Origin of the sequence: Streptococcus parasanguinis (assembly GCF_001073155.1) — a bacterium.
In the GTDB taxonomy this organism is placed as follows: Bacteria; Bacillota; Bacilli; order Lactobacillales; family Streptococcaceae; genus Streptococcus; species Streptococcus parasanguinis_D.
Map to the genome: position 1 here is coordinate 1 of NZ_JVEE01000054.1, position 55,669 is coordinate 55,669.

General features: G+C 43.5%; 58 protein-coding genes, 11 tRNA genes, 3 rRNA genes, 1 pseudogene and 1 other annotated feature (1 of these 74 cut by a window edge). Of the genes and pseudogenes, 63 read left to right on the plus strand and 10 right to left on the minus strand.

What is annotated here, in order from left to right:
• Window positions 1–135 precede the first annotated feature (135 nt).
• The 14 genes from ADH92_RS09960 to ADH92_RS10025 all read left to right on the plus strand — a co-directional run bounded on the left by ADH92_RS09960 (window position 136) and on the right by ADH92_RS10025 (window position 6,065).
• A 16S ribosomal RNA gene (locus ADH92_RS09960) occupies window positions 136–1,683 on the plus strand.
• A 53-nt stretch (window positions 1,684–1,736) separates the two neighbouring features.
• Window positions 1,737–1,809, plus strand: a tRNA-Ala gene (locus tag ADH92_RS09965).
• A gap of 123 nt (window positions 1,810–1,932) precedes the next feature.
• Window positions 1,933–4,832, plus strand: a 23S ribosomal RNA gene (locus ADH92_RS09970).
• A 79-nt stretch (window positions 4,833–4,911) separates the two neighbouring features.
• A 5S ribosomal RNA gene (gene rrf / locus ADH92_RS09975) occupies window positions 4,912–5,027 on the plus strand.
• The 16S, 23S and 5S rRNA genes sit together here with 11 tRNA genes alongside, the layout of an rRNA operon.
• Before the next feature lie 131 nt (window positions 5,028–5,158).
• Window positions 5,159–5,231 (plus strand) — tRNA-Val (locus tag ADH92_RS09980).
• A 2-nt stretch (window positions 5,232–5,233) separates the two neighbouring features.
• Window positions 5,234–5,306: transfer RNA gene (locus ADH92_RS09985), tRNA-Asp, on the plus strand.
• 24 nt (window positions 5,307–5,330) lie between these two features.
• Window positions 5,331–5,403 (plus strand) — tRNA-Lys (locus ADH92_RS09990).
• 6 nt (window positions 5,404–5,409) lie between these two features.
• Window positions 5,410–5,491 (plus strand) — tRNA-Leu (locus ADH92_RS09995).
• Window positions 5,492–5,508: 17 nt separating this feature from the next.
• A tRNA-Thr gene (locus tag ADH92_RS10000) sits at window positions 5,509–5,581 on the plus strand.
• Window positions 5,582–5,604: 23 nt separating this feature from the next.
• Window positions 5,605–5,676: transfer RNA gene (locus ADH92_RS10005), tRNA-Gly, on the plus strand.
• Between the two features lie 7 nt (window positions 5,677–5,683).
• Window positions 5,684–5,769, plus strand: a tRNA-Leu gene (locus ADH92_RS10010).
• A gap of 19 nt (window positions 5,770–5,788) precedes the next feature.
• Window positions 5,789–5,862: transfer RNA gene (locus tag ADH92_RS10015), tRNA-Arg, on the plus strand.
• Window positions 5,863–5,898: 36 nt separating this feature from the next.
• Window positions 5,899–5,972, plus strand: a tRNA-Arg gene (locus ADH92_RS10020).
• Between the two features lie 19 nt (window positions 5,973–5,991).
• Window positions 5,992–6,065: transfer RNA gene (locus ADH92_RS10025), tRNA-Pro, on the plus strand.
• A 97-nt stretch (window positions 6,066–6,162) separates the two neighbouring features.
• On the opposite strand, the gene ntdP is transcribed toward ADH92_RS10025, so the two are convergent.
• The 3 genes from ntdP to ADH92_RS10040 all read right to left on the minus strand — a co-directional run bounded on the left by ntdP (window position 6,163) and on the right by ADH92_RS10040 (window position 8,375).
• A complete protein-coding gene (ntdP, locus tag ADH92_RS10030) occupies window positions 6,163–6,696 on the minus strand; it encodes a nucleoside tri-diphosphate phosphatase (protein WP_003005798.1) in 534 nt (177 codons plus the stop codon).
• Window positions 6,697–6,805: 109 nt separating this feature from the next.
• Entirely contained in the window at window positions 6,806–7,588 is a 783-nt protein-coding gene (recX, locus tag ADH92_RS10035; RefSeq protein WP_049498316.1) for a recombination regulator RecX, read from the minus strand.
• A gap of 10 nt (window positions 7,589–7,598) precedes the next feature.
• Window positions 7,599–8,375 (minus strand): aminoglycoside 3'-phosphotransferase, encoded by a 777-nt coding sequence (locus ADH92_RS10040; protein WP_049498318.1) that lies wholly within the window; start codon window positions 8,373–8,375, stop codon window positions 7,599–7,601.
• 55 nt (window positions 8,376–8,430) lie between these two features.
• Here ADH92_RS10040 and rlmD point away from each other — a divergent pair, with 55 nt between their 5' ends.
• From rlmD to ADH92_RS10085, 9 genes are all read left to right on the plus strand, one after another.
• A complete protein-coding gene (gene rlmD, locus ADH92_RS10045; protein ID WP_049474394.1) occupies window positions 8,431–9,783 on the plus strand; it encodes a 23S rRNA (uracil(1939)-C(5))-methyltransferase RlmD in 1,353 nt (450 codons plus the stop codon).
• Between the two features lie 32 nt (window positions 9,784–9,815).
• Window positions 9,816–10,052, plus strand: coding sequence for a DUF1858 domain-containing protein (locus ADH92_RS10050; RefSeq protein WP_049474395.1), 237 nt, complete (start codon window positions 9,816–9,818; stop codon window positions 10,050–10,052).
• Entirely contained in the window at window positions 10,049–11,395 is a 1,347-nt protein-coding gene (locus ADH92_RS10055; protein ID WP_049474396.1) for a DUF438 domain-containing protein, read from the plus strand. The genes ADH92_RS10050 and ADH92_RS10055 overlap by 4 nt, the downstream gene beginning before the upstream one ends.
• Before the next feature lie 2 nt (window positions 11,396–11,397).
• The gene (locus ADH92_RS10060; RefSeq protein WP_013903179.1) at window positions 11,398–11,652 is read left to right on the plus strand and encodes a DUF1912 family protein; all 255 of its coding nucleotides are present in this window, start codon (window positions 11,398–11,400) and stop codon (window positions 11,650–11,652) included.
• 180 nt (window positions 11,653–11,832) lie between these two features.
• Window positions 11,833–12,180, plus strand: a complete 348-nt coding sequence (locus tag ADH92_RS10065) for a helix-hairpin-helix domain-containing protein (RefSeq protein WP_049498321.1) — start codon at window positions 11,833–11,835, stop codon at window positions 12,178–12,180.
• Window positions 12,181–12,446: 266 nt separating this feature from the next.
• Window positions 12,447–13,025, plus strand: coding sequence for a flavin reductase family protein (locus ADH92_RS10070; protein ID WP_049498322.1), 579 nt, complete (start codon window positions 12,447–12,449; stop codon window positions 13,023–13,025).
• Entirely contained in the window at window positions 13,012–13,581 is a 570-nt protein-coding gene (locus ADH92_RS10075) for a GNAT family N-acetyltransferase (protein WP_049498324.1), read from the plus strand. Before ADH92_RS10070 ends, ADH92_RS10075 begins: the two co-directional genes overlap by 14 nt.
• 29 nt (window positions 13,582–13,610) lie before the next feature.
• Window positions 13,611–16,262, plus strand: coding sequence for a valine--tRNA ligase (locus ADH92_RS10080; RefSeq protein ID WP_049498325.1), 2,652 nt, complete (start codon window positions 13,611–13,613; stop codon window positions 16,260–16,262).
• A 70-nt stretch (window positions 16,263–16,332) separates the two neighbouring features.
• Window positions 16,333–17,088: a protein NO VEIN domain-containing protein gene (locus ADH92_RS10085; RefSeq protein WP_049498327.1), complete on the plus strand. Its 756-nt coding sequence runs from the start codon at window positions 16,333–16,335 to the stop codon at window positions 17,086–17,088.
• A 180-nt stretch (window positions 17,089–17,268) separates the two neighbouring features.
• Here ADH92_RS10085 and ADH92_RS10090 read toward each other — a convergent pair whose 3' ends face one another.
• A complete protein-coding gene (locus ADH92_RS10090; protein ID WP_049498328.1) occupies window positions 17,269–17,883 on the minus strand; it encodes a TVP38/TMEM64 family protein in 615 nt (204 codons plus the stop codon).
• 182 nt (window positions 17,884–18,065) lie between these two features.
• Between ADH92_RS10090 and ADH92_RS10095 the strand changes: the two genes are divergently transcribed.
• The 12 genes from ADH92_RS10095 to ADH92_RS10150 all read left to right on the plus strand — a co-directional run bounded on the left by ADH92_RS10095 (window position 18,066) and on the right by ADH92_RS10150 (window position 26,037).
• The gene (locus ADH92_RS10095) at window positions 18,066–18,593 is read left to right on the plus strand and encodes a YqeG family HAD IIIA-type phosphatase (protein ID WP_045759146.1); all 528 of its coding nucleotides are present in this window, start codon (window positions 18,066–18,068) and stop codon (window positions 18,591–18,593) included.
• 2 nt (window positions 18,594–18,595) lie between these two features.
• The gene (gene yqeH / locus ADH92_RS10100; RefSeq protein WP_049498330.1) at window positions 18,596–19,702 is read left to right on the plus strand and encodes a ribosome biogenesis GTPase YqeH; all 1,107 of its coding nucleotides are present in this window, start codon (window positions 18,596–18,598) and stop codon (window positions 19,700–19,702) included.
• Window positions 19,703–19,923: 221 nt separating this feature from the next.
• Window positions 19,924–20,235 carry a ribosome assembly RNA-binding protein YhbY gene (gene yhbY / locus ADH92_RS10105; protein WP_003005853.1) on the plus strand — a complete coding sequence of 104 codons (312 nt, stop codon included), beginning with the start codon at window positions 19,924–19,926 and terminating at the stop codon, window positions 20,233–20,235.
• Between the two features lie 21 nt (window positions 20,236–20,256).
• Window positions 20,257–20,889, plus strand: coding sequence for a nicotinate-nucleotide adenylyltransferase (locus ADH92_RS10110; protein WP_003012335.1), 633 nt, complete (start codon window positions 20,257–20,259; stop codon window positions 20,887–20,889).
• Window positions 20,886–21,482: a bis(5'-nucleosyl)-tetraphosphatase (symmetrical) YqeK gene (gene yqeK / locus ADH92_RS10115; RefSeq protein WP_003012035.1), complete on the plus strand. Its 597-nt coding sequence runs from the start codon at window positions 20,886–20,888 to the stop codon at window positions 21,480–21,482. Before ADH92_RS10110 ends, yqeK begins: the two co-directional genes overlap by 4 nt.
• Window positions 21,483–21,983 (plus strand): cysteine hydrolase family protein, encoded by a 501-nt coding sequence (locus ADH92_RS10120; RefSeq protein WP_049498331.1) that lies wholly within the window; start codon window positions 21,483–21,485, stop codon window positions 21,981–21,983.
• A gap of 14 nt (window positions 21,984–21,997) precedes the next feature.
• Entirely contained in the window at window positions 21,998–22,351 is a 354-nt protein-coding gene (rsfS, locus tag ADH92_RS10125) for a ribosome silencing factor (protein WP_049472980.1), read from the plus strand.
• Between the two features lie 208 nt (window positions 22,352–22,559).
• On the plus strand, window positions 22,560–23,300 hold the full coding sequence (locus tag ADH92_RS10130; RefSeq protein WP_049488931.1) for a class I SAM-dependent DNA methyltransferase: 741 nt from the start codon (window positions 22,560–22,562) through the stop codon (window positions 23,298–23,300).
• Between the two features lie 6 nt (window positions 23,301–23,306).
• Window positions 23,307–24,401 (plus strand): nucleotidyltransferase, encoded by a 1,095-nt coding sequence (locus ADH92_RS10135; RefSeq protein ID WP_049498333.1) that lies wholly within the window; start codon window positions 23,307–23,309, stop codon window positions 24,399–24,401.
• A 232-nt stretch (window positions 24,402–24,633) separates the two neighbouring features.
• A complete protein-coding gene (locus tag ADH92_RS10140; protein WP_003014291.1) occupies window positions 24,634–24,888 on the plus strand; it encodes a type II toxin-antitoxin system Phd/YefM family antitoxin in 255 nt (84 codons plus the stop codon).
• A gap of 3 nt (window positions 24,889–24,891) precedes the next feature.
• Window positions 24,892–25,146 (plus strand): Txe/YoeB family addiction module toxin, encoded by a 255-nt coding sequence (locus ADH92_RS10145; RefSeq protein WP_049498334.1) that lies wholly within the window; start codon window positions 24,892–24,894, stop codon window positions 25,144–25,146.
• Window positions 25,147–25,320: 174 nt separating this feature from the next.
• Complete coding sequence (locus ADH92_RS10150; RefSeq protein WP_003005873.1) at window positions 25,321–26,037, plus strand: YebC/PmpR family DNA-binding transcriptional regulator; 717 nt, start codon at window positions 25,321–25,323, stop codon at window positions 26,035–26,037.
• Window positions 26,038–26,089: 52 nt separating this feature from the next.
• On the opposite strand, the gene ADH92_RS10155 is transcribed toward ADH92_RS10150, so the two are convergent.
• Genes ADH92_RS10155 through ADH92_RS10170 form a run of 4 tightly spaced genes read right to left on the minus strand, consistent with a single transcriptional unit; the run spans window position 26,090 to window position 28,857 of the window.
• Window positions 26,090–26,416, minus strand: a complete 327-nt coding sequence (locus ADH92_RS10155) for a DUF5960 family protein (protein WP_009732369.1) — start codon at window positions 26,414–26,416, stop codon at window positions 26,090–26,092.
• Window positions 26,397–26,768 (minus strand): hypothetical protein, encoded by a 372-nt coding sequence (locus ADH92_RS10160; protein WP_049498336.1) that lies wholly within the window; start codon window positions 26,766–26,768, stop codon window positions 26,397–26,399. The genes ADH92_RS10155 and ADH92_RS10160 overlap by 20 nt, the downstream gene beginning before the upstream one ends.
• A complete protein-coding gene (locus ADH92_RS10165) occupies window positions 26,765–28,177 on the minus strand; it encodes a Y-family DNA polymerase (RefSeq protein WP_049498337.1) in 1,413 nt (470 codons plus the stop codon). The genes ADH92_RS10160 and ADH92_RS10165 overlap by 4 nt, the downstream gene beginning before the upstream one ends.
• A 2-nt stretch (window positions 28,178–28,179) precedes the next feature.
• Complete coding sequence (locus ADH92_RS10170) at window positions 28,180–28,857, minus strand: helix-turn-helix domain-containing protein (RefSeq protein ID WP_004219840.1); 678 nt, start codon at window positions 28,855–28,857, stop codon at window positions 28,180–28,182.
• A gap of 159 nt (window positions 28,858–29,016) precedes the next feature.
• On the opposite strand from ADH92_RS10170, the gene asnA reads away from it, so the two are divergent.
• From asnA to trpB, 14 genes are all read left to right on the plus strand, one after another.
• On the plus strand, window positions 29,017–30,009 hold the full coding sequence (gene asnA, locus ADH92_RS10175) for an aspartate--ammonia ligase (protein WP_003005888.1): 993 nt from the start codon (window positions 29,017–29,019) through the stop codon (window positions 30,007–30,009).
• A 247-nt stretch (window positions 30,010–30,256) separates the two neighbouring features.
• Window positions 30,257–30,796, plus strand: coding sequence for a 16S rRNA (guanine(966)-N(2))-methyltransferase RsmD (gene rsmD, locus ADH92_RS10180; RefSeq protein ID WP_021152746.1), 540 nt, complete (start codon window positions 30,257–30,259; stop codon window positions 30,794–30,796).
• Window positions 30,786–31,274 (plus strand): pantetheine-phosphate adenylyltransferase, encoded by a 489-nt coding sequence (gene coaD, locus ADH92_RS10185; protein ID WP_049498339.1) that lies wholly within the window; start codon window positions 30,786–30,788, stop codon window positions 31,272–31,274. The genes rsmD and coaD overlap by 11 nt, the downstream gene beginning before the upstream one ends.
• Window positions 31,258–32,340 (plus strand): SepM family pheromone-processing serine protease, encoded by a 1,083-nt coding sequence (locus tag ADH92_RS10190; RefSeq protein WP_049498341.1) that lies wholly within the window; start codon window positions 31,258–31,260, stop codon window positions 32,338–32,340. The genes coaD and ADH92_RS10190 overlap by 17 nt, the downstream gene beginning before the upstream one ends.
• A gap of 158 nt (window positions 32,341–32,498) precedes the next feature.
• Window positions 32,499–33,209, plus strand: coding sequence for a thiol-disulfide oxidoreductase-associated membrane protein CcdA2 (ccdA2, locus tag ADH92_RS10195; protein WP_004219721.1), 711 nt, complete (start codon window positions 32,499–32,501; stop codon window positions 33,207–33,209).
• A gap of 26 nt (window positions 33,210–33,235) precedes the next feature.
• A complete protein-coding gene (locus tag ADH92_RS10200) occupies window positions 33,236–33,574 on the plus strand; it encodes a hypothetical protein (protein ID WP_023917420.1) in 339 nt (112 codons plus the stop codon).
• Window positions 33,575–33,630: 56 nt separating this feature from the next.
• Window positions 33,631–34,191: a redoxin family protein gene (locus tag ADH92_RS10205; RefSeq protein WP_049498376.1), complete on the plus strand. Its 561-nt coding sequence runs from the start codon at window positions 33,631–33,633 to the stop codon at window positions 34,189–34,191.
• Between the two features lie 11 nt (window positions 34,192–34,202).
• Complete coding sequence (msrB, locus tag ADH92_RS10210) at window positions 34,203–35,324, plus strand: peptide-methionine (R)-S-oxide reductase MsrB (protein ID WP_049498343.1); 1,122 nt, start codon at window positions 34,203–34,205, stop codon at window positions 35,322–35,324.
• A gap of 58 nt (window positions 35,325–35,382) precedes the next feature.
• Window positions 35,383–36,117, plus strand: coding sequence for a response regulator transcription factor (locus ADH92_RS10215; RefSeq protein ID WP_049498344.1), 735 nt, complete (start codon window positions 35,383–35,385; stop codon window positions 36,115–36,117).
• Window positions 36,114–37,826: a cache domain-containing sensor histidine kinase gene (locus ADH92_RS10220; RefSeq protein WP_049498346.1), complete on the plus strand. Its 1,713-nt coding sequence runs from the start codon at window positions 36,114–36,116 to the stop codon at window positions 37,824–37,826. Before ADH92_RS10215 ends, ADH92_RS10220 begins: the two co-directional genes overlap by 4 nt.
• Before the next feature lie 284 nt (window positions 37,827–38,110).
• Window positions 38,111–38,686 carry a YutD family protein gene (locus ADH92_RS10225; RefSeq protein WP_003011853.1) on the plus strand — a complete coding sequence of 192 codons (576 nt, stop codon included), beginning with the start codon at window positions 38,111–38,113 and terminating at the stop codon, window positions 38,684–38,686.
• A 6-nt stretch (window positions 38,687–38,692) separates the two neighbouring features.
• A complete protein-coding gene (gene rlmN / locus ADH92_RS10230; protein ID WP_003005918.1) occupies window positions 38,693–39,781 on the plus strand; it encodes a dual-specificity RNA methyltransferase RlmN in 1,089 nt (362 codons plus the stop codon).
• The gene (locus ADH92_RS10235) at window positions 39,768–40,295 is read left to right on the plus strand and encodes a VanZ family protein (RefSeq protein WP_049498348.1); all 528 of its coding nucleotides are present in this window, start codon (window positions 39,768–39,770) and stop codon (window positions 40,293–40,295) included. Before rlmN ends, ADH92_RS10235 begins: the two co-directional genes overlap by 14 nt.
• Before the next feature lie 67 nt (window positions 40,296–40,362).
• Window positions 40,363–40,598 (plus strand) — a binding site (T-box leader).
• Window positions 40,599–40,719: 121 nt separating this feature from the next.
• Entirely contained in the window at window positions 40,720–41,907 is a 1,188-nt protein-coding gene (gene trpB, locus ADH92_RS10240; RefSeq protein ID WP_049498349.1) for a tryptophan synthase subunit beta, read from the plus strand.
• Between the two features lie 7 nt (window positions 41,908–41,914).
• Here the strand turns inward: trpB and ADH92_RS10245 are convergent, their stop codons facing one another.
• The gene (locus ADH92_RS10245) at window positions 41,915–42,574 is read right to left on the minus strand and encodes a prepilin peptidase (protein WP_049498350.1); all 660 of its coding nucleotides are present in this window, start codon (window positions 42,572–42,574) and stop codon (window positions 41,915–41,917) included.
• An 87-nt stretch (window positions 42,575–42,661) separates the two neighbouring features.
• Between ADH92_RS10245 and ADH92_RS10250 the strand changes: the two genes are divergently transcribed.
• Both ADH92_RS10250 and ADH92_RS10255 read left to right on the plus strand, forming a co-directional pair.
• Window positions 42,662–42,880 carry a YqgQ family protein gene (locus ADH92_RS10250; protein ID WP_003017930.1) on the plus strand — a complete coding sequence of 73 codons (219 nt, stop codon included), beginning with the start codon at window positions 42,662–42,664 and terminating at the stop codon, window positions 42,878–42,880.
• Window positions 42,880–43,263, plus strand: a complete 384-nt coding sequence (locus ADH92_RS10255; protein WP_049498352.1) for a rhodanese-like domain-containing protein — start codon at window positions 42,880–42,882, stop codon at window positions 43,261–43,263. The genes ADH92_RS10250 and ADH92_RS10255 overlap by 1 nt, the downstream gene beginning before the upstream one ends.
• Before the next feature lie 43 nt (window positions 43,264–43,306).
• Here the strand turns inward: ADH92_RS10255 and ADH92_RS10260 are convergent, their stop codons facing one another.
• The gene (locus ADH92_RS10260; RefSeq protein ID WP_049498353.1) at window positions 43,307–44,032 is read right to left on the minus strand and encodes a 16S rRNA pseudouridine(516) synthase; all 726 of its coding nucleotides are present in this window, start codon (window positions 44,030–44,032) and stop codon (window positions 43,307–43,309) included.
• A 183-nt stretch (window positions 44,033–44,215) separates the two neighbouring features.
• Here ADH92_RS10260 and typA point away from each other — a divergent pair, with 183 nt between their 5' ends.
• The 12 genes and pseudogenes from typA to ADH92_RS10315 form a co-directional block, all read left to right on the plus strand.
• Window positions 44,216–46,063, plus strand: coding sequence for a translational GTPase TypA (typA, locus tag ADH92_RS10265; RefSeq protein ID WP_045759162.1), 1,848 nt, complete (start codon window positions 44,216–44,218; stop codon window positions 46,061–46,063).
• A gap of 23 nt (window positions 46,064–46,086) precedes the next feature.
• The gene (locus ADH92_RS10270; protein WP_004219693.1) at window positions 46,087–46,335 is read left to right on the plus strand and encodes a DUF3165 family protein; all 249 of its coding nucleotides are present in this window, start codon (window positions 46,087–46,089) and stop codon (window positions 46,333–46,335) included.
• A gap of 90 nt (window positions 46,336–46,425) precedes the next feature.
• The gene (gene murD / locus ADH92_RS10275) at window positions 46,426–47,775 is read left to right on the plus strand and encodes a UDP-N-acetylmuramoyl-L-alanine--D-glutamate ligase (RefSeq protein WP_049498355.1); all 1,350 of its coding nucleotides are present in this window, start codon (window positions 46,426–46,428) and stop codon (window positions 47,773–47,775) included.
• Window position 47,776: 1 nt separating this feature from the next.
• On the plus strand, window positions 47,777–48,859 hold the full coding sequence (locus ADH92_RS10280; protein ID WP_049498356.1) for a UDP-N-acetylglucosamine--N-acetylmuramyl-(pentapeptide) pyrophosphoryl-undecaprenol N-acetylglucosamine transferase: 1,083 nt from the start codon (window positions 47,777–47,779) through the stop codon (window positions 48,857–48,859).
• On the plus strand, window positions 48,843–50,066 hold the full coding sequence (locus ADH92_RS10285; RefSeq protein ID WP_049498358.1) for a cell division protein FtsQ/DivIB: 1,224 nt from the start codon (window positions 48,843–48,845) through the stop codon (window positions 50,064–50,066). Before ADH92_RS10280 ends, ADH92_RS10285 begins: the two co-directional genes overlap by 17 nt.
• 142 nt (window positions 50,067–50,208) lie before the next feature.
• Window positions 50,209–51,597 carry a cell division protein FtsA gene (ftsA, locus tag ADH92_RS10290; RefSeq protein WP_049498360.1) on the plus strand — a complete coding sequence of 463 codons (1,389 nt, stop codon included), beginning with the start codon at window positions 50,209–50,211 and terminating at the stop codon, window positions 51,595–51,597.
• A gap of 15 nt (window positions 51,598–51,612) precedes the next feature.
• Window positions 51,613–52,878, plus strand: a complete 1,266-nt coding sequence (gene ftsZ, locus ADH92_RS10295) for a cell division protein FtsZ (RefSeq protein WP_049498361.1) — start codon at window positions 51,613–51,615, stop codon at window positions 52,876–52,878.
• Window positions 52,879–52,880: 2 nt separating this feature from the next.
• The gene (locus ADH92_RS10300) at window positions 52,881–53,549 is read left to right on the plus strand and encodes a YggS family pyridoxal phosphate-dependent enzyme (RefSeq protein WP_049498363.1); all 669 of its coding nucleotides are present in this window, start codon (window positions 52,881–52,883) and stop codon (window positions 53,547–53,549) included.
• A 9-nt stretch (window positions 53,550–53,558) separates the two neighbouring features.
• Window positions 53,559–54,188: a cell division protein SepF gene (locus ADH92_RS10305; RefSeq protein WP_049498364.1), complete on the plus strand. Its 630-nt coding sequence runs from the start codon at window positions 53,559–53,561 to the stop codon at window positions 54,186–54,188.
• Window position 54,189: 1 nt separating this feature from the next.
• Window positions 54,190–54,434: pseudogene (locus ADH92_RS10740) on the plus strand (YggT family protein).
• A gap of 6 nt (window positions 54,435–54,440) precedes the next feature.
• Window positions 54,441–55,232 (plus strand): YlmH family RNA-binding protein, encoded by a 792-nt coding sequence (locus tag ADH92_RS10310; protein WP_080979003.1) that lies wholly within the window; start codon window positions 54,441–54,443, stop codon window positions 55,230–55,232.
• 9 nt (window positions 55,233–55,241) lie between these two features.
• Window positions 55,242–55,669, plus strand: partial view of a DivIVA domain-containing protein gene (locus ADH92_RS10315; RefSeq protein WP_049498368.1) — the 5' portion only. It continues 400 nt past the right edge of the window; only the first 428 of its 828 coding nucleotides appear in the window; it begins with the start codon at window positions 55,242–55,244; its stop codon lies beyond the right edge, outside the window.

Here is a 55,669-nt window from a genome sequence, read left to right on the forward strand (position 1 = left end):
GAGAGCGACAAAGACCTTTGAAAACTGAACAAGACGAACCAATGTGCAGGGCGCTATAACTAAGGTTATAGTAACTGAACAATAAAAAAACAATAAATCTGTCAGTGACAGAATGAGTTTAAGACAAACAATTATTTTAATGAGAGTTTGATCCTGGCTCAGGATGAACGCTGGCGGCGTGCCTAATACATGCAAGTAGAACGCTGAAGCTTGGTGCTTGCACCGAGCGGAAGAGTTGCGAACGGGTGAGTAACGCGTAGGTAACCTGCCTCTTAGCGGGGGATAACTATTGGAAACGATAGCTAATACCGCATAAAAGTCGACATTGCATGATGTTGATTTGAAAGGTGCAATTGCATCACTAAGAGATGGACCTGCGTTGTATTAGCTAGTTGGTGAGGTAACGGCTCACCAAGGCGACGATACATAGCCGACCTGAGAGGGTGATCGGCCACACTGGGACTGAGACACGGCCCAGACTCCTACGGGAGGCAGCAGTAGGGAATCTTCGGCAATGGGGGCAACCCTGACCGAGCAACGCCGCGTGAGTGAAGAAGGTTTTCGGATCGTAAAGCTCTGTTGTAAGAGAAGAACGAGTGTGAGAGTGGAAAGTTCACACTGTGACGGTAACTTACCAGAAAGGGACGGCTAACTACGTGCCAGCAGCCGCGGTAATACGTAGGTCCCGAGCGTTATCCGGATTTATTGGGCGTAAAGCGAGCGCAGGCGGTTAGATAAGTCTGAAGTTAAAGGCTGTGGCTTAACCATAGTACGCTTTGGAAACTGTTTAACTTGAGTGCAGAAGGGGAGAGTGGAATTCCATGTGTAGCGGTGAAATGCGTAGATATATGGAGGAACACCGGTGGCGAAAGCGGCTCTCTGGTCTGTAACTGACGCTGAGGCTCGAAAGCGTGGGGAGCAAACAGGATTAGATACCCTGGTAGTCCACGCCGTAAACGATGAGTGCTAGGTGTTGGGTCCTTTCCGGGACTCAGTGCCGCAGCTAACGCATTAAGCACTCCGCCTGGGGAGTACGACCGCAAGGTTGAAACTCAAAGGAATTGACGGGGGCCCGCACAAGCGGTGGAGCATGTGGTTTAATTCGAAGCAACGCGAAGAACCTTACCAGGTCTTGACATCCCTCTGACCGCTCTAGAGATAGAGTTTTCCTTCGGGACAGAGGTGACAGGTGGTGCATGGTTGTCGTCAGCTCGTGTCGTGAGATGTTGGGTTAAGTCCCGCAACGAGCGCAACCCCTATTGTTAGTTGCCATCATTGAGTTGGGCACTCTAGCGAGACTGCCGGTAATAAACCGGAGGAAGGTGGGGATGACGTCAAATCATCATGCCCCTTATGACCTGGGCTACACACGTGCTACAATGGCTGGTACAACGAGTCGCGAGTCGGTGACGGCAAGCTAATCTCTTAAAGCCAGTCTCAGTTCGGATTGTAGGCTGCAACTCGCCTACATGAAGTCGGAATCGCTAGTAATCGCGGATCAGCACGCCGCGGTGAATACGTTCCCGGGCCTTGTACACACCGCCCGTCACACCACGAGAGTTTGTAACACCCGAAGTCGGTGAGGTAACCGTAAGGAGCCAGCCGCCTAAGGTGGGATAGATGATTGGGGTGAAGTCGTAACAAGGTAGCCGTATCGGAAGGTGCGGCTGGATCACCTCCTTTCTAAGGAAATGGAAACCTGTACGTTGGTCTTGTTTAGTTTTGAGAGGTCTTGTGGGGCCTTAGCTCAGCTGGGAGAGCGCCTGCTTTGCACGCAGGAGGTCAGCGGTTCGATCCCGCTAGGCTCCATTAACACTGTAAGGGTGTTAAGATTGAACATTGAAAATTGAATATCTATATCAAATAGTAACAAGAAAATAAACCGAAACGCTGTAAATATTTAAAGAGTTTAGGTCGCAAGACCAAAAATAAGGTTAAGTTAATAAGGGCGCACGGTGGATGCCTTGGCACTAGAAGCCGAAGAAGGACGTGACAAACGACGAAATGCTTTGGGGAGCTGTAAGTAAGCGACGATCCAGAGATGTCCGAATGGGGGAACCCACTAGCTAATGGCTAGTACTCCTATCTGTTAAGGATAGGTAGAGGAAGACGCAGTGAACTGAAACATCTAAGTAGCTGCAGGAAGAGAAAGCAAAAGCGATTGCCTGAGTAGCGGCGAGCGAAACGGCAGGAGGGCAAACCGAAGAGTTTACTCTTCGGGGTTGTAGGACTGCAATGTGGACTTAAAGATTATAGAAGAATGACATGGGAAGGTCAGCCAAAGAGAGTAAGAGCCTCGTATTCGAAATAGTCTTTATACCTAGCAGTATCCTGAGTACGGCGGGACACGAGAAATCCCGTCGGAATCTGGGAGGACCATCTCCCAACCCTAAATACTCTCTAGTGACCGATAGTGAACCAGTACCGTGAGGGAAAGGTGAAAAGCACCCCGGGAGGGGAGTGAAATAGAACCTGAAACCGTGTGCCTACAACAAGTTCGAGCCCGTTAATGGGTGAGAGCGTGCCTTTTGTAGAATGAACCGGCGAGTTACGATATGATGCGAGGTTAAGTTGAAGAGACGGAGCCGTAGGGAAACCGAGTCTGAATAGGGCGGAATAGTATTATGTCGTAGACCCGAAACCATGTGACCTACCCATGAGCAGGTTGAAGGTGAGGTAAAACTCACTGGAGGACCGAACCAGGGCACGTTGAAAAGTGCTTGGATGACTTGTGGGTAGCGGAGAAATTCCAAACGAACTTGGAGATAGCTGGTTCTCTCCGAAATAGCTTTAGGGCTAGCGTCGACATTAAGATTCTTGGAGGTAGAGCACTGTTTGGGTGAGGGGTCCATCCCGGATTACCAATCTCAGATAAACTCCGAATGCCAATGAATTATGGTCGGCAGTCAGACTGCGAGTGCTAAGATCCGTAGTCGAAAGGGAAACAGCCCAGACCACCAGCTAAGGTCCCAAAATAATTGTTAAGTGGAAAAGGATGTGGGGTTGCACAGACAACTAGGATGTTAGCTTAGAAGCAGCTATTCATTCAAAGAGTGCGTAATAGCTCACTAGTCGAGTGACCCTGCGCCGAAAATGTACCGGGGCTAAAACAATTTACCGAAGCTGTGGATACCTTTATAGGTATGGTAGGAGAGCGTTCTATGTGTGGAGAAGGTGTACCGTGAGGAGCGCTGGAACGCATAGAAGTGAGAATGCCGGTATGAGTAGCGAAAGACAGGTGAGAATCCTGTCCACCGTAAGACTAAGGTTTCCAGGGGAAGGCTCGTCCGCCCTGGGTTAGTCGGGACCTAAGGAGAGACCGAAAGGTGTATCCGATGGACAACAGGTTGATATTCCTGTACTAGAGTATGTAGTGAAGGAGGGACGCAGTAGGCTAACTAAAGCGTGCGACTGGAAGTGCACGTCTAAGCAGTGAGGTGTGAATTGAGTTAAATGCTTAATTCTATAACATTGAGCTGTGATGGGGAGCGAAGTTTAGTAGCGAAGTTAGTGACGTCACACTGCCAAGAAAAGCTTCTAGCGTTAATCATACTCTACCCGTACCGCAAACCGACACAGGTAGTCGAGGCGAGTAGCCTCAGGTGAGCGAGAGAACTCTCGTTAAGGAACTCGGCAAAATGACCCCGTAACTTCGGGAGAAGGGGTGCTGGCTTTCAGTCAGCCGCAGTGAATAGGCCCAAGCAACTGTTTATCAAAAACACAGCTCTCTGCTAAATCGTAAGATGATGTATAGGGGGTGACGCCTGCCCGGTGCTGGAAGGTTAAGAGGAGTGCTTAGCGTAAGCGAAGGTATGAATTGAAGCCCCAGTAAACGGCGGCCGTAACTATAACGGTCCTAAGGTAGCGAAATTCCTTGTCGGGTAAGTTCCGACCCGCACGAAAGGCGTAATGATTTGGGCACTGTCTCAACGAGAGACTCGGTGAAATTTTAGTACCTGTGAAGATGCAGGTTACCCGCGACAGGACGGAAAGACCCCATGGAGCTTTACTGCAGTTTGATATTGAGTGTCTGTGCCACATGTACAGGATAGGTAGGAGCCATAGAGATCGGGACGCCAGTTTCGATGGAGGCGTTGTTGGGATACTACCCTTGTGTTATGGCCACTCTAACCCGGTAGGTTCATCATCTACGGAGACAGTGTCTGACGGGCAGTTTGACTGGGGCGGTCGCCTCCTAAAAGGTAACGGAGGCGCCCAAAGGTTCCCTCAGAATGGTTGGAAATCATTCGCAGAGTGTAAAGGTATAAGGGAGCTTGACTGCGAGAGCTACAACTCGAGCAGGGACGAAAGTCGGGCTTAGTGATCCGGTGGTTCCGTATGGAAGGGCCATCGCTCAACGGATAAAAGCTACCCTGGGGATAACAGGCTTATCTCCCCCAAGAGTTCACATCGACGGGGAGGTTTGGCACCTCGATGTCGGCTCGTCGCATCCTGGGGCTGTAGTCGGTCCCAAGGGTTGGGCTGTTCGCCCATTAAAGCGGCACGCGAGCTGGGTTCAGAACGTCGTGAGACAGTTCGGTCCCTATCCGTCGCGGGCGTAGGAAATTTGAGAGGATCTGCTCCTAGTACGAGAGGACCAGAGTGGACTTACCGCTGGTGTACCAGTTGTCTCGCCAGAGGCATCGCTGGGTAGCTATGTAGGGAAGGGATAAACGCTGAAAGCATCTAAGTGTGAAACCCACCTCAAGATGAGATTTCCCATGATTATATATCAGTAAGAGCCCTGAGAGAAGATCAGGTAGATAGGTTAGGAGTGGAAGTTGTGTGAGCAATGGAGCGGACTAATACTAATAGCTCGAGGACTTATCCAAAGAGTCAGAAGATATTGACAACGAAAGGTTAACTTGTTAGAATATAGATGTTCAATTTTGAATGTTTAATCATTCAGAGTTAAGTGACGATAGCCTAGGAGATACACCTGTACCCATGCCGAACACAGCAGTTAAGCCCTAGAACGCCGGAAGTAGTTGGGGGTTGCCCCCTGTGAGATAAGGTAGTCGCTTAGCAAGAGATTGAGCCTAGTAGATACTAGGCTCATTTGGGAGTTTAGCTCAGCTAAGGAGAACGCAAGTTCGACTTTGTCGAAACTGACGTAAGTCAGTGCACGACAGGGATCCAGTGAGTTAAACGACCATTTGGGAGTTTAGCTCAGCTGGGAGAGCATCTGCCTTACAAGCAGAGGGTCAGCGGTTCGATCCCGTTAACTCCCATAGGTCCCGTAGTGTAGCGGTTATCACGTCGCCCTGTCACGGCGAAGATCGCGGGTTCGATTCCCGTCGGGACCGTTAAGATAATGAAAATTATTTTAAGACTCGTTAGCTCAGTTGGTAGAGCAATTGACTTTTAATCAATGGGTCACTGGTTCGAGCCCAGTACGGGTCATATTTTGCGGGTTTGGCGGAATTGGCAGACGCACCAGATTTAGGATCTGGCGCTTTACGGCGTGGGGGTTCAAGTCCCTTAACCCGCATAAGAGAATAATAATGAGCCGGCTTAGCTCAGTTGGTAGAGCATCTGATTTGTAATCAGAGGGTCGCGTGTTCAAGTCATGTAGCCGGCATTTTTTTATATAAAGAAAGCAATGCGAACGTAGTTCAGTGGTAGAACACCACCTTGCCAAGGTGGGGGTCGCGGGTTCGAATCCCGTCGTTCGCTTGAGGAGGCCGGGGTGGCGGAACTGGCAGACGCACAGGACTTAAAATCCTGCGATTGGTAACGATCGTACCGGTTCGATTCCGGTCCTCGGCATAGACAAAGGTTGAAAGAAGCACCCTTAGCTCAACTGGATAGAGTACCTGACTACGAATCAGGCGGTTAGAGGTTCGACTCCTCTAGGGTGCATGGTCGCAAGGCTATGTAATAATTGAATAGGAACGAGCACCCTTAGCTCAACTGGATAGAGTACCTGACTACGAATCAGGCGGTTAGAGGTTCGACTCCTCTAGGGTGCATAAAGCGTAAGCTTTAGATCGGGAAGTAGCTCAGCTTGGTAGAGTACTTGGTTTGGGACCAAGGTGTCGCAGGTTCGAATCCTGTCTTCCCGATAGTGTATCGAAAAAGTCTAATGGTTGACATTAGACTTTTTTTGTAGTTATTTTTTTATTAATTTATAAGAAAAAAGAGCTTTCGCTCTTTTCAACTTTATTTATTTCGCAGTTCAACATAACGGTTATACCAAATTTTGATATATTCCTCAGAAAAAGGACCTTTGTTTTGGTTTATCCAATCTACTAGAACCTTAACATTTTCCTTTAAAATAAAGTCGATGTCATCTGAATAGTGCATTTTTTCTTTATGCTGCTCGTATTCTTCAACATCTAACAATTTTTTTTCACCATTGGTAAAGACTTTGACATCGAGATCATAGTCGATATATTTTAAGGCTTCTTGGTCAATGTGAAAAGGACTTGCTAGGTTACAGTAGTAAGACACACCATTGTCACGGATCATGGCGATGATGTTAAACCAATATTTTTTATGGAAATATACGATCGCTGGTTCACGTGTAATCCAACGTCTACCATCACTTTCAGTCACAAGTGTATGATCATTTACTCCAATAATTGCATTTTCGGTTATCTTTAATACCATGGTGTCACGCCATGTTCGGTGTAAACTGCCATCATGTTTATAACTTTGAATTGTAATAAAGTCGCCTTCTTTAGGTAGTTTCATAACTTACCAACTTTCTACAATCTAAGTATATCCTCTATATTGTAACATATTTTTTAAAATTTTTTCTTATTTTTCTATGATATTTTCAATTTGAACACTGGAGAATGAATTATTCATCTAAGAAGTCTCTGATAGCTGATGTTATGTCAGTATAATCGTAGCCTTTTCTGGCTAGTGCCTGAGTCAAGCGTTGTTTGAGGTCATAGCCTTCATATTTTTTACTGTATTTACGGTATTGTTTTTCTAACTCTTTTAGAATGAGCTCATGTGTTGTTTCTTCATCTGTTTCGAGTTCGAGATTTTGTAAAGCTATTTGAGCTTGGTTGTACGCAAAGCCTTTTGAAATGAGTGCTTGGATAATCTTAGTTTCAATGGCTTTTAACGGATATTTTCCTTGGTATTTTTTTAGGAGTTTTATTGCGGTACGGTCGATCACTTCTGAGAAATCATAGTCTACAAGTATTTCTTGTAGGAGAGATTTTGGGATCCCTTTTTGTTGAATTTTTTGTTGTAATAAGGCAGGTCCTTTATCGCCACTGAGAAGGTTGGCTTCTATCAGGTTTCTTGCATATTGACGATCATCTAACCACTTGTCTTCTTTTAGGTGTTGGACCACTTTATCAATAATGCTACTATCAATTTCATATTTTGTTAGGTAGTCTCGGACTTCTTTTGTTGTCCGAGCTTTAAAAGAAAGATGGTAAAGGGCCAGGTTTTTACCATAGGAGTATTGAGCAAACTCTTGGATTTCTTTTAATTCTTCTTCACTGATTTCTTTATCTTTGGAAAGGAAATATTTGACGATGGTGTCTTCTGTAATATAAAGTTTTTGATCATTGTCTAATTCCAGGAGGTAGAGTCTTTTTTTCTTTTCTAGTTTTGTAATTTTCATATTTTTTCTTTTATCCAAACGCTTCAAAGGCAGCAACGAGTCGAAGTTTATGTATATCGACCTGATCTCTTCCATAATAGTCAAGAAATAGTTCAGCGTATTTAGGATCTTGTAGGTTATAGTTGAGGGACCAAACTGCCCAAAAGAGGTCGATATGCCGGTCACTGAAATCAGCCAAACCAAGATCAATAAAGCAAGAGAATTGGTCAGCATCTTTTAGAATAAAGTTCGGTAGACAGGCATCCCCGTGAATAAAGGCATCTGTCTTTAAAAGGTGCCCATGTTCTTGGATGAGTTGGAAGGCCTCTTCGCGACTGTTGATTTGGAATTGGGGTAGGAGCGCCTTGGCATAGAACTCACCTTTTTCATAGTTTTTCAAGGCTCTTTCTTTATAGGCTTGTAAATGATTATCTGATGGAAAATTTTTCGGATTTAAGCTGTGAAGCTTTTTAAGAGCCTCTGCCATGGTACGGCAGATTTTTTCTGGCTGGTCTAAAAAAGCGAGAGCATCATGGCCAATAGCCTCTTTAGTCAGGAGGTAGTCTTTATCTTTAGATAGATATTCGATAACTGGAGTTCCCAGTCCTTTGGTTTCAAACCACCTTGCAATGCTAGCTTCTCGCTCTAATCTTCCCTTTTGATCTATTTTCAAGTAGTAACCTGAATCAAGATAGAGAACCCTTGCGCCTGAATGAGAAGAGCTATCAGAAAGAGTTGCTCCCTCTATATAAGTTCGTAATTGCTCAGGAAAATCCAATGGGGAGAAATGAGATGTCTTTGTATTCATGGTTTTATTGTAACATATTCTTAACCATTGAGAAACTACGTGGTATAATAGACTTATGAGTCTTAAAGTCAAACAAAAAATTCCATTAAAAATCAAGCGTATGGGGATAAACGGGGAAGGTATCGGATTTTTCCAGAAAACCCTTGTTTTTGTTCCAGGAGCCCTCAAGGGTGAAGATATCTTCTGCCAAATTACAAGTGTCAAGAAAAATTTTGCGGAAGCCAAACTCTTATCTGTGAATAAAGCGTCTAAGTATCGGGTGACACCCATGTGTGATATCTATGAGACCTGTGGGGGCTGTCAAATCATGCATTTGAAGTATGACAAGCAGCTGGAGTTTAAAACAGATTTATTGCAACAAGCCTTGAAAAAGTTCTCACCTGAAGGCTTTGAACAGTATGACATTCGGCCAACAATCGGAATGCAGGAGCCTCTTTACTATCGGGCCAAATTGCAATTTCAAACAAGGAAATTTAAAGGCCAGGTCAAGGCGGGTCTCTATGCTCAAAATTCACATTATTTGGTAGAATTAAAAGATTGTTTGGTTCAAGATCAGGTTATTCAAGCGATTGCCAATGATTTTGCGGATTTATTGACTTACTATCAGATTCCAATTGCTGATGAGCGTAAAGAACTGGGTGTCAGAACTATGATGGTTCGACGAGCTCGGAAGTCTGGTCAGGTTCAGATAATTGTGGTCACCAGTCGGCAGATTAATTTAAAGGATTTAGTGGAAGACTTGGTTAAGAAACACCCTGAGATTGTCACCGTTGCTGTTAATAAAAATACGTCTCGCTCCAGTGAAATCTATGGTGAACAAACACAGATTATTTGGGGTGAAGAGGCTATTCTTGAAGGCGTTTTGGATTATGAATTCTCCCTCTCTCCTCGAGCCTTTTATCAACTGAATCCGGAGCAGACTGAAGTCTTGTATAGTGAAGCGGTCAAGGCTTTGGATGTATCGCCAGAGGATCATCTAATTGATGCCTACTGTGGGGTTGGAACGATTGGGTTTGCTTTTGCTAATAGAGTGAAAAGTGTTCGGGGGATGGATATCATTCCTGAAGCGATTGAAGATGCCAAATACAATGCTAAACGGATGGGATTTGATAATACCCACTATGAAGCTGGGACGGCTGAGGAAATTATTCCCCGTTGGTACAAAGAAGGCTATCGAGCAGATGCAGTCATTGTGGATCCACCCCGTACGGGTTTAGGGGCGAAATTGATCGAGACCTTATTGCACTATGCACCTGACAAGATGGTCTATGTCTCTTGTAATGTATCGACTTTGTCAAGAGATTTGGTAGCTTTGACAAAGGTCTATCGGGTTGAATACATTCAATCAGTGGACATGTTTCCACATACGGCAAGGACAGAGGCTGTCGTGAAGTTAGTGAAGAAGTGAAAATGAACGAAATGAGTAAAGGAAATAGGAAAATGGACAATGTTATTGATGTATCGATTCCAGTGGCTCAAGTCATTGATCAACATCCGGAAGTATTGGACTTGTTGGTGGAGTTGGGCTTTAAACCTTTAGCCAACCCCATCATGCGTAATACAGTTGGGCGCAAGGTTTCCTTGAAACAAGGATCAAATTTAGAAGGTACCCCCATGGAGAAGATTGTACAAACGCTAGAAGCTAATGGCTATGAAGTAGTGGGGCTAGACCAATGAGTGATGAACGAATTCATGTCTTGAGAGATATCTTATTAGACCTGCATCATGGAGCCTCTCCTGAGTCGGTCCAAGAGCGCTTTGATGCGACCTTTGCAGGGGTTTCTGCGATTGAGATCTCTCTCATGGAGCATGAACTGATGAACTCCGATGCAGGGGTTACTTTTGAAGATGTTATGGAGCTTTGTGATGTCCATGCCAATCTCTTTAAGAATGCGGTTCAAGGGGTCGAAGTAGCAGATACTGACCACCCAGGGCATCCTGTTCAAATCTTTAAACAGGAGAACTTAGCCCTTCGAGCCGCTATGATGCGGGTACGTCGCTTGCTAGACAATTATGAGACGACTGAGGATCCTGAGATGATTCAGGAGATTCATAAGGGCTTGTTACGTCAGCTGGGCTTGGTGGGTCAATTTGACCGGCATTACCGTCGTAAGGAAGAGTTGATGTTTCCGATTATGGAAAAATATGGTCATGATTCCCCACCAAAAGTGATGTGGGGAGTAGATGACCAGATTCGGGAACTCTTTGCTAAAACTTTGGATGCGGCAAAGAAATTACCGGATTCTAGTATTTCTGAAGTCAAGGAACGCTTTGAAGCCTTTGCACAAGAGTTTGAGGGCATGATCTTCAAGGAAGAGTCGATCCTCTTGATGATTTTGCTGGAGTCCTTTACCCAGGATGACTGGCTCTCCATTGCAGAAGAAAGTGATGCTTATGGTTATGCCATTATTCTCTCAAGTGAGAAATGGGTGCCGAAACGTGTGGACTTCAAGGAAGAAGGAGCAAGAGAGTCAGAGAGTTCAACTGAACCGCTTCCTTCTTCAAAAGGAGATGAGCACCGTCAGGTCATTGAGACTCCTGAGGGACAATTGACGATTACCTTCACGCCTAAGAAAAAAGAAGAGAGCTTCGATCGCAAGCAGCCACAAGCTTTTGGTCATGGATTTTTATCGGTGGAGCAAGCGAATTTAATCTTGAACCAGTTACCAATGGAGATCACCTTTGTCAATAAGGATGAAATTTTCCAATATTACAATGATGCTGCGCCTTTTGAGGAAATGATTTTTAAGAGGACGCCATCGCAGGTAGGACGCAATGTTGAGCTGTGTCACCCACCGAAATATTTGGAGAAGGTCAAAGCCATCATGCAGGGGCTTCGTGAAGGGAAAAAAGACAAGTATGAAATGTGGTTCAAATCAGAATCGCGTGGGAAATTTGTCCATGTCACCTATGCAGCAGTGCGTGATGAAGCGGGAGACTTTCAAGGCGTCTTGGAATATGTTCAGGACATTCAACCTTATCGGGAGATCGATACGGATTTTTATAGAGGAATGGAATAAAGATGAGTTACGAAACAGAGTTTATGAAGGAGTTTGAGGAGTGGATCAAGACCCAAGTTATGATCAATGAAATGGCTCTCGAAGAAAGTAAAAAGGTTTTTGATGAAGACCAGGACGAACGAGCTAAAATAGCCATGATTCGCTATGAAAGCCGTTTAGATGCTTATCAGTTCTTGCAAGGAAAGTTTGAAAATTTCCATGCTGGAAAAGGATTTCATGATTTACCAGATGGCCTCTTTGGTGAAAGAAAATATTAAAATGGCCTTATTGAAGGCGTTTTACTAGCTAGATTCACCTGAAAATTGTGCAATGACTTGATTTTTTAGGGGATTGTGATACAATAAAAAAGTTGAAATGACATCAACGGATTTTTGAATGGAATTATGGTGATGAAACCTTGTTGCCTTAGGAATTGATCACTGAATTTAGGAGGAAAAATGGCAAAGAAGAACGTAAACCGTGCGAAACAATACAAACATCAAAATAGACATCTTTTGAAAAAAGCTGTCGCAACTGTAACTGCAGCTGTGAAAGAAGCACCTAAAAAGGTTGAGAAAGCTACAAAAGCAGTGGCGAAAGAAGTGAAACATGCGGCTTCTTCAGTGGAAGAATTTGCTGCAAGTTTGGAAGGTGTGGCACTTGATCGTGCGCAAACATTCTATGATGAAGGTATTCGCTCTGTTGCGGACTTCGCAAACTGGACAGAAAAAGAGTTGTTGGCCCTTAAAGGAATCGGCCCAGCTACAATCAAGAAATTGAAAGAACTCGGCGTTAAATTTAAATAATCGCTTTTGTGATTTCTTGCTATTTCCAGGAAAACTTGCTAAAATGAACCTATTAGAGGTGTTTTGAATCCCACATTTTACAGAAAGTGGCGGTGCTGAGAAGTCCACAAATGTGTCAAAACTGGTTGCTAATAGATGAAAATGAAATAAACAAAGTTGCGGGCATTGCCCGAAATTGGGTGGTACCGCGGATTAATACATTCGTCCCTGTCAGATTAATGACAGGGACGATTTTTATTTTATCCCCCTAGCTGAAGGAGCTTGTCATGAAACAATCTTTTAACACCAGTAAACTCTACTATGGCTTTCCTATCTTCATCCTGGGGTATCAGGACCAGAACTTTGGACATAATATCACGACCTGCAGTTCCTCTTATAGCCTGGGCGATTGGCTGGTCATCGGGGTTGGTGCTGAGGAAAATGCGGCTGACCAGATTAAGCATTACCAACAGTTCAGCGTGAACATCCCTGATGAAAACTTTATGCTGGAGATGGAGCAGGCTGGCTTTATCAGCCATCGGGAGAAATTGAAACACCTGGGGCTAGACTACGAGATTTCTGAACGGACTCAGGCCCTGTTTTTAGAGGCTTGTCCAGTCGTTTTGGATTGCCAGGTGGATCGGATTATCGAGGAAGATGGTATCTGTCATATTTTTGCCAAGATTCTCGAGCGACTGGCTGATCCAGAGCTCTTAGATGATAAGGGGCATTTTATAAATGACCGTTTTGCACCGACCTACTTTATGGGGGACGGTCACCAGCGTGTTTATCGTTATCTGGACGACCGAGTCGATCCCATGGGAAGCTTTATCAAGAAAGCGAGGAAGAAAGATGACAAGAGCTGAACTGCCAGAAAGAATAGAAACCGAGCGTCTGGTCTTGCGAGTCCGAACAGTGGCGGATGTAGAAGATATCTTTGACTATGCTAGTCGTCCAGAAGTCTCTTACCCAGCAGGGTTTCCACCTGCCAAGACCTTGGAAGATGAGATTTATTACCTAGAACATATCCTTCCCGAACGTAATCAAAAGGATAATCTCCCAGCAGGCTATGGAATTGTGGTCAAAGGGACCGATAAAATCATAGGCTCAGTCGATTTCCCCCGTCGCTACGAAGACGATGTACTGGAGATTGGCTATACCTTGCACCCAGACTATTGGGGCCGAGGCTATGTGCCCGAAGCAGCGCGTGCCTTGATTGACCTAGGTTTTAAAGAATTGGGACTTCACAAGATTGAACTAACCTGCTTTGGCTACAATGCCCAAAGTCAACGTGTCGCTGAGAAGCTTGGTTTCACCCTTGAAGCTCGTATCCGAGACCGTAAAGATGCCCAAGGCAATCGCTGTGACAGTCTGATATACGGCTTGCTGAAGAGTGAGTGGGAAACTCAAGATCAACATTAAAAATAGAAATAACTAGAAAGGACACACACATGTCTAAAGAACTTTCACCTAAATACAATCCAGCTGAGGTTGAGGCTGGTCGTTACCAAAAATGGCTTGACGAAGATGTTTTCAAGCCTTCAGGCGATAAAAAGGCTAAGCCTTACTCTATCGTCATTCCACCACCAAACGTAACTGGGAAACTCCACCTTGGTCACGCTTGGGATACAACTTTGCAAGATATCATTATCCGTCAAAAACGCATGCAAGGCTTTGATACGCTTTGGCTTCCTGGTATGGACCATGCTGGGATTGCCACTCAAGCTAAAGTGGAAGCCCGTTTGGCTGAGGATGGCATCTCTCGTTATGACCTTGGTCGTGAAAAATTCCTTGAGAAAGTCTGGGAATGGAAAGACGAATATGCCACTACTATCAAGCAACAATGGGGCAAGATGGGGCTCTCTGTAGACTATTCTCGTGAGCGTTTCACCCTTGACGAAGGTCTATCAAAAGCTGTTCGTAAGGTCTTTGTAGAGCTTTACAAGAAGGGCTGGATTTACCGTGGTGAATTTATCATCAACTGGGATCCAAAAGCTCGTACAGCCCTTTCTGATATCGAGGTTATTCACAAGGATGTGGAAGGTGCCTTCTACCACATGAACTACATGTTGGAAGACGGTTCACGTGCCCTTGAAGTGGCAACAACACGTCCTGAAACCATGTTTGGGGATACAGCCGTAGCGGTTAACCCAAATGATGACCGTTATAAAGATTTGATTGGTAAAAATGTTATCTTGCCAATCTTGAACAAGCCAATCCCAATTGTTGGGGACGAACACGCAGACCCTGAATTCGGTACTGGTGTGGTGAAAATCACTCCTGCCCACGACCCTAATGACTTCTTGGTTGGTCAACGTCATAATCTTCCGCAAGTCAACGTTATGAACGATGATGGTACCATGAATGAATTGGCTGGTGAATTCAATGGCATGGACCGCTTTGAAGCTCGTAAGGCTGTTATCAAGAAGTTAGAAGAAATCGGTGCGCTTGTTAAGATTGAGAAGATGACCCACTCAGTTGGTCACTCAGAGCGTACTGGAGTTATGGTTGAGCCACGCTTGTCTACACAATGGTTTGTGAAGATGGACCAATTGGCTAAAAATGCTATTGCCAACCAAGATACAGAGGACAAGGTAGAATTCTACCCACCTCGTTTCAATGATACCTTCCTTCAATGGATGGAAAATGTCCACGATTGGGTTATTTCTCGTCAGCTCTGGTGGGGTCACCAAATCCCTGCCTGGTACAATGCTGAGGGTGAAATGTACGTCGGCGAAGAAGCACCAGAAGGCGACGGATGGAAACAAGACGAAGATGTCTTGGATACTTGGTTCAGTTCTGCCCTCTGGCCATTCTCAACTATGGGCTGGCCGGATGTCGACTCAGAAGACTTCAAACGTTACTTCCCAACTTCAACCTTGGTTACAGGTTACGACATCATCTTCTTCTGGGTATCTCGTATGATCTTCCAATCATTGGAATTCACAGGACGCCAACCATTCCAAAACGTTCTGATTCACGGTCTCATTCGTGACGAGCAAGGACGCAAGATGTCTAAGTCACTCGGTAACGGGATTGACCCAATGGATGTTATTGAGAAATACGGTGCTGATGCCCTTCGTTGGTTCCTTTCAAACGGTTCTGCACCAGGTCAAGACGTGCGTTTCTCTTATGAGAAAATGGATGCGTCTTGGAACTTCATTAACAAGATTTGGAACATCTCTCGTTACATCCTCATGAATAATGAAGGATTGACCTTGGATGTGGCGCGTGAAAATGTAGCTAAAGTGTCTGCTAGTCAAGCAGGTAACGTGACAGACCGTTGGATTCTTCACAACCTCAACGAAACTATTGGAAAAGTCACTGAAAACTTTGACAAGTTTGAATTCGGTGTGGCTGGTCACATCCTCTACAACTTCATCTGGGATGAGTTTGCGGACTGGTATGTTGAGTTGACTAAGGAAGTGCTATACAGCGACAATGAGGACGAAAAAGTCATTACTCGTTCGGTTCTTCTTTACACCTTGGATCAAATCTTGCGTCTCCTTCACCCAATCATGCCATTCGTGACTGAGGAAATCTACGGTCAAATCTCTGAAGGAACAATCGTGACTGCGGAATACCCAGTGGTTCGTCCAGAGTTTGAAAACGAAGAAGCAGCAGCCGGCGTTGAAGCTCTTAAAGATGTGATTCGCTCCGTTCGTAACTCACGTGCAGAAGTGAATGTAGCGCCAAGTAAACCAATCACTATCTTGATCAAGACAAGCGACAGCAGGCTCGATGCTTTCTTTAATGATAATGTCAACTACATCAAACGTTTCACAAACCCAGAACACTTGGAAATTGCAGCAGATGTCGAAGTGCCTGACTTGGTTATGTCCAGCATCATCACAGGCGCAGAAATCTACTTGCCACTTGCTGACCTTCTTAATGTTGAAGAAGAATTGGCTCGTCTTGAAAAAGAATTAGCCAAATGGCAAAAAGAACTGGATATGGTCGGTAAGAAGCTCTCTAACGAACGTTTCGTAGCCAATGCCAAACCAGAAGTCGTCCAAAAAGAACGCGACAAACAAGCCGACTACCAAGCCAAATACGACGCGACCGTAGCACGTATTGATGAGATGAAGAAGTTGGTGAAATAAACCTAGAAACACGGCGGTATGCCGTGTTTTTTTGGTATAATGAAATCAATATCTATTGATGGAGAAAGTTATGTCTAAACACCCTCACTATGAATTGTTAAACTTGATTGGCTATGGTCTTGCTAAGTTTGATGATACTTTTATAAAGGAATTTCAATGCTCTAGTAAATCCGAGTTTTATCGTTACATAGTTTCTTTAGGCATTGCAGAAACAACGGGTGTAGTCAAAAATAGAATGGATTTATTCGACCCCTATTTTGATAACAATCGAAAAGGTTGGTGGCAAAAAGCTGAAGTCTACCGTTTTCGAAAAGATTTAATTGACACGATGTTTGGAAATGAGGATGTTCACAGTTTTGCAGAAATAGTCAAAATGCTGCTTGCAAGTGAAGGGAAGAAAACAGGCATAACCATCGTTGAAAAGCCAATCATTCGAACGAAATTCAAACGCCTACAAGAAACTGGAATGGAAGCAGAGAATTATTTCATACACCATTTTGATAAGGAAGAAAAATTTCAAGGTGGCCAATTGACTGATGCCCGTCTTTATGGTGATGGATATGATTTCCAAGTAGATGTTCAAGAACATTCATACCTTGCTGAGGTTAAAGGTATCCGAAAACCTAAAGGACGTATTCGTTTGACCTCCAAAGAATTTGAGAAAGCTAAGGACTATCAATCAGATTTTATTCTATCTCTAGTCACTAATCTCGACGATATTCCAAGATTGGTATTGATTGATAACCCACTTAACCATTTTGAATTTGAAAAAAATGTTATTAAAAATGAAGTCGTTGAATATAGAAGTTTGGAAGATTTATATTAATAAATAGTGCGGTGTTTATTACTATCACGTCGACTGGCAAAAGCTTATTTTAGACTAAATGGCGTATAAAAATCTTTTCATACTCTTAAAAATATAGGGAGATGCATAACTAGAAAATTGGGAATGCTTCTCTTTTTGACCAAAAACACCACCTCCTAGTCTTAGGGGTGGTGTTATGCTTTAGACCATTTTCCAGAAATAATCGATGATATAGGTGAGACCGTAGGTGTAGATGACAAGGGTGATAGGTTTGCAGAGGATGATGATGGTCATGTAGCGTTTGAAGGTCATATTGGTCAGACCTGCCAGCATACAGATGAAGTCAGCGGGACTAACCGGCCAGATCATCATGAAGATAAAGAAGCGATCGAACCGCTTGCCTTCATTGAGCCAGCCAATGTACTTGTCATAGGTCTTCTGGCTGACCATGGATTGGACGAACTTAGGCCCGTACATTCTCGCAAGGTGGAAGATAATGGCACAGCCAATCACGATCCCGATGTAGTTGTAGATGGTCCCAATGATGTGGCCGTAGATGAAAACACCTGCTACAGATGTCAGGGCGCCGGGAATAATAGGGACCACTGTCTGAAGGATCTGAAGAAAGATAAAGAGAGGTGGTCCAAAAATACCTGCTTGCAAAATAAAGGCAGACAGAGTTTCCTTGGATTGAAGGATGCCAGAAAAGTAGGCCCAGATACAAAAGGCCAAGGTCCCAAGAGCTCCAATGATGGAGGACCAATTGATGATTTTTTGAAGGAGAGGAGAGACCTCTTTTAAGCTTGTTTGTTTCATAAAAAATTCCGAGTTCTTTTTCTTCTACTATACCATGTTTTTGGAAGTTTGTAAGGATTTTGTCTATTTTTTGAGTAGTGAAAGCGACCTGATTGGAGTCTGTCGCTGTTTTAGTCGTGAAGCGGGTGCAAAATGGGCCTTTTTATGCTACAATGAAAGGGGTATAAAAAATGGAGAAAAACGTGTCAATCGAAAATTACAAACCAGATTTTGCGGTGGAAGCAGCCTATGATCTCACCGTTGCAGACTTGAAAAAACAGGGTATCAAGGCGGTCCTTGTGGATTTGGATAATACCTTGATTGCTTGGAATAATCCGGATGGGACTCCCGAAATGCGCCAGTGGTTGCACGACCTTCGTGATGGAGGGATTCGAGTTATCGTGGTATCTAATAATAGTCCCAAACGGGTCAAGCGCGCTGTTGAGAAATTTGATATTGACTATGAAGCCTGGTCGCTTAAGCCCTTTACTTTTGGGATTGATCGTGCCCTCAAACGTTTCCACTATGAGAAAAATGAAGTGGTCATGGTTGGGGATCAACTGATGACGGATATTCGGGCTGCCCATCGAGCAGGTATTCGTTCGATTTTGGTCAAACCTTTGGTTGAGCATGACTCGATCAAGACCCAGATCAACCGGGCGCGTGAACGCCGTGTTATGAAGCAAATGGCCGAGAAATATGGTCCGATTGTATACAAAAAAGGAATTTAAGAATGGAAGAATTATTCTGTATTGGCTGTGGAGCCCCCATTCAGACAGAAAACAAAGAGGGGCTAGGCTATACTCCCCAATCAGCTCTTGAAAAGGGCTTGGAAACAGGCGAGGTTTATTGCCAACGCTGTTTCCGTCTGCGTCACTACAATGAAATCACAGATGTGCATCTGACAGATGATGATTTCCTAAAGCTCCTTCACGAAGTAGGGGATAGTAATGCTCTCGTGGTCAATGTAGTCGATATTTTTGACTTTAATGGCTCCGTCATTCCTGGCCTACCACGCTTTGTAGCAGGAAATGATGTCCTCTTGGTCGGAAACAAAAAAGACATTTTGCCCAAGTCTGTCAAGGATAGCAAGGTGACCCATTGGTTGATGGAGCGGGCCCACGAAGAAGGTATGCGTCCTGTCGATGTGGTCCTCACCTCTGCTCAAAACAAGAGTGCTATCAAGGACTTGATGGAAAAGATCGAGCAGTACCGCAAGGGACGTGACGTCTACGTGGTGGGTGTGACCAACGTTGGGAAATCGACCCTCATCAATGCGATTATCCAAGAAATTACTGGAGATAAGGATATCATCACGACCTCTCGCTTCCCAGGGACGACACTGGACAAGATCGAAATCCCACTGGACGATGGATCCTACATCTACGATACACCAGGGATTATTCATCGCCACCAGATGGCTCACTATTTGACAGCTAAAAACCTCAAGTATGTCAGCCCTAAAAAGGAAATCAAGCCCAAGACTTATCAGCTCAATCCAGAGCAAACCCTCTTCTTGGGTGGTCTGGGACGTTTTGACTTTATCAAGGGAGAAAAGCAAGGTTTCACTGCCTTCTTTGACAACGAACTCAAGCTTCACAGAACCAAGCTCGAAGGAGCGACCGCCTTTTATAACAAGCATGTCGGTGGCTTACTAACTCCTCCTAATAGCAAGGAAAAAGAAGAATTCCCGCCTTTGATTTCCCATGAGTTTACCATCAAGGACAAGACAGACCTGGTCATCTCAGGACTCGGCTGGATCCGCGTCAATGGAGAAGCCAAAGTAGCCGTCTGGGCACCAGAAGGCGTCGCCGTCGTCACCCGCAAAGCTATTATTTAAAAATTTGTAATAGAATGAATTGAAGAGCGCACGAAGTGAGCTCATAAAGAGATCGTTATTGCCGTGGTGTAGTTGCCAATCGATCGATTGGCAAGGGCAAAATGGAGACCAAGGCTCCATTTTGAGGTGAGGAAATCCATTTTTCAAAGATGAGATCTTTGAAAAATTAGTTCCGGCCGTCCCCACCACTTAAAATAACGATCAAAAAAGGAAGTAAAAATATGACATTAACATCTAAACAACGGGCTTTCCTCAATAGCCAAGCCCACAGCCTCAAACCCATTATCCAAATCGGGAAAAATGGGCTCAATGACCAAATCAAAACCAGTGTGCGCCAAGCGCTAGATGCGCGCGAACTGATCAAGGTGACCCTTCTTCAAAATACGGATGAGAACATCCATGAAGTAGCAGAAATCTTAGAAGAAGAAATCGGTGTGGAAACGGTCCAAAAGATTGGTCGGATTCTCATCTTGTTCAAACAATCGAGCAAAAAAGAAAATCGTAAAATTTCAGCGAAGGTAAAAGAAATTTAGGACATCGAGGAGAGCAAACCTATGGCAATTGAACTATTGACTCCCTTTACCAAGGTAGAGTTAGAGCCAGAGATCAAAGACAAGAAACGCAAACAAGTTGGTATTTTGGGTGGAAATTTCAATCCGGTCCACAATGCCCATTTGGTCGTTGCGGATCAAGTGCGCCAACAATTAGGGTTAGATAAGGTGCTCTTGATGCCTGAGTATGAGCCACCGCATGTCGATGCCAAGGGGACGATTGCAGAGCACCATCGCCTTAAGATGCTGGAATTAGCTATTGAAGGGATTGAAGGTCTGGAGATCGAGACGATTGAACTCGAGCGGAAAGGGATTTCCTATACCTACGACACCATGCTCTTGCTCAATGAACGGGATCCAGACACAGATTATTACTTCATCATTGGTGCAGATATGGTTGATTATTTACCCAAATGGCACCGCATCGATGAATTGGTGGAGATTGTACAATTTGTCGGGGTACAGCGACCACGCTATAAGGCAGGGACTTCTTATCCGGTGATCTGGGTGGATGTTCCTCTCATGGACATCTCCTCTAGTATGGTGCGTGATTTTGTAGCCAAAGGCCGGACGCCGAATTTTATGTTGCCAAAACCAGTCTTGGACTATATCAAGAAAGAAGGATTGTATCAATGACCTATGAAAACTATCTAGGCTTTTCTCGTGAGGTCTTGCTTGAAAAAATGCGTCAAATTCTGCCAGAAAAGCGGCTAACCCACTGTTTAGGGGTTGAGAAGGCTGCGCGTGACTTGGCCAAACGCTATGGGGCTGATGAAGAGCAGGCTGGTCTAGCAGGTTTGTTACATGACTACGCCAAGAAATTATCAGATCAGGAATTTCTGGACTTGATCGATCGCTATGAGCTGGATCCAGCATTAAAAAACTGGGGCAACAATGTCTGGCATGGGATGGTCGGGATTTACAAGATCCAAGAAGACCTCGGACTGACAGATCCAGCCATTCTTCGCAGTATTGAGATTCACACCGTGGGGAGTGGACAGATGTCGATCTTAGATAAGATTGTCTATGTGGCTGATTACATTGAGCACAACCGGGCCTTTCCGGGGGTAGATCAGGCGCGTGACATTGCCCAAGTCTCCTTGGATCGTGCCGTGGCCTATGAGACGGCTCGCACAGTCGAACACCTGGCTCACCAAGGATTGCCGATTTATCCCCAAACCCTTGAAACCTACAATGCCTTTGTGAAGTATTTGAAAGAGGAGCAATGAGTGAAAACAGCTTTTATCATTATTGATGTACAAAATATCTTAGTGGAAACAGGCTTTGAGACAGAAAATCTCCTAGAGAAGATCGCTTATTTGCAAGATCAGGCTAGAAAACAGCAGGTTGAAATCATCTATATACAGCATATTGAAACGCCAGAGGCTTTAACGTCGGAAGATTGGCAATTATCGCCCCTGTTGAAAAGACAGGAGAATGAAAAGGTATTTCAGAAGCAATACAATAGCATGTTTAAGGAGACAGGATTAAAAGAATACTTGGATCAACAAGGAATTCAACAACTGGTCCTGTGTGGCATGCAGACCGAATATTGTGTCGATACATCCGTCAAAGTGGGGTTTGAATACGGTTATAAGTTGGTTATTCCAGAAGGAGCTGTCACAACCTTTGATGGAGAGGATATTCCGGCAGAAACGCTTAATGAATTTTATGAAAATATTTGGGCAGAACGTTTTGCGGATGTCTTAGATTACAAATCAATTTTTTAAGGAAAGAGGATTACATGAAAGAAAAAGAACTACTTGAACTAGTTGTCAAAGCAGCAGATGAAAAACGCGCGGAAGACATTGTGGCTTTGGATGTTCAAAGCTTGACTAGTGTGACAGACTACTTTGTCATCGCAAGCTCTATGAACAGCCGCCAATTGGAGGCGATCGCTGAAAACATTCGCGAGAAGGTCATCGAAGCTGGTGGCAATGCCAGCCACGTCGAAGGTGATTCAGCTGGAGGTTGGGTCCTTCTTGACTTAGGTGGTGTGGTGGTCCATGTCTTTTCAGAAGAAATGCGTGCCCACTATAACCTAGAAAAGCTATGGCACGAAGCAAGTGCTGTCGATCTTTCAGCAGCCCTAGCATAAGCAGGTGAACTCAGTTGGTAGCAACTGAGTTTTGTTGGTTAAATTGAAATTCTATGGAAAGAAAGGATGGGGCCCCGTGTTTAGTTAATTTGATAACTGAACACGAGCTAAAAGCTGTGAGAAAAAGATAAACTTCCTTTGTATCTGAGGATACGGCAGAAAGTTTCCTATTTTCTCTATGCTTTTAACGCTCTTTGTATCTTGATTTATGGCGACTTATGAAACGTTTGCGGCGGTCTACGATGCGGTCATGGATGATAGTCTGTATGATTTGTGGACGGATTTTTCTCTCCGGCATCTCCCTAAAAGCAAGGACCGGAAAAAATTGCTAGAATTGGCTTGTGGGACAGGGATTCAGTCTGTCCGCTTTTCTCAAGCTGGGTTTGATGTGACAGGGTTAGACCTGAGTGCTGACATGCTGAAAATTGCTGAAAAAAGAGCTGCTTCAGCCAAGCAAAAGATTGATTTTATCGAGGGCAATATGCTGGACCTGTCGCAAGCAGGAACTTATGACTTTGTAACCTGCTACTCGGATTCTATCTGCTACATGCAGGACGAGGTAGAAGTAGGGGATGTCTTTAAAGAAGTGTATAATGCCCTCAATGAGGACGGAGTTTTTATCTTTGATGTCCATTCGACCTATCAGACGGATGAGGTTTTCCCAGGCTATTCCTACCACGAGAATGCCGAAGACTTTGCCATGCTCTGGGATACCTATGAGGATGCAGCCCCTCACTCGATCGTCCATGAGCTGACCTTCTTTGTCCAAGAAGAGGATGGCAGCTTTAGTCGCCACGATGAAGTTCATGAGGAACGCACCTATGAAGTTTTAACATATGACATCTTATTGGAGCAGGCTGGCTTTAAATCTTTCAAATTGTATGCAGACTTTGAGGACAAAGAGCCAACAAAGACCAGCAAACGTTGGTTTTTTGTAGCACAGAAGTAGGGCAGCATGACAGTTACAGGAATTATTGCAGAATTTAATCCTTTTCACAATGGACACAAGTACCTGCTGGAACAGGCAGAAGGGGTGAAGATTGTGGTCATGTCTGGGAATTTTGTTCAACGTGGCGGGCCTGCCATTGTAGACAAGTGGACACGGGCTCAGATGGCTTTGGAAAATGGAGCGGATCTGGTGGTCGAGCTCCCCTTTCTCGTGGCTGTTCAATCGGCGGATCATTTTGCTAAGGGAGCGGTAGAAATCTTATCCCGTCTAGGAATCGACCAATTGACCTTTGGGACAGAAGAAGTCTTAGATTACCAAGCGATTGCGACAGTCTACTCGGAGAATGAGGCGGAAATGGAAGCTTTCTTGCGAAGCCTTCCTGACGATTTATCCTATCCACAAAAGACCCAAAAAATGTGGGAAACCTTTGCTGGAGTGGAGTTCACAGGAGATACTCCCAATCATATCCTGGGTTTGGCCTATGCCAAGGCTTGTGCTGGGAAGGGAATTGCGCTCAAGTCCGTCCAGCGCCAGGGAGCAGGCTACCATTCAGAGGAAAAAGAAGTGGCCTATGCTTCTGCGACTAGTCTACGCCTACACAAGGAAGATCAGGACTTTGTCGCTAAATTCATGCCCAATAGTCAACTCTTTCAGTCGGCTCCACAGGTGTCTTGGGAGAATTATGACCAACTGCTCCGTTATCAAATCCTAACCCATCCAGATCTGACACAGATTTTTCAAGTCAATGAAGAAGTGGCCAATCGGATAAAGGATGCGGTTCGAGGTGCTAGCTCTGTGGAAGAGTTGGTGGAGAAAGTCGCAACCAAGCGCTATACCAAAGCTCGTGTCCGCCGCATCTTGACCTACATCTTGGTAGGGGCGATGGATCAAGCTCTTCCCGACGCCATTCATGTCTTAGGATTTTCCGCAAAGGGACAAGCTCATCTCAAAGGCTTGAAAAAATCAGTAGGAATCGTGACTCGAATCGGTAAGGAACCTTGGGATAGTTTGACCCAGCAAGCGGATCAGGTGTATCAGCTAGGCCATCCCCAATTGCGAGATCAGATCTGGGGTCGGGTGCCAGTGAGAGTGGAAGAATAAACAGTCTGACGTAAATTTTCTCTGTCCACATTCACGTAAGGCAAGAAGTTTATGATGTAAGGAAATAGTGTTTATCTACTGTCTAAAAATTCCTTTAGACAGTAGATTTTTTTACCAAATTTAGAAACTTTTTACGAATAATTAAGTGAAGAGGGAAAAACTTGTACAAGTTCCTGACGAGTTTTTCTTTTTCATGTATAATAATAGAAAAGAGGTAGAATGAGGTATGGTCATGGAAGCAGTCGTTTATTCAACATTCCGCAATCATTTGAAGGATTATATGAAGAAGGTGAATGATGAGTTTGAGCCTTTGACGGTCGTGAATAAGAATCCAGACGAAGATATTGTGGTCATCTCTAAGAGCGAGTGGGACAGCCTACAAGAAACCCTGAGACTAGCTCAGAACAAGGAATTGTCAGATAAGGTCTTGCGGGGCATGGCAGAAGTCCGAGCTGGTCAGGTTCAACTCCATGAGATTGAGGGGTAACGGATGTTACTCAAGTTTACAGAAGATGCCTGGAAGGATTATTGTTACTGGCAAAGTCAGGACAAAAAAACACTGAAGCGAATCAATACCCTTATCAAAGAGATCCAAAGGGACCCATTTGCAGGGATTGGTAAGCCTGAGCCCTTGAAATATGACTTTCAAGGAGCATGGTCAAGACGGATTGATGCAGAGAATCGCCTGATTTATATGCTAGATGAGTCAGGTGTCGCTCTTCTCTCTTTTAAAGATCATTATTAAGTCTTTAAAAGAGGATCTTTTTGATAGTTAGGATAGCTATTTAAAATTCCCAACTCGAAGAAAATTCCTATAAAATCCCCTTTCTAAAAATAGAAAAATCTAGTCTAACTTCGATGATTTGTGATATAATGTTAAAGATTGAAAATAATTTGAAAAAATTTAAGGAGAATCCTCATGGGACGTAAATGGGCCAATATTGTTGCCAAGAAAACTGCCAAAGATGGTGCCAACTCAAAAGTGTATGCCAAATTTGGTGTGGAGATCTATGTAGCTGCTAAAAAGGGTGAACCAGATCCAGAACTAAATACTGCTTTGAGATTCGTTATTGACCGTGCTAAACAAGCGCAAGTGCCAAAACACGTTATTGATAAAGCGATCGATAAGGCAAAAGGAAATACAGACGAAACCTTTACAGAAGGACGTTACGAAGGGTTTGGGCCAAATGGTTCGATGTTGATCGTTGATACCTTGACGTCAAACGTCAACCGTACAGCTGCCAATGTCCGTGCTGCCTTTGGTAAAAACGGTGGTAACATGGGAGCTTCAGGTTCTGTATCTTATCTCTTTGACAACAAAGGTGTTATCGTCTTTGCTGGTGATGATGCCGATGCCATCTTTGAGCTTTTGCTTGAAGCAGATGTGGATGTAGATGATGTCGAAGCAGAAGAAGGAACGATCACAGTCTACACTGCTCCAACTGATCTTCACAAAGCAATCGTTGCTTTGCGTGAATCAGGTGTCGAAGAATTCCAAGTAACAGAATTGGAAATGATTCCTCAATCAGAAGTTGAGTTGTCAGGTGAAGATTTGGAAACATTTGAAAAACTTTACAGCGTTCTTGAAGACGACGAGGACGTACAAAAAATCTACACAAACGTAGATGGATTCTAATCACTCGTAAGGACTGTAGTGAATCCCATAAATTAAGAAAAAGGATAGCTTCTCAGATCAAGCTATCCTTTTTCTCTGTCTGATGAGGATCTATCTTTTGTAAGTGATGTCCTGTATAAGCGTAAATACGGGTCAGGGGTGATTGGGAGAGTGTGGAAACCTTAAAATAGAAATAGTGGTCTCGATGATCTCGACTTTTGGTGTGGTGAAGACGAAAGTAGTTTCGCTGGCCTGCTGCCATAGAGTGGAGGATATCGTCTTCTAAAAATACAAGTGGCGTAGAAGTAGCCGCCCACTTGTAAAAGTCTGTCTCAAATTGGTGGTAATTCTCTGAAAAATAATCAAATTGTAATTCGTGTTTAGTCTGAATCGGTTTCATAGGGTGTTTCCTCAGATTCAATAAAAATGATAGAGGTCAGAAGGAGCCGGTGGTAGTGGCCATCGCTTTTGAGAAGAAGCTCAGAAGCAGATAAGGTGTGAATCGAACCTGCATAGGTTGCAAATTGATTCCCCTCTAGAGTCGTGATCGAGATCGTCGTTTGTTGTTGGAAGGCCTGCTCCAGGAGCTGGATCTGCTCAGAAAGAGGAAGAACGTTGAGTTGACTGCGGTCAATTTCTTTTGTATGCAGGGCAGTTGTGTGCTCAGATAAAAAGAAGCCAGCCCATTTGGCCATGCCACGGTCTTGAAATTCGCGGGCGGATTGATAAGGGAGATAAGAACGGTCGATCATGTTAATCCATCTAAGCCTCCTGCGGAATGTCCGCCAGTTAGTTTACTGCGTGCAATGGCGCGTGAGTTTTCTAGTAGTGAGGAGCCTTTCTGAAGAGAGGTAAAGCCAAATTGATCCCGAATGCGGTCAATGGTCTGCTGGAGTTTTTCCTCTTTTTCTAGGGCTATCGGATCATCAAAGAGAGAAAAAAGTTGGAGAGATTCCTCGACAAGTTCGCCATAAAAAACACCAATCTGCCGAATGGCTCCGCCTTCGTACTTGGAGCGAAAGAGTCGCAGAACAGTATCGGATAAAACCTTGGTGGATTGCGTGGGTTCAATCTTTTGCTGGCAATGAATGGACGGAAGCCCCTCGATTTTGGAGTAGGAGGCATGAATGGAGACTAGCTGGGTCTTCTTTTTTTTCCGTCGCAAGCGGATAGCCACCTGTTCAGCCATCTCACGAAACACCAGTTCAATGTCTGTTTGTAGGTGGTAGTCATAGGGCAATATTTGAGAATTGCCAATGCCTCGTGACTTCGGACGATAAGGTTTGTGTACATTGCTTTCATCAATGCCATGAGCATGGAACCAAAGTTGAAGCCCCATGACTCCGAATTCTTTCTTTAAGAGATCAGGATGAGCCTGAGCCAGTTCTTTAATCGACGTGATCCCGATCCCTTGCAATCGTTTTTCAGTGCGACGTCCAATGCCCCAAAAATCAGTGAGCTGGGGCAGTTTCCAGACCTTGCTTTCTACATCTTCATAAGACCAATTGGAGCGCATATTTCGACAATGCTTGGCTTCATTGTCCAGGGCTAGCTTGGCAAGAAGGGGATTGGCATTGCTGAGGCCGATGGTAGAGTAGATTCCAGTTTCCTGCCAGATTCTTTTTTGGATCCTGGCAGAAAGGAGGTCCAGTTTTTCCTTTCGCGAGAGGGAGGAATCTGGAATAAAATAATTTAAGGAAGAAGTCAGATCGATAAAGCCTTCGTCAATCGAGTAAGGGAAAATATCATCGGGTGCCGCAAATTCCTGAAAAACCTTCTGAATCTCCATATTGACCTGAATGTAGGCATTCATGCGTGGCGGCACAATCAGGGTCCTCTTGGCCCAGGATTCAATGGATGCAATAAAGCCTGGATCCGTCGGCAATCCTTGTTTTTTTGCGACGTAGCTATTGAATTTTCTGGTCTTGAGATCAAAAGGCAGGTCGTAGCTCCGGCTCACATTATTCTTGCCAAAGACTTGTTTGAAAACGGGAGAGCTGGCCAAAATCAGACCAGCAGAATTGTCGCTCCGGCTCATGACGCAAAGAGAAGTGGTCAAGGGATTGAGCCCTAGACGGACACATTCACAACTGGCATAAAAACTTTTCATATCCACAAAAGCAATATCAGAATGAGGCTCACGTGAATAATCAAATAGCATATTTATACCTCAAGCGGAAGAAAATGCCCGACCACAATGCCGACGATTTTTGGCTCGTCTTCATAGGGAGCAAATAAATCGTCGTAATCAGGGTTGATGGATTCTAAGCGCAAACCTTCCGCTTCTCGATAGACTTTCTTGATGTAAGTTTTTCCATTCCAGATGAGGGCGTAGACAGCCCCATCGTAGTCAAAACCAGTCTGTTTCATGAGGGCAACAGAGCCATTGGGATAGAGAGGTTCCATCGAATCTCCGGATACCCAAGAGGCAAAGTCGTGTTGGATCTCTTGGTCAAAATAAACGGTCTCGTAGTCGGTCTCGTTGTCATAAAAGGTATGTCCCAAACCAGCTGCCAACTCAATCGAAAGAACCTTATAAGCTGTTAAGGAAACAACTTTTTGTTGCTGTTCCAATAACTGGCTGGCCAACTGGTCGACTTTCTTTTGATGAGGTGGGGTTAATAAAGGGTAGGTGTAGAGTGCGGAGTCTTTGTTAATAAAGTAGTCCTCTTTAACGGAGAGGCGCTTGGCCAACCTCCTGAGATTTTTTTCGTGTGGCTCCGCCAAGCCATTCTCCCAACTGGAGTAGGTCTTGCGAGAAATCTTGAGATCCTCGTAGACATCTGCTTGGGTCAAGCCTTTTTCCAGGCGTCTTTCTTTTAGTTTTTTTGCATCAAACATGTCAGCTCTCCTATGTAACGTTTTAAAAGTTACATATAGTTTATCAAAAATGAATCCTTTTTGCAAGAGAAAAATTCAGTTGAAAACGAATGAAAAGACTTGATTTTGATTGAAAAAGGAGTATAATCAATTCTAAAATGTCTATAAATGAGGAACTATATGAAAAAAAGTTTTATCCACCAACAAAAAGAAATTTCGTTTGTTAAAACGACGTTTACGCAGTATTTAAAAGATAAATTGGATATCATTGAAGTCCAAGGGCCAATTTTGAGTAAGGTCGGAGACGGGATGCAGGATAACCTTTCTGGGATTGAACATCCGGTATCTGTAAAGGTCCTTCAAATTCCTGATGAGACTTATGAAGTCGTGCATTCACTCGCAAAATGGAAACGCCATACCTTGGCACGTTTTGGTTTTGGCGAAGGAGAAGGTCTCTTTGTCCATATGAAGGCTCTTCGTCCAGATGAAGATTCGCTAGACGCTATCCACTCTGTTTATGTAGACCAATGGGACTGGGAAAAGGTCATCCCCAATGGTCAACGCAACATCGCCTACCTTAAAGAAACGGTTGAAAAAATCTACAAGGCCATTCGTTTGACAGAACTAGCAGTAGAAGCGCGCTATGACATTGAGTCAGTTCTTCCAAAACAAATTACCTTCGTTCACACAGAAGAGTTGGTGGAACGCTATCCAGATTTAACTCCAAAAGAGCGTGAAAATGCCATTGCCAAAGAATTCGGAGCCGTTTTCTTGATCGGTATTGGTGGAGAGCTTGCAGATGGCAAACCACACGATGGACGTGCGCCTGACTACGATGACTGGACAACAGAGTCTGAAAATGGCTACAAGGGCTTGAATGGTGATATCCTCGTCTGGAATGACGTTCTAGGTTCAGCCTTTGAGTTGTCTTCAATGGGGATCCGTGTCGATGAAGATACGCTTCGCCGTCAAGTTGCGATTACAGGGGACGAGGATCGTCTTCAATTAGAGTGGCACAAGGCCTTGTTAAACGGTCTCTTCCCACTCACGATTGGTGGAGGGATCGGACAATCTCGTTTGGCTATGTTCTTACTTCGTAAGAAACATATTGGTGAAGTCCAAACCAGTGTCTGGCCTCAATCTGTCCGCGATGAATATGAAAATATTCTATAAGGAAGAAAGAGAGTGGGACAGAAATCGGTAATTCGTTAGAATTCGATTTCGTCGCCCTACCTCCGCACAGTTGAGTAGGGCTGTAAAAGCTGATGAAATCAGCGTAGTAGAGCCCACTCAACCACTGCGTCTTGCTCGACAATCCAAAAATAATTGAGAGGCTAGGACTTTTGTCCCAGCCTCTTTTAATTGTCGCTTGACCATATCAAATCGCAATTTTCTGATTTTTTTTGGTATAATGGTCCCTATGAAAATAGTATCTGGAACCTATGGGGGACGTCCCCTCAAAACACTTGAAGGAAAAACAACCAGGCCGACTTCTGATAAGGTCAGAGGGGCCATGTTCAATATGATTGGTCCTTACTTTGATGGTGGAAGAGTGCTGGATCTCTATGCAGGAAGCGGTGGGCTCTCTATCGAAGCCGTTTCTCGAGGCATGTCAGAGGCCGTTCTAGTGGAAAGAGATCGTAGAGCGCAGGAGATTGTAGCAGCCAATATTGCCATGACCAAGGAAAAGGAACGGTTTCAACTGCTAAAAATGGAGGCCAAGCAGGCCTTGGGTCTCCTAACGGGTACCTTTGATTTGGTGTTCTTAGACCCTCCTTATGCCAAGGAAGAGATTGTTCGCGATATCGAAACCTTGTGCGAGCGCCATCTCTTGTCAGAGGACATCATGATTGTGTGCGAAACTGATAAACATGTAGAACTTCCTGAGGAAATCGGACAAGTGGGAATCTGGAAAGAAAAAATCTATGGAATTAGTAAGGTAACAGTATATGTCAGATAGAAGTGGATTGTTTACAGGATCGTTTGATCCGATTACCATTGGGCATGTGCAATTGATCGAGCGAGCTAGTCGCTTGTTTGACCGTGTCTATGTCGGAATTTTTTATAATCCGGAAAAAGTCGGACTCTTTTCCATTGAGCAGCGCGTGCGCATGGTGAAAGGGGCCTTGGCTCATTTAGAAAATGTTGAAATTGTGACGTCAACTCAAGAGTTAGCTGTGACAGTGGCGCGCAATCTTGGGGCTATCACCTTGATCCGGGGCTTGCGCAATGCACAGGATCTGGTATACGAAGCCAATATGGATTATTTTAATCACCAGTTGGCGCCTGAATTGGAGACGGTTTATCTTTATGCCCAGCCTCCTTACCAGGCCATTAGTTCAACACGTATTCGAGAGTTGCTGGCTTTTCAGCAAGATATCTCACCTTATGTACCAAAGAGTGTAATGGAGGAAATCAAAGATGACACAAGCGAATAAAACAAGCTTGCCTACAAAAAAGAAAAAAGGACGATTGAAAGAATACCGATGGCCGATTGCAGGCGTTCTTTTCTTGCTCCTCTTGCTAGCTGCCTTTGTGATTCGCCTTCCCTATTATATTGAGATGCCAGGAACGGCAGAAGACATTCGATCGGTCATGACAGTGGATGGAAAAATGGATACCAAATCAGGATCCTATGACTTTGTAACCGTAGCAGTGAAAGAAGCGACCCCGGCTGATTTGATCTATGCTTGGGCGACACCTTTTACAGATATCTACTCTGCCAAGGATATGACAGGTGGTAGTTCGAGCCAAGAATTTACGCGGATTAACCAATTCTATATGGAAACCTCGCAAAATATGGCCATCTACCAAGGGCTAAAGACAGCTGGAAAAGAAACCCAGATGGACTTTCTAGGTGTTTATGTCATGCAAGTAGCAGATGACTCGACCTTTAAGGGAATCTTGAACATTGCGGATACCGTCACCGGTGTGAATGGCAAGACCTTTAAGAGTTCCAAAGAATTGATTGATTATGTTGGTTCTCAAAAAATTGGCGATCCCGTTTCAGTGACCTATATTGAGGATGGACAAACCAAGACCGCAGACGGAAAGATCATCAAATTATCCAACGGGAAAAACGGAATCGGGATTAGCCTGATCGACCGGACTGAAGCCAAAGGCGATGTTCCTGTCCAGTTTGCGACTCAAGGGATTGGTGGACCAAGTGCCGGTATGATGTTTAGCCTAGCCATCTACACCCAAGTGGCTGATCCAGATCTTCGTCAGGGACGCCATATTGCAGGGACAGGAACCATTAACCAAGATGGAACGGTTGGCGATATCGGTGGGATTGACAAGAAAGTCGTCGCAGCCGATAAAGAAGGAGCAGAAATTTTCTTTGCCCCTAATAACCCTGTTTCCAAAGAAGAAAAGAAGGCCAATCCCAAGGCCAAATCAAACTATGAAACAGCTAAAGAAGCAGCGAAACAAATTCATTCGAAGATGAAAATTGTCCCCGTCAAAACCCTTCAAGACGCTATTGATTATTTGAAAAAGAAGTAGAAGTATCTTGCTAGATCAGTCTCGTACTTGAAAGTACGAGGAGTTGACAGATAGAAGATTCATCTTCTAATCAAATTCAAGTTTTTGCTTATCAATCTCTCTATTTTTAGAGGGATTTTTTCTTTATACTGGTATCAGAAAGAAAGGGAGGTAGTGAAATGATTCAAACCAGTTTGTTTTCCATTTCAGTATTCTTAGCGGGAGTTCTATCCTTTTTCTCCCCATGTATTTTGCCACTGATGCCAGTCTATGTAGGGATTCTATTGGATTCTGAACGTGTGAAAACTGTTCGGATTTTTGGAAGAGATATTTCTTGGTACGGCTTGGTGAAGACTCTTTGTTTTATCGCAGGTCTATCAACTGTTTTCCTGATTCTAGGATACGGTGCAGGGGCCCTTGGCCAGGTGCTTTATGCTCCATGGTTTCGCTATCTGCTAGGAGGGATTGTGATCCTATTAGGGATTCACCAAATGGAAGTGATCAATCTGAGACAACTCCAAAAGCAAAAGACTATCCAACTCAAAAAGAATCGGGAGCGCAATGAATTCTTCAATGCTTTTCTGATAGGGGTCACCTTCAGTTTTGGTTGGACCCCTTGTGTCGGACCAGTTTTGAGTTCGGTTCTAGCCATTGCCGCTTCTGGAGGAGATGGTGCTTTACAAGGTGCTCTCCTGATGCTGGTCTATACATTAGGTTTGGCTCTGCCTTTCTTGCTTTTGGCCTTGGCTTCTAGCTGGGTTCTACAACATTTTGCTAAACTCAAGCCCCATATGGGAACCTTGAAAAAAATTGGTGGTGCCCTCATCATCTTGATGGGCATCTTGCTGATGCTAGGAAATCTTAATAGCCTCGCATCCCTGTTTCACTAATCTTGAATGATTAAAGGAGAAAAATCATGAAAAAAATTCTTGCACTTTCTATTGCTACACTTAGCATCGTCACTTTAGCAGCTTGTTCTGGACAGAAATCAGATTCAGATATGAAAAAAACGGACGATAGTAGTATGATGAAGAAGGACGATATGAAGAAGGACGATATGAAGAAGGATGACATGAAGGATTCATCCATGTCCGATGATAAAATGAAAAAAGAAGACATGAAAGATTCATCTATGATGTCTGACAGCAGTTCGGAAATGAAGGACGATATGAAAAAAGATGAGATGAAATCTAGCGATTCAGAAATGAAAAATGAAAAGAGTGAATCATCTGATATGAAATCAGACAAGGAATGAAAGAAGGGAGAGGTCATCTGAGGATGACTTTCTCCTTGTTTAAAGAGGTAATAATGATGAAGAAATTAGCTTTAGTAGCTGCAGGATTTTTGTGTACTGGACTTTTGGGGGCTTGTTCGAGTCAAGGAATGGCTACTTCCAATAAGGACATGAGCCAACAAACAGCCAAAGCTGGGGCTAGGCAACCATCTGGCAAGAAAGTGAAGGAGTTTAGCTTGCAAGGAGTGGATGGCAAGACCTACCGCTTATCTGATTACAAAGGGAAGAAAGTTTACCTCAAATTTTGGGCTTCCTGGTGCTCTATTTGCCTGTCGACATTAGAGGATACCAATGAGTTGGCAAAAGAAGAGGCAGGTAAGGATTACGTGGTTTTATCTGTTGTAGCTCCAACCTTTAATGGCGAAAAATCAGCAGCAGATTTCAAAAACTGGTACCAGTCTTTGGATTACAAGGATTTCCCAGTCTTGCTAGATAGTAAAGGGGAACTGCTCAAAGAATATGGGATTCGTTCTTATCCATCGGCACTTTTTATCAATAGTGATGGGACTTTATCGAAGAGTCATATTGGCTATATGAATAAAGAGGATATCCTCAAGACCTTAGAGAACATGCAGTAAGGAGATAGACAATGGAAACAAAATGGAAAGTTTTTGCTATCCTTCTCATTGGCTTGCTATCGATTGGTTTCTTTTTCTTTAGTAAGGGAGCAAACGGAATGGATCAATCAGAAACAAGCACTGAGATGATTAAAAAAGCATCGATGAGTCAGACTCCAGTAGCTAAAAAGGAAACAAAGGAAACGGTTGATCCAAAGGATCAGCGTGAAATTTATTTGGCTGGTGGTTGCTTCTGGGGCGTAGAGGAATATTTCTCCCGTGTTCCAGGTGTGATTGATGCCGTATCAGGCTACGCCAATGGGAAGGGAGAAACGACCAAGTATGAATTAGTTCCTCAAACAGGCCATGCCGAAACAGTTCACATCACCTACAATGTCAAGCAGGTATCTCTGAAAGAATTGCTCCTGCATTATTTCCGGATTATCGACCCAACGTCGAAGAATCGACAAGGAAATGATCAAGGAACACAATACCGAACAGGTGTCTATTATGTCTCCCAAGAAGACCTTCCAATCATTAACCAAGTCTTTGAAGAGGTAGCAAAAAAATACGACAAATCGTTAGCGGTGGAAAAAGAGCCACTGACCAATTTCATCAAGGCTGAGGACTACCACCAGGATTATCTAAAGAAAAATCCGAATGGGTACTGCCATATCGATGTCAATCAGGCTTCTTATCCTGTTATTGATGCTAGCCGCTACTCTAAGCCAAGCGATGAGGAAATCAAAAAGAAGTTATCTCCTGAAGAGTATGCGGTGACACAAAAAAATGATACCGAACGGGCCTTCTCCAATCGTTACTGGGATCAGTTTGATGCCGGTATTTATGTAGATGTCGTGACCGATGAGCCGCTCTTTTCCTCTAAGGATAAATTTGATTCTGGTTGTGGTTGGCCAAGTTTCAGTCGGCCTATTAGTCCTGATGTGGCCATCTATAAGGAGGATAAGAGTTTCAATATGACTCGGACAGAAGTTCGGAGCCGTGTAGGAAATTCTCATCTGGGCCATGTTTTTACCGATGGTCCCAAGGAAAAAGGCGGCCTTCGCTATTGCATCAATAGTTTGTCTATTACCTTCATTCCCAAAGCAGAAATGAAAGAAAAGGGCTACGGTTATTTATTGGACTACGTCTGAGACATTTGGAACCATAATTTGCTATAATAAGTATAGCAAAGACAAGTAGGTGAAAGACATGTATGCGATCATGATTGTGGAAGATGAAGAGCTTATCCGGCAGGGACTGACTTCCTTAGTGGATTATGAACAGTTTGGAATGACCGTCATCAACCAGGCAGAAAATGGCCGTGAGGCCTGGGAGAAGTTTCAAGAGCAACCAGCCGATATCCTTCTAACTGATATCAATATGCCACAAATGAATGGCTTGGATCTAGCCCATCTCGTCAAAGAGCAATCTCCGTCTTGTCATATCATTTTTTTGACAGGTTATGATGACTTTGAGTTTGCGAGAAAAGCCATTAAGTTAGGTGCAGATGATTATTTGCTGAAGCCTTTTTCAAAAGATGATATTGAAGAGATGTTAGCAAAGGTGAAAGGAAAACTTGATCAAGAGCGTAAGAAAGCGCAAGTCGAAGATTTGGTCAGTCATGGTTATTCGACAGACTTGGAAGAAGCCATTCATGCTCGTTTAGCAGATTCCCAGTTAACCCTGAAGGATTTGGCCTATCAACTTGGTTTCAATCCCTCTTATCTAAGTGTATTGATCAAGAAAAAATTGGGACTCCCCTTCCAAGACTACCTCATTCAAGAGCGAATGAAGAAGGCTCAACTCTTGCTTCTCACGACAGATCTAAAGATTTATGAGATCGCAGATCAGGTTGGTTTTGAAGATATGAACTATTTTTCTCAACGCTTTAAGCAGGTTGTTGGGGTGACACCAAGGCAGTACAAAAAAGGAGAGCATGAATGAAACGATACCCCTTGCTGATCCAGCTGGTCCTCTACTTTTTTCTCTTCATTCTCCTACTTTTTGGTCTCATCGGTAGCCTTTACTATCAAACGAGTTCAGGGACGATCCGCCAGCAAACAGAGCGGACGACAAGAAATAGTATCGATCAAAGCAGTCAGTTCATCACCTCCTATCTAAAAAAATTAAAGCAGACCACCACGGTTCTTAGCAAAGAGCAGGCTGTTCGCCAATTTGCCCAAGACAAGAGTGCGAATCAAGAAACGGTTCAACACCTGATGCGAACGATGATTGAAACGGATCCGGACTTGGTCTCAGCAGTCTTAGTGACCAAGGATGGGCGTCTGGTAGCGACAGATTCCAAAATCAGCATGCAGACTTCCTCAGATATGATGAATGAAAGCTGGTATCAAGAGGCGATTAAAGAAAGAGCCATGCCAGTTTTGACGCCAGCTCGAAAGGAATCCTTGACTTCGGAAAAAGAAAAATGGGTGGTTTCTATTACCCAAGAAGTGGTCGATCAGACTGGCCAAAATCTCGGAGTAGTGCGCTTGGATATTGGCTACGATAGCCTTCAGGCTTACTTGGATCACCTTCAACTAGGGAAACAAGGCTTTAGTTTTATCATTAATCAAAAGCATGAGTTTGTCTACCATCCCAAAAAAGCGGTTTATTCTTCCAGTCAAGAAATGCATGCCATGCAGCCCTATATTGCTGTGAAAGATGGTTATGGCAAAGGAGGGGAGAATTTTATCTATCAGGTTCCGATTCCAGATAGCGATTGGACCTTGATTGGAGTGGCTTCACTTGAAGGACTTCAGATGCTACAGTCGCAGCTCCTGTACTCTTTCATTGGTCTAGGATTACTAGCTTTGATCATGTGTTTGATAGGGATCGGCTTTGTTCTGCGTTTGTGGATCAAACCCTTACGAGACCTTCAGACTATCATTTTGAGGATTGGAGCAGGAGATGCTCACGTGAGAGCTGCAACCAAAGGATCTCCAGAATTGGTGGACCTCGCTCAAGCTTTTAATGCCATGTTGGACCAAATCGATCACCTTATGCAACAGGTCAAGGAAGAGGAGCAGAACGCACGGCGTTACGAGCTACGGGCACTTTCGGCTCAGATAAATCCGCATTTCCTCTACAATACCTTGGATACGATTGTCTGGATGGCGGAGTTTAATGATAGTCGGCGCGTGGTCAACATCACCAAGTCTTTGGCCCAATATTTTCGACTGGCTCTCAACCAAGGCCAGGAACAAATCTTACTGAGAGATGAAATTAACCATGTCCGCCAATATCTTTTCATTCAGAAGCAACGTTATGGTGAAAAGCTCAACTATGAAATTCTAGAAGATGAACGGTTGGGCGACTATCAGCTCCCCAAATTAGTACTTCAACCCTTAGTGGAAAATGCGATTTACCATGGCATTAAAGAGATCGATCGGCCAGGTCTCATTCGAGTGACAACTGAAGTCAGTGGAGACTCCGCCTGCGTATCGATTTTTGACAATGGACGAGGGTTTGATCGATCAGAATCAACAGACCAACCCCTTCTTCGTTTAGGAGGTGTTGGCTTGAACAATGTGGACCAACGATTGCATCTTCAATTTGGCGAAGCCTATCATATGGAGATTGATTCTAAGGCCAATAGCTATACGAAAATCACTCTTTATTTGCCCCTTTCATCCGGCAATGAATATTCATAGAGAGTGGGACAGAAATCGGTAATTCGTTAGAATTCGATTTCGTCGTCCCGCCTCCGCACAGTTGAGTAGGGCTGTAAAAGCTGATGAAATCAGCGTAGTAGAGCCCACTCAACCACTGCGTCTTACTCGACAATCCAAAAACAATTGAGAGGCTAGGACTTCTGTCCCTCTCTCTTTTTGCTCTCAAAGGAATTTCGACTCTTTTCTAGTCAAATCTGACGCAAGTCATCAAATTTATGATAAAATAAAGTGTTACAGTAAATAGATTTTGATGAAGGAACACTATGCGAAAAGAGATTGACCCTGAATTATATAATTACAATAAATTTCCTGGACCTGTCTTTCATCAGGTAGGAGACCAAATCCATTCAGAAAACCTCTCCTTTGAGCTGTTGAAAAATGAGAAGGAAGCATTTGATGCGACCGTTTTTGGTCAGCGATTTTCTGAGATTTTAACTAAGTTTGATTACATTGTTGGTGATTGGAGCAATGAGCAGTTGCGCTTGCGTGGCTTTTATAAGGAAGAGCGCGATGTTGCAACGATGGATAAACTAAGTCGCTTAGACGATTATTTGTTAGAATATTGTAGCTATGGTTGTGCTTATTTTGTCCTTGAAAATAAGGAACCTCATCGTGCTTCCTTTGATAAGAAATCACCGGTCAAAAAAGCTCAATCAGAAGAAAGAGAGCCTAAGAAGCGTTCGCGCAATCGCAAACAAAAAGATCGTTTCCAAAAACGAGAACGCGACAAGGGACAACCAGCCAAAAACTCGAAAAAAACAAGACCGTCTGCTGAGACTAAAAAGACAACGAAGACAGACAACAAACGTCATTTTGTGATTCGACAAAAAGAGGAGTAAGAAAGAATGAAACCATCCATTTATAGTTTAACACGCCAAGATATGATTGATTGGGCGGAAGAGAACGGCGAAAAGAAATTCCGTGCAGCACAAATCTGGGAATGGCTCTATCGCAAACGCGTCCAGTCCTTCGAAGAAATGACCAACCTTTCTAAGGACTTGATTGCAAAGTTAAATGATCAATTCGTCGTCAACCCACTCAAGCAACGAATCGTGCAAGAGTCAGCAGACGGAACGGTTAAGTATCTTTTTGAATTGCCAGATGGCATGTTGATTGAAACCGTCTTGATGCGTCAGCACTATGGTTTATCTGTCTGTGTAACGACTCAAGTAGGATGCAATATCGGTTGTACCTTCTGTGCTTCTGGTTTGATCAAAAAACAACGCGATTTGAACAATGGGGAAATCGTGTCTCAAATCATGTTGGTTCAAAAATACTTTGACGAACGTGGCCAAGATGAACGGGTCAGCCATATCGTTGTCATGGGGATCGGAGAACCATTTGACAACTATAACAATGTCTTGAAATTTATCCGGACGGTCAACGATGACAAGGGATTAGCGATTGGTGCTCGCCATATTACAGTGTCAACTTCTGGTTTGGCTCATAAAATTCGTGACTTTGCAAATGAAGGTGTGCAGGTCAATTTGGCAGTGTCCCTTCATGCTCCAAACAATGACTTGCGCTCTAGCATCATGAAGATCAACCGGGCCTTTCCAATTGAAAAATTGTTTGCGGCGATTGAATACTATATTGAGACTACGAACCGTCGGGTGACCTTTGAGTACATCATGCTCAATGAAGTCAATGATGGAGTCGAGCAAGCCTTAGAGTTGGCAGAATTGCTCAAGAATATCAAGAAATTGTCTTATGTCAACTTGATTCCTTATAATCCTGTCAGTGAGCATGACCAATATAGCCGGAGTCCAAAAGAACGGGTCATGGCCTTCTATGATACCTTGAAAAAACAAGGTGTTAACTGTGTAGTGCGTCAAGAGCACGGTACAGATATTGATGCTGCCTGTGGCCAATTGCGTTCAAATACCATGAAACGGGACCGGGAGAAAGCGATTGTTGAACATGCGCAACCTTAAACAAGGGCTGATGGATCATACAGAACTAACAAAAAGAGGAAGAAGGCTGTTACGGAGTGGCAGCTTCTTCTATTTTATCCTCTTGTGTTTGATGTGTTTTTTGCCCCAACAGCCAGAGCCAGGTATGGAAACACCGGGTATTCAACATTTCGGTCGTATCGTCGTCCTGCTAGTTCCTCTTAATTCGGTGATGAATCTTGGCCAGATTACCAGTGTCCTCCAACTCATTAAGGTCATCCTCCAAAATATAGCCAATATCTTTTTGTTAAGCCCGCTGGTCTTTCAACTTCTCTGGCTATGGCCCTGGTTGAGGAGCCGCAAACGGGTCTTGTGCTTCGGCTTTGCGATGAGCTTGTGGATTGAATGCAGCCAAGTTCTGTTAGATCTCTTGTTTGATGCCAATCGTGTCTTTGAGCTAGATGATTTGTGGACCAATACCTTAGGGGCTTATCTGGCTTATATAGGCTTTCAGTATTTCAGAGCACGATTGCTAGCAAAAAATGGTGAAATGTAAAATCCGAACATTTTAACCACTTTTTAAAATTTTTGTTGACAAAATCAGAAGCGGGAGCTATAATAGCTTCAAGACATCAGAAAAGTAGAGATTTTTCTCACTTCCAGGGAGCTTGTGGTGATTGCGAACAAGCAGTGGTGAATCTTGAAATGGGCTGATGCGTTTATGATAATGAATTTGAAACAATAAAAATTCGGTGAGCACACCTTATCGTGCACCCTGTTGTTAGACAGGTCAGAGATGTAGGAGAAAAAATAGCTTCCTACAATTGAGGTGGCACCGCGGTATCGAATCGTCCTCACACAGATTTTTCTGTGTGAGGTTTTTTGTATCTCAAAGGAACCCAGTGAGACTGCAGCTCAAAGGGCCCGCGAGAGAAAAAGATCATAAACAGGATTGAAGATATAGAAAAGAGGACACAATCATGACAGAAACAAAAGGCTATTTCGGACAATTTGGTGGATCTTTCGTACCAGAACCCATTCAAAACTTGCTCAATCAATTAGAGGAAACTTTTGAACAATATAAAAATGATCCAGAATTTATCGCAGAATACAAACATTATTTGAAAGACTATTCTGGACGGGAAACACCGCTCTACTTTGCGGAAAGTTTGACGGAGCATTTAGGTGGGGCAAAAATTTATTTGAAGCGCGAAGACTTGAATCACCTAGGTTCACATAAATTGAATAACGTTTTGGGGCAAATCCTCTTGGCTAAACGCATGGGCAAAACGCGCGTGATTGCTGAAACAGGAGCCGGTCAACACGGTGTAGCTACAGCAGCTGCGGCAGCTAAGTTCGGTATGGCCTGTGATGTCTACATGGGGGCAGAAGACGTGGAACGCCAACGCTTGAATGTCTTCCGCATGGAAATGATGGGGGCAACCGTCCATGCGGTTGAAACCGGGACTAAGACCTTGAAAGACGCCGTTGATGCTGCGTTTGGAGCATGGATGGCGGATTTGGATGCCTTTTACGTATTAGGTTCTGCTGTTGGCCCTCACCCTTACCCAACCATTGTGCATGAATTCCAAAAGGTAATCAGTGAAGAGTCTAAACGTCAAATCTTGGAAAAAGAAGGTCGTTTGCCGGATTATGTGATTGCCTGTGTCGGTGGTGGCTCTAATGCCATTGGTGCCTTTTCTGAATATGTCGCAGAAGAGGAAGTCGGATTGATTGGGGTAGAAGCAGCTGGACATGGCTTGGACACCGATCAACACGCAGCGACCATGACCAAAGGGACTATCGGTGTGGTTGATGGTATGAAGACCTATGCAGTCTTTGGCGAAGATGGAAAAGTAGCGCCAGTGTACTCGATCTCTGCTGGTTTGGACTACCCAGGGGTTGGTCCAGAACATGCTTTCTTTAAAGATTCTGGTCGTGTCGAATATGTAGCAGCGACAGATGATGAAGCAGTAGAAGCTCTTCTTCTTCTCAGTAAGACAGAAGGGATCCTTCCAGCCATTGAAAGCTCACACGCGATTGCAGAAGCAGTTAAGCGTGCTCCAAAACTGGATAAAGACAAGATCATCATCATCAATGTTTCCGGACGTGGGGACAAGGACGTAGCTGCCATCGCTGATTATCTAGAAGCGAAGGCTACAAAATAAGAAGAACTTATCTGCAAAATATCGTATAAAGCAGTAAAGCGTGATAACTGAGAAAGAGACAGGGAACAAAGGGAATCCGGTCTCTTTCTTTTTTGAGAGCAAAGACGAGAATGCCTAAGATGGATGCGATCTGAATGAGAAAGAGAATCTTGGTAGAAGAAAAGCTTAGCGAAAAGGTAGCCAGTAAGAGAAAATCTCCTGCTCCCATTCCGATAAAGAAAAAGTGAGCTCCGATCGCAAGGAGTAAAAAGACCAGCATGAGGAGATTACCACCGGATAAAAAGAGGACCAGGGCATGGAGACAGCACCAGATGACCAAGGGGTATTCCATAAAGCGAAGGTCATAAATGGCTAAAACGGCAGCTCCCAGTAGTGTTAGAAGGTGAGGCAGAGAAAGAAAACCATTGGCACAGGCCAAAAAGAGCAGGCCACTCCAGACCTCAAAAAGGCAGTACCAAAATGGGTAGGTCTGATGACAATAGTGGCAGCGAAAACGATGGAGTAGTTGCGAGATAATGGGGATGAGATCCCAAACGCCAAGGACGTGCTGGCAGTGATCACAATGACTGCGAGGAGCGAGAATAGATTGGTTTGGGAAACGGTCGACAACTAGTCCCAAAAAAGAGGCGATGCAAGTACCGATGGTAAAAAAATAAAAGTTGATCATACTTATTTATTCGTAAAGCAATCGGAAAATTTCATCATTTGCTTGAAAATCTTGTAAAGCCTTTCTAAATTTGATACAATAATGAACATGAAAAACCTGTATGATGTTCAACAATTTTTAAAACGTTTTGGAATCATCATTTACGTAGGGAAGCGCCTCTATGACATCGAATTGATGAAAATTGAGCTTCAACGTCTTTATGATGCAGGCCTGATGGAGCGGCTCGATTATTTAGAAGCCGATACCGTTTTAAGAAGAGAACACAAGCAAGAATTAGAATTTTTGAAAAAGAGTGAGGTAGAGTGATGGGAAATATCATTGTTTGGTTGGCTATTTTAGGAGTATTTGGATGGATGGCGTTTAATTATTTCCGCATCCGTAAAGCTGCTAAATTTGTGGATAATGCGACTTTTGAAGAGTTGATTCGTAAAGGGCAGTTGATTGATTTGCGAGAGCCAGCTGAGTTTCATGCCAAGCATATTTTAGGAGCACGTAACATTCCTTCTACTCAGTTGAAGTTGAGTCTTGCAGCCTTGCGAAAAGATAAACCAATTTTGCTCTATGAAAATAGCCGTAGTTCGCGTGTAACCAATGCGGCTCTCTATCTTAAGAAACAGGGCTATACAGACATTTATGTCTTGTCTTATGGTCTCGATTCTTGGAATGGGAAAGTGAAAAAAGACGCTTAATAAAAAGAGCTCTAACTGCACAAAGTGTGTGGTTAGAGCTTTTTTATCTCGTTTTTTCAAGAAAATCTTTGACCCATATGAGCTCCACCTCATTCAAAGGCCGACTTTCTCCAGGAGCTAACTGAGGATCCAAGGTGAAGGGACCAAAAGATAAGCGTTTTAAGGTCATTACTTTGACTCCGATGGCTAAAAACATCTTTTTCACTTGGTGGTATTTTCCTTCTGAGATTCGGACCTGGGCCTTGCTGTAGCTGGGGTGGCTTTCTAGAATGGTCAAGGAGGCAGGCTTGCAGATAGGGCCGTCTGTGAATGGAATCCCATTCTGAAATTGCTCGATGTGGGCTGCATAGAGCGGACCATTGACTTCTACCTCATAGACCTTCTCCACATGGTATTGAGGATGGAGCAGTTGAAAGCCTAAGGGACCATTATCTGTGAGGAGGAGCAGACCACTGGTGTCGCGATCGAGGCGACCAAGAGGATAGAGGTCTGGGTACTCTTGCTGAGGATCCACTAGATCGATCACCGTTGGATGGTGGGCGTCTCTTTTGGCGGTCACGGCTCCGATTGGTTTATGGAGCATGTAGTAGTGGTGACGTGGTTCTTGAATGATTCGTTCCCCGATTTGAATCTGTTGGAGTCCAGGGTCGATGTTTTGGGATAACTTTTGAGCAGGTAGGTGATCAACCAAGATTTGCCTTCGGGCCAGAAGTTGTTTGATGTCTTTGCGAGCGTACTGATGGTCTGCCATCAATTGATCTAATCTCATGGAAGCCTCTTTTTCTGAAATTCTTATCATCAGTGTATCATGAAAAGAAAAGAAAAGGAAATCGAGTCGGAGAAAAGAAATGAAGATGAAAACATTTACAACTAGCTGAACTGTGTTTTTTAGATAGGACTGTGGTATAATTGTTCAGTTAGAAATATTATTTAAAATTTTATAGAGGAAATCATGACAAAATTAAGAGAAGATATTCGTAACGTTGCGATCATTGCCCACGTTGACCATGGTAAAACAACCTTGGTAGACGAATTGTTGAAACAATCGCACACCTTGGATGAACGTAAAGAATTGCAAGAACGTGCAATGGACTCAAACGATCTTGAAAAAGAGCGTGGGATCACGATCCTTGCTAAAAATACAGCCGTTGCTTATAACGGAACTCGAATCAATATCATGGACACACCAGGACACGCGGACTTCGGTGGAGAAGTGGAACGGATCATGAAAATGGTTGACGGGGTTGTATTGGTCGTTGATGCCTACGAAGGAACCATGCCTCAGACGCGTTTTGTATTGAAAAAAGCCTTGGAACAAGATCTTGTTCCAATCGTTGTAGTCAACAAAATCGATAAACCATCTGCTCGTCCAGAAGAAGTTGTAGATGAAGTTCTTGAACTGTTCATCGAATTAGGTGCGGATGATGACCAATTGGAATTCCCAGTTGTTTATGCATCTGCGATCAACGGAACCTCTTCACTTTCAGATGATCCAGCTGATCAAGAGCACACAATGGCACCGATCTTTGATACCATCATTGATCACATCCCAGCTCCAGTTGATAACTCAGATGAGCCTCTTCAATTCCAAGTATCCCTGCTTGATTACAACGACTTCGTTGGACGTATTGGTATCGGACGTGTCTTCCGTGGTACTGTAAAAGTTGGAGACCAAGTAACCCTTTCTAAATTGGATGGAACGACTAAGAACTTCCGTGTTACCAAACTCTTTGGTTTCTTTGGTTTGGAACGTCGTGAAATTCAAGAAGCCAAAGCTGGAGATTTGATCGCTATCTCTGGTATGGAAGATATCTTCGTTGGAGAAACGATCACACCGACAGACGCAGTTGAAGCTCTTCCAATCCTTCACATCGATGAACCAACGCTTCAAATGACCTTCTTGGTTAACAACTCACCATTTGCTGGTCGCGAAGGAAAATGGGTGACCTCTCGTAAAGTTGAAGAACGTTTGCAAGCGGAATTGCAAACAGACGTCTCTCTTCGTGTTGACCCGACTGACTCACCTGATAAATGGACAGTTTCAGGACGTGGGGAATTGCACTTGTCTATCTTGATCGAAACCATGCGTCGTGAAGGATACGAATTGCAAGTATCTCGTCCAGAAGTTATCATCAAGGAAATTGATGGTGTCAAATGTGAACCATTTGAGCGCGTGCAAATCGACACACCAGAAGAATATCAAGGATCTGTTATCCAAAGCCTTTCTGAACGTAAAGGTGAAATGTTGGATATGGTTGCAACTGGTAACGGTCAAACTCGTTTGGTCTTCCTTGTTCCAGCGCGTGGTTTGATTGGATACTCAACAGAGTTCTTGTCAATGACACGTGGTTACGGAATTATGAACCACACCTTTGATCAATACTTGCCAGTGATTCCAGGAGAAATCGGTGGACGTCACCGTGGTGCTCTTGTTTCAATCGATAACGGAAAAGCAACCACTTACTCTATTATGTCTATCGAAGAACGTGGTACGATCTTTGTCAATCCAGGTACAGAAGTTTACGAAGGAATGATCATCGGGGAAAACTCTCGTGAGAACGACTTGACCGTAAACATTACGAAAGCCAAACAAATGACCAACGTTCGTTCAGCTACTAAGGACCAAACAGCGGTTATCAAGACTCCTCGTATCTTGACCTTGGAAGAATCTCTTGAGTTCTTGAACGACGATGAGTACATGGAAGTAACGCCTGAATCTATCCGTTTGCGTAAACAAATCTTGAACAAAGCAGAACGCGAAAAAGCAAATAAAAAGAAAAAATCAGCAGCTGCTGAATAATACGGAAAGAAAGGAGAAACAAAATGGTCTATTTTATCTTAGGGATTTTGATTCTCCTTTTTTACCTTTTTATGACCCCAAAAAGTATTCGTGGTACCTTAAACAGTGTCACAATGGTGGTCTTGATCGTCTCCATTATCGTACTGACTTGTCTCGCCATTTTTCAGATATTCCAACTACCGTCTGAGTTTTTTGTCGGTGCCTTTCTCGCCTTTGTTGGCTACCTGGCTTTGGTGGATATTTCCAAAATGACGACCAAACAGAAAAAATAAACGCTGACGTGATTTTTAAAGCCCTTTGGGCTTTTTAATTTTGCTAAAAAAAGGTAAAATAGAGAGTGATAAAAATGGAGCGAAGAAATCATGAAATTTGTGAAACAATTTGAAAATAAAAAGGTTCTTGTATTAGGTTTGGCTAAGTCAGGCGAGTCAGCTGCCCGTTTGTTGGATCGCTTAGGAGCGATTGTGACCGTCAATGATGGCAAACCTTTTGAAGAAAATCCAGCAGCACAAAGTTTACTGGAAGAAGGGATTAAAGTTGTGACAGGAGGTCACCCTCTGGAATTGTTGGATGAAGACTTTGCAGTCATGGTCAAAAATCCAGGAATCCCTTATTCCAATCCAATGGTTGAAAAAGCGCTTGAAAAGGGCATTCCCGTCCTCACTGAAGTAGAATTGGCCTATCTGATTTCGGATGCGCCAATTATTGGGATTACAGGATCAAACGGAAAAACGACGACGACAACCATGATCGGGGAAGTCTTGACGGCTGCAGGCCAAGGTGGTTTATTGTCTGGGAATATCGGTTTTCCAGCTAGTCAAGTTGCACAAACAGCAACAGAAAAGGATGTTCTGGTCATGGAATTGTCTTCTTTCCAATTGATGGGAATTGAAGTCTTCCATCCAGAGATTGCAGTGATTACCAACCTCATGCCGACCCATATCGACTATCATGGTTCTTTTGAAAATTATGTAGCTGCCAAATGGAATCTTCAAAAGAATATGACAGAAAAAGATGTCATTGTCTTGAACTTCAACCAAGACCTGGCCAAGGAACTGGCTACAAAAACCAAGGCAAGGGTCCTTCCATTTTCAACGGTCGAAAAAGTGGATGGGGCTTATTTGGAAGATGGACTTCTCAAGTTTAAGGGAGAAGCTGTCATGCGTGCGGATGAACTGGGCGTTCCAGGAAGCCACAATGTAGAAAATGCCTTAGCAACGATTGCGGTCGCAAAAGTCCGTGGTGTGGAGAATGAGGTCATTAAAGAAACCTTGTCAGCCTTTGGAGGAGTGAAACACCGTCTTCAATATGTGGATGAAATTCAAGGTGTCAAATTCTACAATGATAGTAAATCGACCAATATTTTAGCAACACAAAAAGCCCTTTCTGGTTTTGATAACAGCAAGGTAATCTTGATTGCAGGGGGGCTCGATCGTGGCAATGAATTTGATGAATTGGTGCCTCACATTACTGGCTTAAAGGAAATGGTGATTCTAGGGGAATCAGCTCCTCGAGTGAAACGCGCAGCCGATAAAGCAGGCGTCCCTTATGTCGATGCGGCAGATGTAGCAGATGCTACAAAGAAAGCCTTTGACTTGGCTAGCCCTGGAGATGTTGTGCTACTAAGTCCTGCCAATGCTAGCTGGGATATGTATCCGAATTTTGAAGTGCGTGGGGATGAATTTCTTGCTACAGTAAAAGGGTTGAAATAAGATGAAAAAAATAATGTTTACTGGTGGGGGAACCGTGGGACATGTGACCCTTAATCTCCTCTTGATTCCAAAATTTATCGAAGATGGATGGGAAGTCCATTATATTGGGGACAAAAAAGGAATCGAATACCAAGAGATAAAAAAGTCTGGCTTAGACGTGCGCTTCCATTCAATTGCAACGGGGAAATTGCGCCGCTATTTCTCTTTCCAAAATATGATGGATGTGTTCAAGGTGGCTTGGGGAACGCTCCAGTCCATTGCAATCCTGCTTCGTGTGCGTCCACAAGTTCTCTTCTCAAAAGGGGGATTTGTCTCTGTGCCACCAGTGATCGCAGCTAGATTCACGCGTGTCCCTGTCTATATCCATGAGTCCGATCTCTCGATGGGATTGGCCAATAAAATTTCTTATAAATTCGCCACCAAGATGTACACAACTTTTGAGCAAGCACATGGTTTGACAAAGAGTGCGCATATCGGTGCAGTAACCAAGGTTACAGATCATATTCCGACAACTTCTGAAGAATTAGAAGAAAAAACAAAAGGTTTCCGAAAAGACTTGCCGACCCTTCTCTTTGTCGGAGGATCAGCCGGTGCGCGTGTCTTTAATGAATTTGTGACAGAGCACAAAGCAGAGCTCTTGCAGCACTACAATATCATCAATTTGACGGGCGATTTAACATTGAATCAGGCTGAGGGTGGCTTGTATCGAGTGGATTATGTAACCGATCAGTATTTGCCCATGCTCCAGAAGGCTGATTTAGTGGTGACTAGGGGTGGAGCCAATACCTTATTTGAACTCTTAGCCATGAACAAACTCCACCTGATCGTACCGCTAGGAAAAGAAGCCAGCCGTGGCGATCAGATTGAAAATGCCCAATATTTTGTGGATAAAGGTTATGCAGAGCAATTGCAGGAAGATCAATTAACGCTCGAAACCTTTAATGAAACCATTCAAGAAATGTTGAAGCAAAGCCAAGTCTACCACCAAGCAATGGAAAAATCGACAGAACTCCTTTCACTAGACGATTTTTATGGCCTGCTTCAAAAAGATATCAGTAAGGGAAAAGATGACGGACGACAATAAAAAAACGCCAACGGATGACAAAGTTACAGAATTGTCAGCCTGGCAAAAAAGAAACAAAGAATATTTAGAAAAAAAAGCGCTTGAAAAAGCGGAAGAAGCTGAGACAGAGAAAATTGAAAGCGAAGAAGCAAAAGAAGACGAAGACCTTTCAGAAAAAGAAACAGCTTCCGTCTCAGAGGAAGAATCTGAAGAAATAGAAGAGTCTGAAGAGGAAGATGAATCTGAGGCCGAAGAGGATCCAGATGCGGATGGAGAAAGTTCAGAAGGAGAAGAGGATGATCCGGCTGTAAAGGAGCTAAATCCTTCAGAGAAACAAGAGAAAAAGCCTTCATTTTTTAAAGGCTTAAAGACGAAAAAACCAAAGAAGGAACCGACGGTGGCAAAACGCCATATCTATCGTGCCCTTCCGGTTATCGGAATCAGCTTGATTGTCGCCCTTCTCTCAATCTACTTTTTAAGCCCCTTATCCACACAGAAAGTGATTGAATTTTCAGGGAACAAAGCGGTTGATCAGCAACTCTTGTATGAAAAAAGTCGCATCAAAGAGGAAGATTATACTCTGACGACCTTCCTTCATAAATCGGTCTATGAACAAAATATGAAAACGGCTAGTCCATGGATCAAAGAGGTTCACATGCATTATCAATTTCCTGTGACTTTTAAAGTCAATATCGTGGAACACAAAGTGGTTGCCTATTATGTGACCGGAGAAGACCACTATCCAGTATTGGAAAATGGAGAAGTAGTGGAGACAGTAACTCCAGCTTCGGAATTGCCGTCCTCCTATATTAGCTTAAAATTCTCAGATCGAGAATTGGTTAGACAATTTGTCCAAGAAATGAAGTCTATTTCTTCTTCCATTACTGATAAAATTGTTTCGGTTGATCTGACACCGAGTAAGGTCACCAAGGATCTGGTGACCATCACCATGAAAAACGATAATAAAATCTTGGTGCCTGTTTCCCAAATTACCCGCAAGCTTCCTTATTATAAGGCGATCAGTAAGCAATTAGACGATGATTCCACCATTGATATGGAGGCTGGAGTCTTCAGCTATAGTGAACAATCCATCGCAGATGCCAAAGAGCAAGCTGAAAAAGAAAAGGCTGAAAGTACAGAAAAGCAAGAAGAACATTCTGAGGAAGCAAGCCAAGGACAGAATCAAGAACAGAATCCAGAAGGAGAAAATTCTTCTGGGAATGAGTAAAGCCCATAAATTATCTCAAATAATTGAAGAAAAAATGTCCATTTTAGGCTTCTTTGTGATATAATGAAGTTTGGATAGTTCCAACTAAAAGGGCTATAAATAGATGTAAAGTGAAAACAAATAAAGAGAGAGGACTGGTGTAATGGCTAGAGACGGCTTTTTTACAGGTTTAGATATCGGTACTAGTTCAATAAAAGTATTGGTGGCAGAACATGTCAATGGAGAAATGAATGTAATTGGAGTCAGCAATGCAAAAAGTGCTGGCGTCAAAGATGGAATTATAGTAGATATCGAAGCTGCTTCAAATGCAATTAAAAATGCAATCAGCCAAGCTGAAGAAAAAGCAGGGATTTCAATCAATCTAGTCAATGTTGGGTTGCCTGCAAACTTACTACAAATCGAAGCAACTCAAGGAATGATTCCAGTCACAAGTGATTCGAAAGAAATCACAGATGCAGATGTTGAAAATGTTGTCAAATCTGCACTCACAAAAAGTATGACACCGGATCGTGAAGTAATCACCTTCATTCCTGAGGAATTCACAGTTGATGGTTTCCAAGGAATCCGCGATCCACGCGGAATGATGGGGATCCGACTTGAAATGCGTGGCCTTCTTTATACAGGACCTCGTACAATCTTGCACAATTTGCGTAAAACTGTTGAACGTGCAGGCTTACAAGTTGAAAACATCATCATTTCACCGCTTGCGATGATCAAAACAGTCTTGAATGAAGGCGAACGTGAATTCGGAGCAACGGTGATCGATATGGGTGGTGGCCAAACAACGGTGGCATCTGTTCGTAGCCAAGAACTTCAATTTACAAATATCTACCAAGAAGGTGGCGATTATGTTACCAAAGATATTTCTAAAGTATTGAAAACTTCTCAAAAATTGGCAGAAGGCTTGAAGTTCAACTATGGTGAAGCCTATGTGCCATCTGCTGGAAACGAAGTCTTCCATGTAGAAGTCATCGGTGAAGTAGAGCCAGTTGAAGTGACTGAGAAGTACTTGGCTGAAATCATTTCAGCACGTATCAAACACATCTTTGAGCAAATCAAGCAAGACCTTGAGAGAAGACATCTGTTGGATCTTCCTGGTGGAATTGTGATTATCGGTGGAGGAGCGATCCTTCCTGGTGTTGAGGAATTGGCTCAAGAAGTCTTTGGTGTAAATGTGAAATTGTTTGTTCCAAATCAAATTGGAATTCGCAATCCAGCTTTTGCCCATGTAATTAGCTTGTCTGAATATGCAGGCAATTTGACAGATGTGGATATTATTGCTCAAGCTGCGGTTCATGGAGACGAAGTCTTGCGTCAACAACCGATTCAATTTGATCGTCCAGTGCAACCACAAGTACAACCACAACCTGCTGCTCCAGCACAACCGGTAGTACCTGCATACAATGCTGAGAAGATTGAATCTCCAGTGGATGCTCGAGAAATTCCAGCAGCAAGCAATGATAGCAAACAAGAACCAAAAGCTACATTCACAGACCGAATGAAAAATTTGATCGGTAATATGTTTGATTAAGGAGTGTAAGTATTTATGACATTTTCATTTGACACAGCAGCGGCACAAGGTGCAGTAATTAAAGTAATCGGTGTCGGTGGCGGTGGCGGTAACGCCATCAATCGTATGATTGACGAAGGCGTTGCCGGTGTAGAATTCATCGCGGCTAATACAGATGTTCAAGCACTTTCAAGTGCAAAAGCTGAAACAGTTATCCAATTGGGTCCAAAATTGACTCGTGGATTGGGTGCTGGAGGTCAACCTGAAGTTGGTCGTAAGGCAGCTGAAGAAAGCGAAGAAGTGTTAACAGAAGCTTTGCAAGGTGCAGACATGGTCTTCATCACTGCAGGGATGGGTGGAGGATCTGGTACAGGTGCTGCACCAGTCATCGCTCGTATTGCCAAAGCTGTAGGTGCTTTGACAGTAGCCGTTGTGACTCGTCCATTCGGGTTTGAAGGTTCAAAACGTGGCAACTTCGCTATAGAAGGGATCAACGAACTTCGCGAACATGTAGATACATTGTTGATTATTTCTAATAACAACTTGCTTGAAATTGTAGACAAGAAGACACCGCTTCTTGAAGCTTTGAGTGAAGCAGATAACGTTCTTCGTCAAGGTGTTCAAGGGATCACTGACTTGATCACAAGTCCTGGATTGATCAACCTTGACTTTGCAGACGTGAAGACTGTTATGGAAAACAAAGGGAATGCCCTCATGGGTATTGGTGTTGGTAGCGGTGAAGAACGCGTTATCGAAGCGGCTCGTAAAGCCATTTACTCTCCACTTCTTGAAACTACAATTGATGGTGCAGAAGACGTGATCGTCAACGTAACAGGTGGTTTGGATATGACATTGATCGAAGCTGAAGAAGCTTCAGAAATTGTGAACCAAGCTGCAGGTCACGGAGTGAATATCTGGTTGGGTACATCTATTGATGAATCTCTTAAAGATGAAATCCGCGTGACGGTTGTTGCAACTGGTGTCCGTCAAGACAAGGTAGAACGCGTTAGCGGAATTGCTTCCTCACAACGTCCTTATAAAACAGGACCACGTGAACAACGCCCACAAGCTGCACCATTTGACCGTGAATTTGATTTGAAACAAGATGTTGAATTGCCAACAACTCCAAGTCGTCCAGCGGTAGAACCAAACCGTGGCTCAGCCTTTGGTGATTGGGATATTCGTCGTGAGAATATCGCCCGCCAAACTGAACCAACATCAACACATCAAGTTGATCGTTACGTAGATTCATCTTCAGATGATGATGAATTGGAAACACCACCATTCTTCCGGAATCGTTAATCATGAATCTGGTAGAGAATGCTGATCTTGTTCGGCAACAAGTAGAAACAGCAAGAAACAAAGCTAACCGTCAAGATCAAGTTAATGTGATAGCTATCACCAAGTATGTGGATGTTGCTACAACAGAAGCACTGGTGAAAACAGGTATCCAACATATCGGTGAAAATCGTGTCGATAAATTCCTAGAAAAGTATCAAGCTCTAAAAGAGTATGATCTCACTTGGCACTTGATTGGGAGCCTCCAACGGCGGAAAGTAAAAGATGTGATTAATCTCGTCGATTACTTTCATGCCTTGGATTCGGTGAAACTGGCTCAAGAAATTCAAAAGCGAGCAGAACACCCGATCAAGTGTTTCCTCCAAGTGAACATTTCTGGTGAAGAAAGTAAGCATGGATTTGCACCCGATGAACTGGATGATGTTTTAGCGGAAATCGCACAGCTGGACAAAATTGAAATTGTTGGTTTAATGACGATGGCTCCTTTTGAGGCTAGTCAAAAAGAGTTGCAGGATATTTTTTCAAAAACTCACCAACTTCAGAAACAACTAGAAAAGAAACAATTAAAAAATATGCCTTTTTCAGAACTAAGTATGGGTATGAGTCGTGACTTTGAAGTAGCCATTGCGAACGGAGCGACTTATGTTAGAATTGGGACATCATTTTTTAAATAGGAAAGAACTATGTCATTAAAAGATAAATTTAACAACTTTATTGACTACTTCACAGAAGACGGTGAAGAAGTAGAAGTTCGCGAGGCAAAAGCAGCTGGGGCGGAAACTCAACCAGTTCCACAGCCACAGCCGACTCCTCAAGTGACTTCTCCACGTCCACAGATTAGTCAAAGAGAACCAGTAAAACCAAAACCGACTCCTGTCGCACATGTTACGACTCCAGTGTCTACAGCGGCAGTGAAGGAACCTGTTCCAACAACGAAAAATACATCTGAAAATATTACTCGCTTGCATGAACGTCAACGTGAATTGGCTGCTAATCGTGCGAATACAGATGAAAAGATTACCATTGATGTACGCTATCCCCGCAAATACGAGGAAGCGACTGAAATTGTTGATCTATTACTATCTAATGAGAGTATCTTGATTGACTTCCAATATATGACAGAAGTACAAGCACGTCGTTGTTTAGATTATTTGGATGGGGCTCGTTATGTTTTAGCAGGAAATCTTCGTCGTGTTGCAAGTACCATGTACTTGTTGACTCCAATTAATGTAGTCGTTAACATTGAAGATATCCGCCTTCCAAATGATGTGGAAGTGACAGAATTTGACTATGATATGAAACGTAATCGTTAAGATGATTATCTTTCAATACTTATCAAATATCATTCAAATCTATTCCATCATTCTTGTCATCTATGCCTTACTATCTTGGTTCCCTGGGGCACCTCAGAGTACCGCCTAGTTGAACCATTTTTGAGCCTTTTTAGAAAGTTACCATTGCAGTTTGGGGGCTTGGATTTTACAGTTCTAGTAGCACTTTTGGTCTTGAACTTGATGAATCAGTTATTAGCCCGCTTGTTCCTATTTTTGATTGGATAGAATATGATGGGACAGACAGAGATTTATCAACATTTCAATCGCGAAGATCACGAATTCATTGATCGCTGTATTGAATTGTCTGAAAGAGTGGTGGAACGCTATTCTGTTGAGGTGACGGGTTTTTTAAACCCTCATCAGGTCACTATTTTACGAAATGTTGCGGCAAGCTACCAATTACAGGTCTTTGCTTCCAGTGATGAGCAGAAAATGGAGTATGCCAAGGTTATTGTTGCTCCGGATTATTACCAATTGGATCCAAGTGACTTTGATCTGGCCCTATTGGAAATGGTCTATGCTTCAAAATTTCATCACTTGACCCATTCCCAGGTACTGGGGACCATTGTTCACCAATTGGGTGTGGAGCGCAAGTCCTTTGGAGATATTCTGACGAGTGATGGAAAGATCCAAGTATTTGTTGAACAGCGTTTTGTTCCCTATTTCATGGATCACATCCAGAAAATTTCTCGGGTACCTGTTAAGCTGAGGGAAGTTCCTCTATCTGAACAAATGATCATAGAGGAAGAAAGCCAGCAGCGAGATATTCTCGTGTCGAGTTATCGGTTAGACAAGGTGATTGCTGGGACCTTCAAGCTTTCGCGCTCACAAGCTAGTCAGTTGATTAGTTCTGGTCTAGTGAAAGTTAACTATGCGACTACTTCCAATGTTAGCTATGCTGTAGGTCTGAATGATTTAGTTAGTGTCCGACGCTTTGGGCGTCTTAAAATTGTTTCTGAAAATGGTATTTCAAAGAGTGGAAAATATAAAGTAACTGTTGAAGTACTCTTAAGTAAAAAATGAGGAGGAGTTATGGCTCTTACTGCTTTAGAAATTAAAGATAAAACTTTTGGCGTTAAATTTAGAGGGTATGATGCGAACGAAGTAGAAGAATTTCTAGATATCGTTGTTCGCGATTATGAAGATCTTGTTCGTTTAAATCATGATCAAGAAGCAAAAATTCAAGCTCTTGAAGAACGCTTAAACTATTTTGATGAAATGAAAGATTCATTGAGTCAATCTGTTTTGATTGCACAAGATACTGCGGAACGTGTGAAACAAGCCGCTAACGAACGTTCTGAAAATATTGTTCGTCAAGCTGAACAAGATGCACAACACTTAGTAGATGAAGCAAAACAAAAAGCAAATGAAATCCTTCGTCATGCAACGGATAATGCCAAGAAGGTTGCCGTTGAAACAGAGGAATTGAAGAACAAGACACGCGTCTTCCATCAACGTTT

Bases quoted from the DNA above. Each gene is read 5' to 3' on its own strand.
- ntdP (WP_003005798.1), bottom strand. From the start codon at position 6,696: ATGAAACTACCTAAAGAAGGCGACTTTATTACAATTCAAAGTTATAAA.
- recX (WP_049498316.1), bottom strand. From the start codon at position 7,588: ATGAAAATTACAAAACTAGAAAAGAAAAAAAGACTCTACCTCCTGGAA.
- ADH92_RS10040 (WP_049498318.1), bottom strand. From the start codon at position 8,375: ATGAATACAAAGACATCTCATTTCTCCCCATTGGATTTTCCTGAGCAA.
- rlmD (WP_049474394.1), top strand. From the start codon at position 8,431: ATGAGTCTTAAAGTCAAACAAAAAATTCCATTAAAAATCAAGCGTATG.
- ADH92_RS10050 (WP_049474395.1), top strand. From the start codon at position 9,816: ATGGACAATGTTATTGATGTATCGATTCCAGTGGCTCAAGTCATTGAT.
- ADH92_RS10055 (WP_049474396.1), top strand. From the start codon at position 10,049: ATGAGTGATGAACGAATTCATGTCTTGAGAGATATCTTATTAGACCTG.
- ADH92_RS10060 (WP_013903179.1), top strand. From the start codon at position 11,398: ATGAGTTACGAAACAGAGTTTATGAAGGAGTTTGAGGAGTGGATCAAG.
- ADH92_RS10065 (WP_049498321.1), top strand. From the start codon at position 11,833: ATGGCAAAGAAGAACGTAAACCGTGCGAAACAATACAAACATCAAAAT.
- ADH92_RS10070 (WP_049498322.1), top strand. From the start codon at position 12,447: ATGAAACAATCTTTTAACACCAGTAAACTCTACTATGGCTTTCCTATC.
- ADH92_RS10075 (WP_049498324.1), top strand. From the start codon at position 13,012: ATGACAAGAGCTGAACTGCCAGAAAGAATAGAAACCGAGCGTCTGGTC.
- ADH92_RS10080 (WP_049498325.1), top strand. From the start codon at position 13,611: ATGTCTAAAGAACTTTCACCTAAATACAATCCAGCTGAGGTTGAGGCT.
- ADH92_RS10085 (WP_049498327.1), top strand. From the start codon at position 16,333: ATGTCTAAACACCCTCACTATGAATTGTTAAACTTGATTGGCTATGGT.
- ADH92_RS10090 (WP_049498328.1), bottom strand. From the start codon at position 17,883: ATGAAACAAACAAGCTTAAAAGAGGTCTCTCCTCTCCTTCAAAAAATC.
- yqeH (WP_049498330.1), top strand. From the start codon at position 18,596: ATGGAAGAATTATTCTGTATTGGCTGTGGAGCCCCCATTCAGACAGAA.
- yhbY (WP_003005853.1), top strand. From the start codon at position 19,924: ATGACATTAACATCTAAACAACGGGCTTTCCTCAATAGCCAAGCCCAC.
- ADH92_RS10110 (WP_003012335.1), top strand. From the start codon at position 20,257: ATGGCAATTGAACTATTGACTCCCTTTACCAAGGTAGAGTTAGAGCCA.
- yqeK (WP_003012035.1), top strand. From the start codon at position 20,886: ATGACCTATGAAAACTATCTAGGCTTTTCTCGTGAGGTCTTGCTTGAA.
- rsfS (WP_049472980.1), top strand. From the start codon at position 21,998: ATGAAAGAAAAAGAACTACTTGAACTAGTTGTCAAAGCAGCAGATGAA.
- ADH92_RS10130 (WP_049488931.1), top strand. From the start codon at position 22,560: ATGGCGACTTATGAAACGTTTGCGGCGGTCTACGATGCGGTCATGGAT.
- ADH92_RS10135 (WP_049498333.1), top strand. From the start codon at position 23,307: ATGACAGTTACAGGAATTATTGCAGAATTTAATCCTTTTCACAATGGA.
- ADH92_RS10140 (WP_003014291.1), top strand. From the start codon at position 24,634: ATGGAAGCAGTCGTTTATTCAACATTCCGCAATCATTTGAAGGATTAT.
- ADH92_RS10145 (WP_049498334.1), top strand. From the start codon at position 24,892: ATGTTACTCAAGTTTACAGAAGATGCCTGGAAGGATTATTGTTACTGG.
- ADH92_RS10150 (WP_003005873.1), top strand. From the start codon at position 25,321: ATGGGACGTAAATGGGCCAATATTGTTGCCAAGAAAACTGCCAAAGAT.
- ADH92_RS10155 (WP_009732369.1), bottom strand. From the start codon at position 26,416: ATGAAACCGATTCAGACTAAACACGAATTACAATTTGATTATTTTTCA.
- ADH92_RS10160 (WP_049498336.1), bottom strand. From the start codon at position 26,768: ATGATCGACCGTTCTTATCTCCCTTATCAATCCGCCCGCGAATTTCAA.
- ADH92_RS10165 (WP_049498337.1), bottom strand. From the start codon at position 28,177: ATGCTATTTGATTATTCACGTGAGCCTCATTCTGATATTGCTTTTGTG.
- ADH92_RS10170 (WP_004219840.1), bottom strand. From the start codon at position 28,857: ATGTTTGATGCAAAAAAACTAAAAGAAAGACGCCTGGAAAAAGGCTTG.
- asnA (WP_003005888.1), top strand. From the start codon at position 29,017: ATGAAAAAAAGTTTTATCCACCAACAAAAAGAAATTTCGTTTGTTAAA.
- rsmD (WP_021152746.1), top strand. From the start codon at position 30,257: ATGAAAATAGTATCTGGAACCTATGGGGGACGTCCCCTCAAAACACTT.
- coaD (WP_049498339.1), top strand. From the start codon at position 30,786: ATGTCAGATAGAAGTGGATTGTTTACAGGATCGTTTGATCCGATTACC.
- ADH92_RS10190 (WP_049498341.1), top strand. From the start codon at position 31,258: ATGACACAAGCGAATAAAACAAGCTTGCCTACAAAAAAGAAAAAAGGA.
- ccdA2 (WP_004219721.1), top strand. From the start codon at position 32,499: ATGATTCAAACCAGTTTGTTTTCCATTTCAGTATTCTTAGCGGGAGTT.
- ADH92_RS10200 (WP_023917420.1), top strand. From the start codon at position 33,236: ATGAAAAAAATTCTTGCACTTTCTATTGCTACACTTAGCATCGTCACT.
- ADH92_RS10205 (WP_049498376.1), top strand. From the start codon at position 33,631: ATGAAGAAATTAGCTTTAGTAGCTGCAGGATTTTTGTGTACTGGACTT.
- msrB (WP_049498343.1), top strand. From the start codon at position 34,203: ATGGAAACAAAATGGAAAGTTTTTGCTATCCTTCTCATTGGCTTGCTA.
- ADH92_RS10215 (WP_049498344.1), top strand. From the start codon at position 35,383: ATGTATGCGATCATGATTGTGGAAGATGAAGAGCTTATCCGGCAGGGA.
- ADH92_RS10220 (WP_049498346.1), top strand. From the start codon at position 36,114: ATGAAACGATACCCCTTGCTGATCCAGCTGGTCCTCTACTTTTTTCTC.
- ADH92_RS10225 (WP_003011853.1), top strand. From the start codon at position 38,111: ATGCGAAAAGAGATTGACCCTGAATTATATAATTACAATAAATTTCCT.
- rlmN (WP_003005918.1), top strand. From the start codon at position 38,693: ATGAAACCATCCATTTATAGTTTAACACGCCAAGATATGATTGATTGG.
- ADH92_RS10235 (WP_049498348.1), top strand. From the start codon at position 39,768: ATGCGCAACCTTAAACAAGGGCTGATGGATCATACAGAACTAACAAAA.
- trpB (WP_049498349.1), top strand. From the start codon at position 40,720: ATGACAGAAACAAAAGGCTATTTCGGACAATTTGGTGGATCTTTCGTA.
- ADH92_RS10245 (WP_049498350.1), bottom strand. From the start codon at position 42,574: ATGATCAACTTTTATTTTTTTACCATCGGTACTTGCATCGCCTCTTTT.
- ADH92_RS10250 (WP_003017930.1), top strand. From the start codon at position 42,662: ATGAAAAACCTGTATGATGTTCAACAATTTTTAAAACGTTTTGGAATC.
- ADH92_RS10255 (WP_049498352.1), top strand. From the start codon at position 42,880: ATGGGAAATATCATTGTTTGGTTGGCTATTTTAGGAGTATTTGGATGG.
- ADH92_RS10260 (WP_049498353.1), bottom strand. From the start codon at position 44,032: ATGAGATTAGATCAATTGATGGCAGACCATCAGTACGCTCGCAAAGAC.
- typA (WP_045759162.1), top strand. From the start codon at position 44,216: ATGACAAAATTAAGAGAAGATATTCGTAACGTTGCGATCATTGCCCAC.
- ADH92_RS10270 (WP_004219693.1), top strand. From the start codon at position 46,087: ATGGTCTATTTTATCTTAGGGATTTTGATTCTCCTTTTTTACCTTTTT.
- murD (WP_049498355.1), top strand. From the start codon at position 46,426: ATGAAATTTGTGAAACAATTTGAAAATAAAAAGGTTCTTGTATTAGGT.
- ADH92_RS10280 (WP_049498356.1), top strand. From the start codon at position 47,777: ATGAAAAAAATAATGTTTACTGGTGGGGGAACCGTGGGACATGTGACC.
- ADH92_RS10285 (WP_049498358.1), top strand. From the start codon at position 48,843: ATGACGGACGACAATAAAAAAACGCCAACGGATGACAAAGTTACAGAA.
- ftsA (WP_049498360.1), top strand. From the start codon at position 50,209: ATGGCTAGAGACGGCTTTTTTACAGGTTTAGATATCGGTACTAGTTCA.
- ftsZ (WP_049498361.1), top strand. From the start codon at position 51,613: ATGACATTTTCATTTGACACAGCAGCGGCACAAGGTGCAGTAATTAAA.
- ADH92_RS10300 (WP_049498363.1), top strand. From the start codon at position 52,881: ATGAATCTGGTAGAGAATGCTGATCTTGTTCGGCAACAAGTAGAAACA.
- ADH92_RS10305 (WP_049498364.1), top strand. From the start codon at position 53,559: ATGTCATTAAAAGATAAATTTAACAACTTTATTGACTACTTCACAGAA.
- ADH92_RS10310 (WP_080979003.1), top strand. From the start codon at position 54,441: ATGGGACAGACAGAGATTTATCAACATTTCAATCGCGAAGATCACGAA.